At 70.0% G+C, this 55,474-nt stretch carries 53 protein-coding genes and 1 tRNA gene (1 of these 54 cut by a window edge); 19 read left to right on the top strand and 35 right to left on the bottom strand.

Translation table 11 applies throughout. The annotated features are described in order from the left end of the window. From ACWDRW_RS13315 to bldG, 3 genes are all read right to left on the bottom strand, one after another. Positions 1-434, bottom strand: the beginning of a protein-coding gene (locus tag ACWDRW_RS13315) for a sodium-translocating pyrophosphatase (protein WP_451722790.1). It extends 1,972 nt beyond the left edge of the window; the window shows 434 of its 2,406 coding nt (coding positions 1-434); it begins with the start codon at positions 432-434; its stop codon lies beyond the left edge, outside the window. A gap of 316 nt (positions 435-750) precedes the next feature. Beyond that, a complete protein-coding gene (locus ACWDRW_RS13310; RefSeq protein ID WP_451722788.1) occupies positions 751-1,188 on the bottom strand; it encodes an ATP-binding protein in 438 nt (145 codons plus the stop codon). 156 nt (positions 1,189-1,344) lie between these two features. Further along, complete coding sequence (gene bldG / locus ACWDRW_RS13305; protein ID WP_003975386.1) at positions 1,345-1,686, bottom strand: anti-sigma factor antagonist BldG; 342 nt, start codon at positions 1,684-1,686, stop codon at positions 1,345-1,347. Between the two features lie 82 nt (positions 1,687-1,768). Here bldG and ACWDRW_RS13300 point away from each other — a divergent pair, with 82 nt between their 5' ends. Continuing rightward, the gene (locus ACWDRW_RS13300; protein ID WP_451722787.1) at positions 1,769-4,285 is read left to right on the top strand and encodes a DEAD/DEAH box helicase; all 2,517 of its coding nucleotides are present in this window, start codon (positions 1,769-1,771) and stop codon (positions 4,283-4,285) included. A gap of 51 nt (positions 4,286-4,336) precedes the next feature. Here the strand turns inward: ACWDRW_RS13300 and ACWDRW_RS13295 are convergent, their stop codons facing one another. The 7 genes from ACWDRW_RS13295 to ssd all read right to left on the bottom strand — a co-directional run bounded on the left by ACWDRW_RS13295 (position 4,337) and on the right by ssd (position 9,608). Continuing rightward, on the bottom strand, positions 4,337-4,738 hold the full coding sequence (locus tag ACWDRW_RS13295; RefSeq protein ID WP_451722785.1) for an Rv3654c family TadE-like protein: 402 nt from the start codon (positions 4,736-4,738) through the stop codon (positions 4,337-4,339). Next, on the bottom strand, positions 4,735-5,190 hold the full coding sequence (locus ACWDRW_RS13290; RefSeq protein WP_451722783.1) for a TadE family type IV pilus minor pilin: 456 nt from the start codon (positions 5,188-5,190) through the stop codon (positions 4,735-4,737). The genes ACWDRW_RS13295 and ACWDRW_RS13290 overlap by 4 nt, the downstream gene beginning before the upstream one ends. Then, positions 5,177-5,389 carry a DUF4244 domain-containing protein gene (locus ACWDRW_RS13285; RefSeq protein WP_451722782.1) on the bottom strand — a complete coding sequence of 71 codons (213 nt, stop codon included), beginning with the start codon at positions 5,387-5,389 and terminating at the stop codon, positions 5,177-5,179. The genes ACWDRW_RS13290 and ACWDRW_RS13285 overlap by 14 nt, the downstream gene beginning before the upstream one ends. A 119-nt stretch (positions 5,390-5,508) precedes the next feature. Continuing rightward, positions 5,509-6,294 carry a type II secretion system F family protein gene (locus tag ACWDRW_RS13280; protein ID WP_451722781.1) on the bottom strand — a complete coding sequence of 262 codons (786 nt, stop codon included), beginning with the start codon at positions 6,292-6,294 and terminating at the stop codon, positions 5,509-5,511. A gap of 116 nt (positions 6,295-6,410) precedes the next feature. Beyond that, a complete protein-coding gene (locus ACWDRW_RS13275) occupies positions 6,411-7,286 on the bottom strand; it encodes a type II secretion system F family protein (protein WP_451722780.1) in 876 nt (291 codons plus the stop codon). Further along, entirely contained in the window at positions 7,279-8,508 is a 1,230-nt protein-coding gene (locus ACWDRW_RS13270; protein WP_451722779.1) for a TadA family conjugal transfer-associated ATPase, read from the bottom strand. Before ACWDRW_RS13270 ends, ACWDRW_RS13275 begins: the two co-directional genes overlap by 8 nt. Continuing rightward, a complete protein-coding gene (ssd, locus tag ACWDRW_RS13265; protein WP_451722776.1) occupies positions 8,505-9,608 on the bottom strand; it encodes a septum site-determining protein Ssd in 1,104 nt (367 codons plus the stop codon). Before ssd ends, ACWDRW_RS13270 begins: the two co-directional genes overlap by 4 nt. 602 nt (positions 9,609-10,210) lie before the next feature. Between ssd and ACWDRW_RS13260 the strand changes: the two genes are divergently transcribed. Next, positions 10,211-11,044 (top strand): HAD family hydrolase, encoded by an 834-nt coding sequence (locus ACWDRW_RS13260; protein WP_451722775.1) that lies wholly within the window; start codon positions 10,211-10,213, stop codon positions 11,042-11,044. 369 nt (positions 11,045-11,413) lie between these two features. Here ACWDRW_RS13260 and ACWDRW_RS13255 read toward each other — a convergent pair whose 3' ends face one another. Next, positions 11,414-12,238, bottom strand: a complete 825-nt coding sequence (locus ACWDRW_RS13255) for an oxidoreductase (RefSeq protein WP_451722774.1) — start codon at positions 12,236-12,238, stop codon at positions 11,414-11,416. A 100-nt stretch (positions 12,239-12,338) separates the two neighbouring features. Here ACWDRW_RS13255 and ACWDRW_RS13250 point away from each other — a divergent pair, with 100 nt between their 5' ends. Continuing rightward, positions 12,339-13,319: an ATP-binding protein gene (locus tag ACWDRW_RS13250; protein WP_451722772.1), complete on the top strand. Its 981-nt coding sequence runs from the start codon at positions 12,339-12,341 to the stop codon at positions 13,317-13,319. 7 nt (positions 13,320-13,326) lie between these two features. Here the strand turns inward: ACWDRW_RS13250 and ACWDRW_RS13245 are convergent, their stop codons facing one another. Next, positions 13,327-14,601, bottom strand: coding sequence for a hypothetical protein (locus tag ACWDRW_RS13245; RefSeq protein ID WP_451722770.1), 1,275 nt, complete (start codon positions 14,599-14,601; stop codon positions 13,327-13,329). Positions 14,602-14,937: 336 nt separating this feature from the next. Between ACWDRW_RS13245 and ACWDRW_RS13240 the strand changes: the two genes are divergently transcribed. From ACWDRW_RS13240 to ACWDRW_RS13215, 6 genes are all read left to right on the top strand, one after another. Continuing rightward, positions 14,938-17,358 carry a bifunctional SulP family inorganic anion transporter/carbonic anhydrase gene (locus ACWDRW_RS13240; RefSeq protein ID WP_451722768.1) on the top strand — a complete coding sequence of 807 codons (2,421 nt, stop codon included), beginning with the start codon at positions 14,938-14,940 and terminating at the stop codon, positions 17,356-17,358. 212 nt (positions 17,359-17,570) lie between these two features. Beyond that, positions 17,571-19,526: an acetate--CoA ligase gene (gene acs, locus ACWDRW_RS13235; RefSeq protein WP_451722767.1), complete on the top strand. Its 1,956-nt coding sequence runs from the start codon at positions 17,571-17,573 to the stop codon at positions 19,524-19,526. Between the two features lie 183 nt (positions 19,527-19,709). Next, positions 19,710-21,140 (top strand): Na+/H+ antiporter NhaA, encoded by a 1,431-nt coding sequence (gene nhaA / locus ACWDRW_RS13230; protein WP_451722765.1) that lies wholly within the window; start codon positions 19,710-19,712, stop codon positions 21,138-21,140. Between the two features lie 59 nt (positions 21,141-21,199). After that, a complete protein-coding gene (locus ACWDRW_RS13225; protein ID WP_451722763.1) occupies positions 21,200-21,691 on the top strand; it encodes a phage holin family protein in 492 nt (163 codons plus the stop codon). Then, positions 21,688-22,629, top strand: coding sequence for an alpha/beta fold hydrolase (locus tag ACWDRW_RS13220; protein WP_451722761.1), 942 nt, complete (start codon positions 21,688-21,690; stop codon positions 22,627-22,629). Before ACWDRW_RS13225 ends, ACWDRW_RS13220 begins: the two co-directional genes overlap by 4 nt. 127 nt (positions 22,630-22,756) lie before the next feature. After that, complete coding sequence (locus tag ACWDRW_RS13215; protein WP_451722759.1) at positions 22,757-22,939, top strand: hypothetical protein; 183 nt, start codon at positions 22,757-22,759, stop codon at positions 22,937-22,939. Positions 22,940-22,957: 18 nt separating this feature from the next. On the opposite strand, the gene ACWDRW_RS13210 is transcribed toward ACWDRW_RS13215, so the two are convergent. From ACWDRW_RS13210 to nth, 3 genes are all read right to left on the bottom strand, one after another. Then, positions 22,958-24,157, bottom strand: coding sequence for a MarP family serine protease (locus ACWDRW_RS13210; RefSeq protein ID WP_451722758.1), 1,200 nt, complete (start codon positions 24,155-24,157; stop codon positions 22,958-22,960). Between the two features lie 63 nt (positions 24,158-24,220). Continuing rightward, a complete protein-coding gene (locus ACWDRW_RS13205) occupies positions 24,221-24,916 on the bottom strand; it encodes an NUDIX hydrolase (protein ID WP_451722756.1) in 696 nt (231 codons plus the stop codon). Positions 24,917-25,373: 457 nt separating this feature from the next. Then, on the bottom strand, positions 25,374-26,285 hold the full coding sequence (nth, locus tag ACWDRW_RS13200) for an endonuclease III (RefSeq protein ID WP_451722754.1): 912 nt from the start codon (positions 26,283-26,285) through the stop codon (positions 25,374-25,376). Between the two features lie 253 nt (positions 26,286-26,538). Between nth and ACWDRW_RS13195 the strand changes: the two genes are divergently transcribed. Further along, positions 26,539-27,213 (top strand): Crp/Fnr family transcriptional regulator, encoded by a 675-nt coding sequence (locus ACWDRW_RS13195; RefSeq protein WP_015658871.1) that lies wholly within the window; start codon positions 26,539-26,541, stop codon positions 27,211-27,213. Between the two features lie 180 nt (positions 27,214-27,393). Beyond that, positions 27,394-28,227: a nucleotidyltransferase domain-containing protein gene (locus tag ACWDRW_RS13190; RefSeq protein ID WP_451722752.1), complete on the top strand. Its 834-nt coding sequence runs from the start codon at positions 27,394-27,396 to the stop codon at positions 28,225-28,227. Positions 28,228-28,260: 33 nt separating this feature from the next. Here ACWDRW_RS13190 and ACWDRW_RS13185 read toward each other — a convergent pair whose 3' ends face one another. The 4 genes from ACWDRW_RS13185 to ACWDRW_RS13170 all read right to left on the bottom strand — a co-directional run bounded on the left by ACWDRW_RS13185 (position 28,261) and on the right by ACWDRW_RS13170 (position 30,943). Continuing rightward, positions 28,261-29,091, bottom strand: coding sequence for an MBL fold metallo-hydrolase (locus ACWDRW_RS13185; RefSeq protein WP_451722750.1), 831 nt, complete (start codon positions 29,089-29,091; stop codon positions 28,261-28,263). Then, positions 29,088-29,966 (bottom strand): NUDIX hydrolase, encoded by an 879-nt coding sequence (locus tag ACWDRW_RS13180; RefSeq protein WP_451722748.1) that lies wholly within the window; start codon positions 29,964-29,966, stop codon positions 29,088-29,090. The genes ACWDRW_RS13185 and ACWDRW_RS13180 overlap by 4 nt, the downstream gene beginning before the upstream one ends. Before the next feature lie 342 nt (positions 29,967-30,308). Further along, positions 30,309-30,776, bottom strand: a complete 468-nt coding sequence (locus ACWDRW_RS13175) for a RidA family protein (protein WP_451722746.1) — start codon at positions 30,774-30,776, stop codon at positions 30,309-30,311. After that, complete coding sequence (locus ACWDRW_RS13170) at positions 30,773-30,943, bottom strand: DUF4177 domain-containing protein (protein WP_451722745.1); 171 nt, start codon at positions 30,941-30,943, stop codon at positions 30,773-30,775. The genes ACWDRW_RS13175 and ACWDRW_RS13170 overlap by 4 nt, the downstream gene beginning before the upstream one ends. A gap of 95 nt (positions 30,944-31,038) precedes the next feature. Here ACWDRW_RS13170 and ACWDRW_RS13165 point away from each other — a divergent pair, with 95 nt between their 5' ends. Continuing rightward, positions 31,039-32,016: an ArsA family ATPase gene (locus tag ACWDRW_RS13165; RefSeq protein WP_451722743.1), complete on the top strand. Its 978-nt coding sequence runs from the start codon at positions 31,039-31,041 to the stop codon at positions 32,014-32,016. Then, positions 32,013-33,377, top strand: a complete 1,365-nt coding sequence (locus tag ACWDRW_RS13160; protein WP_451722741.1) for an ArsA family ATPase — start codon at positions 32,013-32,015, stop codon at positions 33,375-33,377. Before ACWDRW_RS13165 ends, ACWDRW_RS13160 begins: the two co-directional genes overlap by 4 nt. A 63-nt stretch (positions 33,378-33,440) precedes the next feature. On the opposite strand, the gene wblA is transcribed toward ACWDRW_RS13160, so the two are convergent. Further along, positions 33,441-33,779, bottom strand: a complete 339-nt coding sequence (gene wblA / locus ACWDRW_RS13155; RefSeq protein WP_067033339.1) for a transcriptional regulator WblA — start codon at positions 33,777-33,779, stop codon at positions 33,441-33,443. Between the two features lie 407 nt (positions 33,780-34,186). Here wblA and ACWDRW_RS13150 point away from each other — a divergent pair, with 407 nt between their 5' ends. Then, positions 34,187-36,505 carry a transglycosylase domain-containing protein gene (locus ACWDRW_RS13150; RefSeq protein WP_451722739.1) on the top strand — a complete coding sequence of 773 codons (2,319 nt, stop codon included), beginning with the start codon at positions 34,187-34,189 and terminating at the stop codon, positions 36,503-36,505. Positions 36,506-36,661: 156 nt separating this feature from the next. On the opposite strand, the gene ACWDRW_RS13145 is transcribed toward ACWDRW_RS13150, so the two are convergent. Next, on the bottom strand, positions 36,662-37,126 hold the full coding sequence (locus ACWDRW_RS13145; protein ID WP_451722738.1) for a GatB/YqeY domain-containing protein: 465 nt from the start codon (positions 37,124-37,126) through the stop codon (positions 36,662-36,664). A gap of 131 nt (positions 37,127-37,257) precedes the next feature. On the opposite strand from ACWDRW_RS13145, the gene ACWDRW_RS13140 reads away from it, so the two are divergent. The 3 genes from ACWDRW_RS13140 to ACWDRW_RS13130 all read left to right on the top strand — a co-directional run bounded on the left by ACWDRW_RS13140 (position 37,258) and on the right by ACWDRW_RS13130 (position 39,296). After that, complete coding sequence (locus ACWDRW_RS13140; RefSeq protein WP_451722736.1) at positions 37,258-38,184, top strand: metallophosphoesterase; 927 nt, start codon at positions 37,258-37,260, stop codon at positions 38,182-38,184. Between the two features lie 207 nt (positions 38,185-38,391). Continuing rightward, positions 38,392-39,189, top strand: a complete 798-nt coding sequence (locus tag ACWDRW_RS13135; protein WP_451722735.1) for a Pr6Pr family membrane protein — start codon at positions 38,392-38,394, stop codon at positions 39,187-39,189. Between the two features lie 33 nt (positions 39,190-39,222). Further along, positions 39,223-39,296 (top strand) — tRNA-Pro (locus ACWDRW_RS13130). A 286-nt stretch (positions 39,297-39,582) separates the two neighbouring features. Here the strand turns inward: ACWDRW_RS13130 and ACWDRW_RS13125 are convergent. The 12 genes from ACWDRW_RS13125 to ACWDRW_RS13070 form a co-directional block, all read right to left on the bottom strand. Then, positions 39,583-39,978 (bottom strand): type II toxin-antitoxin system HicB family antitoxin, encoded by a 396-nt coding sequence (locus tag ACWDRW_RS13125; protein WP_451722733.1) that lies wholly within the window; start codon positions 39,976-39,978, stop codon positions 39,583-39,585. 378 nt (positions 39,979-40,356) lie between these two features. Continuing rightward, the gene (locus ACWDRW_RS13120; RefSeq protein WP_451722731.1) at positions 40,357-41,886 is read right to left on the bottom strand and encodes a LacI family DNA-binding transcriptional regulator; all 1,530 of its coding nucleotides are present in this window, start codon (positions 41,884-41,886) and stop codon (positions 40,357-40,359) included. 585 nt (positions 41,887-42,471) lie between these two features. Continuing rightward, the gene (locus ACWDRW_RS13115) at positions 42,472-43,638 is read right to left on the bottom strand and encodes a DUF3631 domain-containing protein (RefSeq protein ID WP_451722729.1); all 1,167 of its coding nucleotides are present in this window, start codon (positions 43,636-43,638) and stop codon (positions 42,472-42,474) included. Positions 43,639-43,987: 349 nt separating this feature from the next. Further along, positions 43,988-44,878, bottom strand: coding sequence for a bifunctional DNA primase/polymerase (locus ACWDRW_RS13110; RefSeq protein ID WP_451722727.1), 891 nt, complete (start codon positions 44,876-44,878; stop codon positions 43,988-43,990). A 160-nt stretch (positions 44,879-45,038) separates the two neighbouring features. Continuing rightward, complete coding sequence (locus ACWDRW_RS13105) at positions 45,039-45,500, bottom strand: hypothetical protein (protein ID WP_451722724.1); 462 nt, start codon at positions 45,498-45,500, stop codon at positions 45,039-45,041. 12 nt (positions 45,501-45,512) lie between these two features. Then, positions 45,513-45,707: a hypothetical protein gene (locus ACWDRW_RS13100; RefSeq protein ID WP_037717778.1), complete on the bottom strand. Its 195-nt coding sequence runs from the start codon at positions 45,705-45,707 to the stop codon at positions 45,513-45,515. A gap of 14 nt (positions 45,708-45,721) precedes the next feature. Then, positions 45,722-45,979, bottom strand: coding sequence for a hypothetical protein (locus ACWDRW_RS13095; RefSeq protein WP_451722722.1), 258 nt, complete (start codon positions 45,977-45,979; stop codon positions 45,722-45,724). A gap of 141 nt (positions 45,980-46,120) precedes the next feature. Continuing rightward, entirely contained in the window at positions 46,121-48,358 is a 2,238-nt protein-coding gene (locus tag ACWDRW_RS13090) for a cell division protein FtsK (RefSeq protein ID WP_451722720.1), read from the bottom strand. A 92-nt stretch (positions 48,359-48,450) separates the two neighbouring features. Beyond that, complete coding sequence (locus ACWDRW_RS13085; protein ID WP_451722718.1) at positions 48,451-49,275, bottom strand: phosphoadenosine phosphosulfate reductase; 825 nt, start codon at positions 49,273-49,275, stop codon at positions 48,451-48,453. After that, positions 49,272-50,273 (bottom strand): DUF2637 domain-containing protein, encoded by a 1,002-nt coding sequence (locus ACWDRW_RS13080; RefSeq protein WP_451722717.1) that lies wholly within the window; start codon positions 50,271-50,273, stop codon positions 49,272-49,274. Before ACWDRW_RS13080 ends, ACWDRW_RS13085 begins: the two co-directional genes overlap by 4 nt. After that, the gene (locus tag ACWDRW_RS13075; protein WP_451722715.1) at positions 50,270-50,869 is read right to left on the bottom strand and encodes a hypothetical protein; all 600 of its coding nucleotides are present in this window, start codon (positions 50,867-50,869) and stop codon (positions 50,270-50,272) included. The genes ACWDRW_RS13080 and ACWDRW_RS13075 overlap by 4 nt, the downstream gene beginning before the upstream one ends. Continuing rightward, positions 50,866-51,153 (bottom strand): hypothetical protein, encoded by a 288-nt coding sequence (locus tag ACWDRW_RS13070; RefSeq protein ID WP_390111141.1) that lies wholly within the window; start codon positions 51,151-51,153, stop codon positions 50,866-50,868. Before ACWDRW_RS13070 ends, ACWDRW_RS13075 begins: the two co-directional genes overlap by 4 nt. Before the next feature lie 470 nt (positions 51,154-51,623). Between ACWDRW_RS13070 and ACWDRW_RS13065 the strand changes: the two genes are divergently transcribed. Then, a complete protein-coding gene (locus ACWDRW_RS13065) occupies positions 51,624-52,004 on the top strand; it encodes a GntR family transcriptional regulator (RefSeq protein WP_451722713.1) in 381 nt (126 codons plus the stop codon). Positions 52,005-52,162: 158 nt separating this feature from the next. Continuing rightward, entirely contained in the window at positions 52,163-53,359 is a 1,197-nt protein-coding gene (locus ACWDRW_RS13060; protein WP_451722712.1) for an XRE family transcriptional regulator, read from the top strand. 93 nt (positions 53,360-53,452) lie between these two features. On the opposite strand, the gene ACWDRW_RS13055 is transcribed toward ACWDRW_RS13060, so the two are convergent. Both ACWDRW_RS13055 and ACWDRW_RS13050 read right to left on the bottom strand, forming a co-directional pair. Beyond that, entirely contained in the window at positions 53,453-54,019 is a 567-nt protein-coding gene (locus ACWDRW_RS13055) for a hypothetical protein (RefSeq protein WP_451722711.1), read from the bottom strand. A 17-nt stretch (positions 54,020-54,036) separates the two neighbouring features. Beyond that, a complete protein-coding gene (locus tag ACWDRW_RS13050; RefSeq protein WP_451722709.1) occupies positions 54,037-55,056 on the bottom strand; it encodes a hypothetical protein in 1,020 nt (339 codons plus the stop codon). Between the last annotated feature and the right edge of the window lie 418 nt (positions 55,057-55,474).

The following is a 55,474-nucleotide window of genomic DNA, read 5'->3' as shown; positions in this document are numbered from 1 at the left end:
GGGGTCGCTTCCCTGGCCGCGGCGGCTACGCGCACATTGCTGCGTACGGCGAGCCACATGCCGATATACCCGGTGGCCGCCGAGAACGCGGCGCCGATCAAGAAGAACACCGATCGGCCGGCGCGCTGATTCCAGTCGTCCGCGGGCAGCAGCATGAGCAGGAAGAACACGATCACGGCGAATACGCCGAGCGTGCGAAGCTGCCGGGCCAGATAGGCGTTGGCACCTTCCTGGACCGCCGCCGCGATCTTCTTCATGCTGTCGGTGCCCTCGCCCGCCGCGAGCACCTGGCGCACCAGGACCCCGGCGACCACCAGCGCCGCCAGGGCGACGACGCCGATGACGATCACCAGGGCACGGTTGCCGTCCGTCAGGACTGCGGCTGCGAAGGTTGTGGGGTGATCCAACTGATGAGGGGTAGAAAGCCCCGCCATTCGTCCTCCTTGACGCTTGGGCTGAGCTCAAGATGTGGACGGATTGTAGGTACCGGAACCTGATCAAAACAGTGCGCGGTAAACGGAATTGGTCTTCGCCTGCTCTTCAGCAAATGATCGCCCACCACCCACGGAACCCGAAAGTGGTAATGCCTCAAAGCCATTGACGGCCTGATTGACCCAGGCGAGAACTTGATCGAATTATCGGGCTATTGATCGTGAAGGAATTCACGAATTACGCCGATGGAGTGCCCGAACATGCCGAAGGGCCCCACCTCGGTAGGGCCCTTCGGGTGATCTCGCTGCTGAGCCGCGCTCAGGGAAGCTCGGCGACGGCAGGGGTCGTGGGCCAGGTCATACGGATAAGGCCGCCGTGTTCACCAGCGCTGACCTCGACATCGTCGACCAGACCGCTGATGACCGCGAGGCCCATCTCGTCCTCTTCGGCCTCCACGTCGGCGTCCCCGCCCGCGGCGCCCGGCGCCCGGTCACCCGGGACGGAGCGCGGCGCCTCGTCGCCGACCTCGATGGAGAACTGCTTCTCCTCCTCGATCAGTACGACCTTCACCGGCGCCGTGACCCCGCCGAGCTGATGCAGTCCGACGGCACGGGAGCAGGCCTCCCCGACGGCGAGACGCACCTCGTCCAGGACGGCCTCGTCCACTCCGGCCCTGCGTGCCACCGCTGCCGCGACCAGACGTGCGGTCCTGACATGCTCGGGCAGCGCGCTGAAGCGGAGTTCAACGGTGGCCATGCATCCCCCTCGCAACTACGGGCGTGCCGTCCGGAGGGCCGGGCTGCCGAAAGCCCGGTCCCCCTTCTTGAACTTCTTCCGTCCCGGGCGCGCCATGGGGCATACCCGGGTCCGGTGACCAGTCGGTGACCGCTTTTGTCGGTCGGTGACCGCTGATCAGTCGGTGGCCGCCACCGCTTCCTCGACCGAGGTGTGGATCGGGAACACCTTGGTGAGGCCGGTGATGCGGAAGATCTTGAGAATGCGCTCCTGGTTGCAGACCAGGCGCAGCGAGCCCTCATGGGCACGCACCCGCTTCAGGCCGCCGACCAGTACGCCGAGCCCGGTGGAGTCGAGGAAGTCCACGCCCTCCATGTCGACGACGAGGTGGAAACTCCCGTCGTTCACCAGCTCGACCAGCTGCTCGCGCAGCTTGGGCGCGGTATATACGTCGATTTCGCCACCGACCTCGACGACCGTACGATCGCCGACGGTACGGGTCGACAGGGACAGGTCCACGGATCCTCCAGCACCTTGCTATCGAGCGGTCGTCCCTCGGGACACCTCGGCTTGAAGCCCCCAGGACGGTTCGCCAGCCGCGATGGCATTCAATCACTTACCGGCAGGCGTGCACGACGCCTTGGTCCCATTGTCCGTCAAGCCAGTGACACACTCGGTGCCGATGGCCAAGAATCACCGATCCGATCGAACCCCGACGGACCCCGGGTCCCGGGTGGACCCGGGCACGGTCCTGGGCCGGCTGGCCTCGGGGCCGAGCCGGGCTTCGCGCATCACTCATACGGAGCATGTGCCCCCGCGAGCGGGTCGGCATGCCGTCTGGCCTGACCGGATCCGTTCGGAGGTTCTCGCCGCCGTCCAGGCCGCCGGGGTCGAGCACCCCTGGGCCCATCAGGCACGCGCCGCCGAGCACGCCCTGGACGGCGATTCGGTGGTCGTCGCGACGGGCACCGCCTCCGGCAAGTCGCTGGCCTATCTGGTGCCGGTGCTCTCCGCCCTCCTGGAAGGCTCGGAGGCCCCGAACGGCCGCGGCGCCACCGCGCTCTACCTCGCGCCCACGAAGGCCCTCGCCGCGGACCAGTGCCGATCGGTGAAGGAACTTTCACAACCACTGGGCCATTCCGTCCGGTCGGCGGTGTACGACGGTGACACTCCGTTCGAGGAACGCGAGTGGATCCGCCAGTACGCCAACTACGTCCTCACCAACCCGGACATGCTCCACCGCGGCGTCCTGCCCTCCCACGCCCGCTGGTCCTCCTTCCTGAAGGCGCTGAAGTACGTCGTCATCGACGAGTGCCACACCTACCGCGGGGTCTTCGGCTCGCACGTCGCCCAGGTACTGCGCCGGCTGCGCCGCCTGTGTGCCCGCTACGGCGCGTCGCCCGTCTTCCTGCTGGCCTCCGCGACCGCCGCGGAGCCCTCGGTGGCCGCCCGGCGCCTCACCGGCCTGCCGGTCGTGGAGGTGGCCGACGACGCCTCCCCCCGCGGGGAACTGGTGTTCGCCCTCTGGGAGCCGCCGCTCACCGAGATGCAGGGCGAGAAGGGCGCCCCGGTCCGTCGCACCGCCACCGCCGAGACGGCGGATCTGCTGACGGACCTGGCGGTGCAGGGCGTGCGCTCGGTCGCCTTCGTCCGCTCCCGGCGCGGCGCCGAGCTGATCTCGGTGATCGCCCAGGAGCGCCTGGCCGAGGTCGACCGCTCCCTGGCCCGCCGGGTGGCGGCCTACCGCGGCGGCTACCTCCCCGAGGAGCGGCGCGCCCTGGAGCAGGCCCTGCACTCGGGCGAGCTGCTGGGCCTCGCCGCCACGACCGCCCTGGAACTCGGCATCGACGTCTCCGGCCTGGACGCGGTGCTGATCGCCGGTTATCCGGGCACGCGGGCGTCCCTGTGGCAGCAGGCGGGCCGGGCCGGCCGCTCCGGACAGGGCGCGCTGGCGGTCCTCGTCGCCCGGGACGACCCGCTGGACACCTTCCTCGTCCACCACCCCGAGGCCCTCTTCGACCAGCCCGTGGAATCCACGGTCCTGGACCCCGACAACCCCTATGTCCTCGCCCCGCACCTGTGCGCGGCCGCGGAGGAGCTGCCGCTGGTCGAGGAGGACCTGACGCTCTTCGGCCCCGCCTGCGCGGAACTGCTCCCGCAGCTGGAGGCCGCGAAGCTGCTCCGCCGCCGGACCAGGGCCTGGCACTGGACCCGCCGGGAACGGGCCGCCGACCTCACCGACATCCGCGGCGGGGGCGGACGCCCGGTCCAGGTCGTCGAGTCCGGCACGGGCCGGCTCCTCGGCACGGTCGACGCGGGCGCGGCGCACACGACGGTGCACGAGGGCGCGGTCCATCTGCACCAGGGCCGCACGTACCTGGTCCGCTCGCTGGACCTGGAGGACTCGGTGGCCCTGGTCGAGCAGGCCGCGCCGTCGTACTCGACGGTGGCCCGGGACACCACCTCCATCTCCGTCCTGGAGACGGACACAGAGATCCCGTGGGGCGACGGCCGCCTCTGCTACGGCTCCGTCGAGGTCACCAACCAGGTGGTCTCCTTCCTCCGCCGCCGAGTGATCACCGGCGAAGTACTGGGCGAGACGAAACTCGACCTCCCTCCTCGTACGCTGCGCACCCGCGCGGTGTGGTGGACGGTCACCGAGGACCAGCTCGACGCGGCCCGGATCTCCCCGGAGATCCTCGGCGGCGCCCTGCACGCCGCCGAGCACGCGTCCATCGGCCTGCTGCCGCTGTTCGCGACCTGCGACCGCTGGGACATCGGCGGCGTCTCGATCCCCCTCCACCCCGACACCCTGCTCCCAACGGTCTTCGTCTACGACGGCCACCCCGGCGGCGCGGGCTTCGCGGAGCGCGCCTTCCACACCGCCCGCGCCTGGCTCACGGCCACCCGCGAGGCCATCGCCTCCTGCGAGTGCGACGCCGGCTGCCCGTCCTGCATCCAGTCCCCCAAGTGCGGCAACGGCAACGACCCCCTCCACAAGAGGGGCGCGGTACGACTGCTCACGGAGCTGTTGCGGGGGGCGCCGGACAAGCCCGAAGCGGAGGGGGCGGGGGCGGACGGGACGCATGACAGCCGAGGCGGGGCTCAGGGGGTCTGATCAGGGGGCGCCGAAGGCGGGGGCTCGGGAGGCCTGATCAGCGACGTCTGGTCAGGGAGCAGGGGCGAGCACGGGAGGCCTGATCAGCGAAGTCTGGTCAGGGAGCGGTGGTGGGCCCGGGGGCCCCGCCCGTGCCCTGACCTCCGCCGCGAACGGGCCGCCGCCCGCCGCCGCGGTCACGTCCGAGACGTCGCCCACGAGCGCGCACCTGACCAGCCGGGTGCCCTGCGCGCGGGCCACCTGGTCCGCCCGGGCGCAGGCCGCCGCGGCCCCCTCCGCCCAGTGGTCGGCCGCCGCCAGCGCCGCGAGGTCGGCGCCGCCCGCCGCGCGGTGCCGGGTGACGACGGCCTGCCCCAGGGCGAGCACGACCCCGAACACCACGCAGAGGACGGCCACGACGGCGACGGTCCACACCGTGGCGGAGCCCTGGTCGCCCGAACGGCGGGAGTTCATCGGCTCACCCCTCGCGTGTCCGAGGGCGCCGGTGGGACCTGCCCAGGAGCCGCCCCGGCCGCGTCCCGCACCCCCGTCACCCCTTCCGCCACGGCCTCTTCCGCCGCCGCCACTGCCTCTTCCCGTACCTCGAAGGGCAGTCCCCGCAGCGCCGGCGGCTTGGCTACGACGATCACCCGGACACGGTCGCCGGTCCGGCTGACGGTGACCTCGGCGCCCGACGGGGCGGCTTCCTTGGTCACCGCCACCACCGCGTCGGCCGCGTCCTGGCGAGCCGCCGCGCGGGCACCCGTACGAGCCGCGTCCACGCACTGGATCTGGGCGGCGATGACCAGCAGCCCCCACACCAGCGCCATCGCGAACATGACCAGCACGGGCAGCACCACCGCGGACTCCGCCGTCACGAACCCCCGGTCGGCCGCGCTCTCTCCCCGCCTCCTACATCCGCGCATCGAGCGCCTTCTTCACGATCGCCTGCAGTTCCGCGCTGACCTGCCCGCTGGTCACCACCTTGTAGAGGACCACGGCGAACGCCACCGCCGCGATGATTCCCATCGCGTACTCCGAGGTGACCATCCCCGAGTCCCGCCGCGCGCCGAACGCCCGCACACGTGCCCGTACTGCTCGCATCGCCTGTACTGCCTTGTTCATGTGAACCCCCGTGGGAATCAGTCCTGTTGCCTACGAATGCCGCGTGCCGAACGAATGCCGTCGCCCCGTCTGTGCCGTCGCCTCCTCAGCGCCGACAGCCGCTCCAAACCGTTCTCTCGTCATCCACCACCCCCTCCCAGCACCCCGTCCGCCAGCCCGATCACCACCGGCAGAACACCCACCGCGATGAAGGCGGGCAGGAAGCACAGCCCCACCGGCGCGGAGACCATGACCGCCGCCCGCCGCGCCCGGGCCGTAGCGCTGCGCGCCCAGGTCGCGCGGGCGTCCGCCGCCAGCCGTGCGGCCGGTCCGGCCGCCGGAAGCCCAGAAACATCGGCACGCTCCAGCAGCCGCGCCAGATCACCGGCCCCGGGGAGTGCCGCCAACTTCCGCCAGGCCTCGCCCGGTTCGCCGCCCAGCCGCACCTCCGCCGCACCTCGCGCCAGCGCCTCCCCCACCGGACCGCCCAGCGCCTCGCCCACGGCCTGCGCCGCGATCACCGGTCCGGCGCCGGCGGCGACACAGGCCGCCAACAGATCGGCGGCGAGGGGAAGTTGCCGGGCCGTCTCGGCGGCGTCGTGCTCGTCGTCCACGGAGGCCGCGCGCCGCCCGCCCCACCGGTCCACGGCGACCGCGCCGACCAGTCCCACCCCGACCCCCGCGACACCTCCCACCAACACCCACCCGGCGCACCCCACGGCCACGGCGGGAACCCACCGCCGCACCAGGCCCCGTACGTCGAACCTCGGCGCGACCGGAACCACCGCCCCAGCCGTCACGAGCCCGACCAACCGCCGCCGAACCCTTCGCTCACGCCGCACGGCGCTCACCCACCGCACCAGCCACACCAGGCCCAGCGCCATCCCCACAACAACCCCCAGCCTGTGGACAACTTCCGCACTCACAGCCCCTCCTCACCGGACCTCCGACGTACAACCCATCGCCTCCGCGAACCCCGTCGCCTCCTCGAACCCCAGCCGCCCTCTCACACCCCCTTGGCCCTCCAACCCCCGCCCGCCTCTCACACCCCCTCCGCCCCCCGGACAATCCGCAGCGCCCACCAAACCCCCACCCCTTCCAGGACCCCACCGGCGAACAGGCACCCCAGCCCCGCCCCGGTGTGCAGCAGCACCCGCAGCGGATCGGCGCCCATGACCGCGCCCAGGAGCAGCCCCAGGACGGGCAAACCGGCGAGCATCAGTGCGGTGGACCGGGCGCCCGCCAACTGCGCTCGCAGGTCCGCACGTTGGTCCCGCTCGGCCCGTAGCGCCGCTTCGAGCCGGTCGAGTCCGGCCGCGAGGCCCGCGCCCTGATCCACGGCCACCCGCCAGCACGCGGCGAGTCCGCGCAGCCCCTCGGCACCCGGCTGCCGTGCCGCCGCGGCCAGGGCGCCCGGTACCTCCCCTCCGAACCGCGCGGCCGCCAGTACCGCCGTCTGGGCGTCACCCAGCCCGCCGGAGTCCCGCGCCGCACGCAGCAGCGCCTCGCCCGGCTGCCGTCCCGCGCGCACCTCCCCGGCGAGCGCCGCGCAGAGCGCGATCACCGCGTCGCCGCGCCGTTCCCGTGCCCGCCGCCCCTGGCCGGCCACCCGCACCCGCCGCAGCAACGGCACCCCGGCCGCCCCGGCGATCAGCGGCAGCACCGACGCCCCGAGCACCGCGAGCCCGAGCCCGACGACCACCGCCCACCACTCGGCCCGCAACCGCCTCCGGATCCGCCGCAGTTCCTCGACCGCCAACCGCCGGGCGGGCGGCGCGGCACCCAGCGCTCCGCCTCCGGCCATCAGCAACCGAGCCCGCCGCGCCCCGGTGTCCCGCCCGCTCAGCAGCCACAGAGCAGCACCCGCCACGACCACGGCCGCGCCTGTCGAAGGGCCGCCCATCGCCGTCTCACCCATCACGCTCCCCGCTCCCCAGATCGAAGCCCCCGTCCCGGAGCAGCCCCCGCAACCGGCCCCACCCCCGCTCCGCCATGAACGCCCCCGCCCGCCACCGCAGGGCCGGCACCGTCCGCACCAGCCCGGAGGTGTCCCGCTCCAGTACCTGCACCTCGGCGATCCGGCGTCGCCCGTCGCGCCCCCGTACGAGATGCAGGACCACCGACAGCGCGGCCGCCAACTGGCTGTGCAGCGCGGCCCGGTCGAGCCCGGCCGCCGTGCCGAGTGCCTCGAGCCGGGCCGGCACATCGGCCGCCGCGTTGGCGTGCAAAGTGCCGCAGCCGCCCTCGTGGCCCGTGTTCAGCGCGGCCAGCAGATGGACCACCTCCGGCCCGCGCACCTCCCCCACGACCAGCCGGTCCGGCCGCATCCGCAGTGCCTGGCGGACCAGGTCCTGGAGCGTGACGAGCCCCGCGCCCTCCTGATTGGCGGGTCTGCTCTCCAGCCGTACGACGTGCGGGTGGTCGGGCCGCAGCTCCGCGGAGTCCTCGGCGAGCACGATCCGTTCGCCCGGCCCGACGAGGCCGAGCAGCGCGCTCAGCAGCGTGGTCTTGCCGCTCCCGGTGCCGCCGCTGATGAGGAAGGACAGCCGTGCCTCCATCAGCGCCCGCAGCACCCGGTCCCCGCCCGGCGGCACCGTGCCCGCGGCCATCAGCTCGTCGAGCGTGAAGGCGCGCGGCCGTACGACCCGAAGGGACAGGCAGGCGCAGCCGACGGCCACCGGGGGCAGCACGGCGTGCAGCCGGGTCCCGTCGGGCAGCCGGGCGTCGGCCCAGGGCCGCGCGTCGTCCAGGCGGCGTCCGGCCACGGCGGCCAGGCGCTGCGCGAGGCGCCGTACGGCGGCCGCGTCGGGGAAGCGCACCCCGGTCAGTTCGAGGCCGCCGCCGCGGTCCACCCAGACCCGGTCCGGGGCGGACACGAGTACATCGGTCACCGAGGGATCGGCGAGCAGCGGTTCGAGTGGTCCGCTGCCGACCAGCTCGGACCGCAACTGCTCGGCGGCGCCCAGAACTTCGGCGTCCCCCAGCACCCGCCCTTGCTCGCGCAGCGCCTGTGCCACGCGCGCGGGCGTCGGCTCGGCCCCGCTCTCCGCCAGCCTGCGCCGCACTCCGTCGAGCAGCGCCGGCGTCAGATCGGCCCCGCCCGAGGCGGGTGGCGCCTCACGTCCCGGGAACACGGTCATGCCGGCCCCGCCTCCACCAGTGCCCGCTCCCAGAACTCCCGGCAGAAGCGCGCCAGTGGGCCCCGGCCCGCCGCGGCGGGTGGCGTCCTGCTCTCGTGCGCGCGGCGCAGGCCGGCCTCGACCGGCACCTCTCCGGCCAACGGGAGCCCGAGGAGACGGGCCACCTCGCGGTCGTCGAGGCCGGGGGCGTACGGTCCGCGCACCGCCACCCGCAGATCCCCGAGCACCATGCCGACCGCGGAGGCCACCCGCCCGGCCGCCGCCACGGCGCGCAGTTCGCCGGGGACGACGAGGAGGCCGAGGTCGAGCTGGGCGAGCGCCTCGGCGACGCCGTCGTCGATCCGGCGCGGCAGGTCGACCACGACGGTGCCGCCCCGGCGCCGGGCGGCGGCCAGCACCGCCCGTACGGCCTGCGGCGGGACGGCGACACAGTCCCCGCGGTCCCAGCTGAGCACCCGCAGCGAGTGCAGCTCGGGCAGCGACTCCTCCAGGGCGCCGCCGCCGACCCGCCCGCGCGAGGCGGCGAAAGCCGGCCAGCGCAGTCCTTCAGCCGTCTCGCCGCCGAGGAGTACGTCGAGCCCGCCGCCCAGAGGATCGGCGTCCACGAGCAGGGTGCGCAGCCCCTCCCGCGCGGAGGTGACGGCGAGGGCGCACGCGAGCGTGGACGCCCCCGCGCCGCCCCGCCCGCCGATGACGCCGACGGTGAGCGCGGGCCTGCCCACGCCCTCGGCGACGTCGGCGATCCGGTCGACCAGCCACTGCTCCCCGTCGGGAAGCATCAGGACATGGTCGGCGCCGATCTCGACGGCCCGCCGCCAGACCCCGGAGTCGTCCTGGTCCCGGCCGACCAGCACCACCCCGCGTCTGCGGGCGGCTCCGCGCACCCGGCGTGCGGCGTCGTCGCCGACCAGGACGAGCGGCGCGGCCTCCCAGTTTCCGTGCGGTTCCGGGACGCCGTGATGAACCTCGGGCGTGGCGCCCGCCGCCGCGCACAGGCGCAGCAGGTCGTCCAGCAGATCGGCGTCCTCGGTGACGATCAGTGGTGCCCCCGGCCGACCGGAGGCGGCGGGCGGTGGTTCCTTTGTGACGGCTGCGGCCACTTCTCTCCCCCTTCGCTGCTTCTTCCGCGCGGCCCCTGCGGCCCCGCGATTCCCGAACGTGTGAAGAACCGGCAACCGGTCTCCATATGAGCGGCCGATACGAACCGGCCAAAACACGCCCGACTAACCGCAACCGGCCATGAAGTCGGCTCGGTGGGGCGCGTTGGAATCACGGTGCAGCGATGCCGGAAATCGTGTGGATCTTGGTCGATAACTGTGGACAACTCAGTGGTTGTGAATATCGCTGTCACCCATACCGGTGACCTCAGTACGGGGTGCGCACGGGGTTCGCACCGGCCCCGGGTGGACTTCCACAGAGCAGCGCAGCGACTACGCAGAGTGACGAATCCTGGGCATGACTAAAGGGCGGCCGCAGCCGCCTCGGATCGGCCCTGCGGCCGCGTAAGGGAGAGAAAACCCGTCCGGACATGCGACGACCCCCGCCGGGGGGGAGAGCGGGGGTCGTCCCCACGGCCGACTCGGGGGGGGAGGAGTCGGGCCGGGTTAGCACGGTCGCGAACGATCCGTGACTTCCATGGTGTACCCGAGAGCCCTCTCAGGCAAACCCACGCGCCCCACCTTACGCCGAATGGGCTGCGCCTATGCTCGGGGTCGTGGAAAACCACTCCTTGCCCCGCACAGCGGCCTTCTTTGATCTGGACAAGACGGTCATTGCGAAGTCGAGCACGCTCACGTTCAGCAAGTCCTTCTACCAAGGCGGACTGATCAACCGCAGGGCCGCCTTGCGGACCGCCTACGCTCAGTTCGTCTTCCGGGTGGGCGGTATGGACCATGACCAGATGGAGCGCACCCGCGAGTACCTCTCCGCGCTCGTCCGCGGCTGGAACGTCCAGCAGGTCAAGGAGATCGTCGCCGAGACCCTGCACGACCTGATCGACCCGATCATCTACGACGAGGCCGCCTCCCTCATCGAGGAGCACCACACGGCAGGACGCGACGTCGTGATCGTGTCCACCTCGGGCGCCGAGGTGGTCGAGCCGATCGGCGAACTGCTCGGCGCCGACCGCGTGGTGGCCACCCGCATGGTCGTGGGGGACGACGGCTGCTTCACCGGCGAGGTGGAGTACTACGCGTACGGCCCGACGAAGGCGGAAGCCATCAGGGAGCTGGCCGAGTCCGAGGGGTACGACCTCTCCCGGTGCTACGCCTACAGCGACTCGGCGACCGACCTGCCCATGCTCCAGTCCGTCGGTCATCCGCATGCCGTGAACCCGGACCGGGCGCTGCGCCGAGAGGCACTCTTGCGCGGGTGGCCGATTCTCGACTTCCACCGCCCGGTACGGCTCAAGCAGCGGCTGCCCGCGCTCTCCGTCCCGGCCCGTCCGGCGCTCGTCGCGGCCGCCGCCATAGGTGCCGCGGCGGCCACCGCCGGGCTCGTCTGGTACGCCAGCAGGCGCCGCACGGCGCTGGCCTGACCTGCGCCGACGCCGGACCGTGGAGCGATCCGACCGGCCGGTGCCCGTTTGACTCAGGTTTGGGCCCAAAAGTAAAGAACAGCGGCCAGGACTTCCGCTTGCTCCGGAGTCGGAGTAGAAAGGAGTCAACGGCCCGCGAGACCAAGGACATCCGAGAGGATCACCTTAAAAACGCAATTGGCCCCACGGACCGAGCATGAACACCGGGCACCCACGCGACGTCGACCCGTCGATTACGGGCCAGCCGCACCAGGTGACGGGCAAAGTCCCCGGCCTGATGGGCAATATATCGAGGACGCTTGGTAACCCGGTGAACATGCCAGCGGCGGTACGAATCCTCGTACCGCCGCAACCCTTTGTCAGGGGCTTTTACGCGGCTCCGCGCTGCAGCGCCTCGCACACCGCCGTCGACTCGCGCGCGCCCAGCTCGACCGCCTTGCCGCAGTGGGCGATCCAGGCGGCCATGCCCTCGGGAGTGCCGGAGACGTAGCCTTCGAGCGCCGCGAGATAGGCGGCGCGGCCGAGTTCGGCGTGGCCGACCTCCGAGGGGCAGACGGACTTCGGGTCGAGTCCGCTGCCCACCAGCACGATCCGCTCGGCAGCCCGAGCGACGAGGCCGTTGTGCGAGGTGAAGGGGCGCAGCGCCAGCAGCTCACCGTGCACGACGGCGGCGGTCACCAGCGCCGGGGCCGAGCCGCCCGCGATGATCAGCTCGGACAGGCCGTCCAGCCGGCCGTGGACCTCCGCGGCGCTCGGCGGCGGCAGTTCCACGAGGGGCTCGTCGACCGGCTCGCCCGCCTGACGCGGACGCCCGACCTCCGGGCCGTTGGTCGCCGCCGCCACCAGGTGCAGCCGGGCCAGCACCCGCAGCGGCGACTGGCGCCAGATGGACAGCAGTTGGCCCGCCTCGGCGGTCAGCCGCAGGGCGGCGCCCATGACGCGCGCCTCGTCGTCACCGCTGAAGTCGGTGCGGCGGCGCACCTCCTCCAGGGCCCAGTCGGCACCGGAGAGCGCCGCCGAACCCCGGGCGCCGCGCAGCGCCGCCTCGGAGGTGATCTCGTTGCTGCGCCGCCGCATGATCCGGTGTCCGTAGACCCGGTCCACGGCCTTGCGCACGGACTCCACGGAGTCGGCCACACCGGGCAGCGCACCCAGGGCGGCGAGCGGATCGGCGGTCGCGCCTGTCGTACTCATGAGTACGACATTACGCATCCGGCGGCCGGCCCCCACGATCGAGTGGCGTTCTTCACGCAAATCCATCCCGCGCCGCCGACTCGCCACTACCTTACTGAACATGAAAATTGCTTTCGTCGGGAAGGGTGGCAGCGGCAAGACGACCCTGTCCTCCCTGTTCATCCGGCATCTCGCGGCGGCCGGGGCGCCGGTGGTCGCGATCGACGCCGACATCAACCAGCACCTGGGTGCCGCGCTGGGCCTGGACGACGCCGAGGCGGCCGCGCTGCCCGCGATGGGCGACCGGCTCCGGCTGATCAAGGACTATCTGCGCGGCTCGAACCCGCGCATCGCGTCCACCGAGACCATGATCAAGACGACCCCGCCCGGCGAGGGCTCACGGCTGCTGCGGGTGTGCGAGCCCAATCCGGTCTACGACGCCTGCGCGCGGCCGGTGGAACTCGACGGCGGCGCCGTCCGTTTGATGGTCACCGGCCCCTTCACCGACGCCGACCTGGGGGTCGCCTGCTACCACTCCAAGACGGGGGCGGTGGAGCTGTGCCTGAACCACCTGGTGGACGGGCCGGGCGAGTACGTCGTGGTGGACATGACCGCCGGCTCCGACTCCTTCGCCTCCGGCATGTTCACCCGCTTCGACATCACGTTCCTCGTCGCCGAGCCGACCCGGAAGGGGGTCTCCGTCTATCGCCAGTACAAGGAGTACGCCCGTGACTTCGGCGTCGAACTGAAGGTCGTCGGCAACAAGGTGCACGGTCAGGAGGACCTCGACTTCCTGCGCGCGGAAGTGGGGGACGACCTGCTCGTCACGGTGGGGTACTCGGCCTGGGTGCGTTCCATGGAGAAGGGCCGACCGCCCCGGTTCGAGCTCCTGGAGGACGTCAACCGCCGCGCCCTGCACCGGCTGCGGGAGGCGGCGGACGCGACGTACGAGGGGCGTGACTGGGAGCGCTACACGCGCCAGATGGTGCACTTCCACCTGAAGAACGCCCAGTCGTGGGGGAACGAGCGGACGGGGGCCGACCTGGCCGCGCAGGTCGACCCCTCCTTCGTACTCGGCGAGAGCGTCGCCGCTCCCGCCTGAGCCGGAGCTACTGCCGGGCCGCCGGCGCCCCGGGCACGCCCTTGGGGGCCGGGGCCGGGCGGTCCGAGAGGAAGGACTCCCAGCCCTGCCTCGGGGCCTCGCCGACCGTCAGGGTGGTGAGCTTGGCCAGCACGTCGGGGTCCTGGGCGTCCAGCCAGTCGGCGAGCTGACGGAAGGAGACGCAGCGCACCTCGGGCTTGGTGCACACGCCCTCGATGACCTCCTCGACGGCGCGCATGTAGGTGCCGCCGTTCCAGGACTCGAAGTGGTTGCCGATGATCAGGGGGGCGCGGTTGCCGTCGTAGGCGCGCTGGAAGCCCTGGAGGAGGCCGTCGCGCATCTGGTTGCCCCAGAACTCGTACTTGTCGGGGTCACCCTGGCTGGTGGTGCCGGACTGGTTGACCATGAAGTTGTAGTCCATGGTCAGCTGCTCGAAAGTGCGCCCGGGGAACGGCACGAGCTGCATCGACAGGTCCCACAGGCCGTCCTTCTTCTTCGGCCAGACCTGGTTGTTGACCCCGCTGGTGTCGTAGCGGAATCCCAGCTCGCGGGCGGCCTGCATGAAGTTCTTCTGGCCCTCGAGGCAGGGCGTGCGGGCGCCGATGAGCTCCTTGTCGTAGTCGAAGGGCAGCGGCGAGGAGTTCCTCATCCCGGTGTTGGTCTTCCAGGACTTCACGAACTGCTTCGCCTGGGCGATCTCGTCCTTCCACTCCTCGACGGACCACTCGCCGACACCGCCGCCCTTGCCGCAGAAGTGGCCGTTGAAGTGGGTGCCGATCTCGTTGCCCTCCAGCCACGCGCCGCGCAGCTGCTCCACGGTGTCGGCGATGCCCTGCTCGTCGTTGAAGCCGATGTCGGAGCGGCCGGGCGAGTGCTGCGGCGGCCGGTACAGGTCGCGCTTGTGCTCGGGCAGCATGTACACGCCGCTCAGGAAGTACGTCATGGTCGCGTTGTTGTCCTTGGCGACCTTGCGGAAGTGGGAGAACAGCCGCTGGCCGTCCTCGCCCGCGCCATCCCAGGAGAACACCACGAACTGCGGCGGCTTCTGACCGGGCTTCAGCCGTTCGGGCCTGGGCAGGTGCGGCTGGGCGCCGGTGTAGGCGGTCGAGCCGTCGCCGATCAGCCGGACCACGCTCTTGGGCGGGCCCTGGGCCGGCTTCTCCTTCTGCGGGCCGGGGGCCGCGGCCCGGGAGGCGTCGCTGCCGATCGAGCAGCCGGCGAGTGATGCGGCACAGACCGCGGCGACCACGGCGCCCGCGGCGATCCTCTGGGTGGCGGCCATGTTCCGCCCACCTACTTCCTTCTCTCAGGCCAACGCGGATAGGGCGTTTTCCGCCGATATGCCGGAAAGCGCCGACAGCGCCGCCAAAGTCGCACGAGGCCGAGAAGGAATTAGTACGACAAGCCGACCAAAAGGCCACTTCACCCGTCTGGGTGAGCTATTCGCCCATTTGCCCGGAAAGTCTATGCGCTTCCTTTACTCTGCATTACGATCCGTTTACTGAGCGTTGAAACATCCCGCCGCTGCACGCCGTGACCCACGGCCGCGACCCGCCCCCGCATCCCACGGGGGACCACCACATCCGCGACCGCGCTGCCCCGGAGGAGACGGGAAACCATGTCAGCCTGCGTCCCCACACGTACCACCGACCCCACTCGGACCGAGCGCGACCACGAGCCGCACAGTCCGCCGCCCCACCGTCCCCGCCGGTTCCGGATCGCCGGCGCCGATGTCTCCGCGTCGATCGCCGTCTTCCTGATCGCCCTGCCGCTCTCCCTCGGCATCGCCCTCGCCACCGGCGCGCCCCTCCAGGCCGGGCTTGTGGCCGCCGCCGTGGGCGGGCTCGTGGTCGGCCGGCTCGGCGGCTCCGCGCTCCAGGTCAGCGGCCCCGCCGCCGGTCTCACGGTGGTCACCGCCGACCTCATCCAGCGCTACGGCTGGCGCACGACCTGCGCCATCACCGTCCTCGCCGGGCTCGCCCAACTGGGCCTGGGCTGCCTGCGCGTGGCGCGCACCGCGCTCGCCGTCAGCCCCGCCATCGTGCACGGCATGCTCGCGGGCATCGGCGTCACCATCGCCGTCGCTCAGCTGCACATCGTCCTCGGCGGCACTCCCCAGAGCTCCGTCCCCGACAACCTGCTCGCTCTGCCCGCCCAATTGGCCGACCTGCATCCGGCCGCCGTGTCGGTGAGCGCCCTCACCCTCGCGCTGCTGCTGCTCTGGCCGCGCCTGCCCGGCCGGGCCGGACGGCTGCTGCGGAAGGTCCCGGCCGCCCTCGTCGCCGTCGCCGGCGCGACGGCGACCGCCTCACTCGCCGGACTGCGGCTGCCCAAGGTCGACCTGCCGTCCTGGAGCAGCCACGCCCTGGCCGGACTCCCCGAGGGCCCGGTGCTCGGACTCGTGGCCGCCGTGCTGACCACCACCCTGGTGTGCAGTGTGCAGTCCCTGCTCGGGGCGGTCGCCACCGACAAGATGGTCGCCGCCCGTCCCGGACTTCCCGTCCGTGTCGGCCGGTCCGACCTCGACCGCGAACTGCTCGGACAGGGCGCCGCCAACATCGTCTCCGGTGGCCTCGGCGGACTGCCCGTGGCGGGGGTCGCGGTGAGAAGTACGGCGAATGTGCACGCCGGTGCCGTGAGCCGGAACTCCACGATGCTGCACGGCGCTCTCGTAGTAGTCGCCACGCTGCTGATGGTCCCGCTCCTGGAGCTCATCCCGCTCGCCTCGCTCGCCGCCCTGGTGATGGCCGTCGGCATCCAGATGGTGTCCCTGCACCACATCCGCACGGTGACCCGTCACCGGGAAGTGCTGGTCTACGCCGTCACCACCGCCGGCGTGGTCTTCTTCGGCGTCCTGGAGGGCGTGACGCTGGGGATCGCCGTGGCCGTCGCCGTCTCCCTGCACCGCCTCGCCCGCACCCGTATCACCCATGAGGAGAAGGAAGGAGTCCATCACGTACACGTCCGTGGCCAGTTGACCTTCCTCGCCGTGCCGCGGCTCAGCCGAGCCCTGCACCTCGTGCCCCAAGGGGCCGGTGCCGTGGTGGAGTTGGACGGGTCCTTCATGGATCACGCGGCGTACGAGACACTCCAGGACTGGCAGAACTCGCACACCGCGCAGGGCGGTTCCGTCGAGATCACGGGCCGCCGTGCGGGCCTGCGGATCGCCGAGCCCGGCGTTCCCACCACCTCGCACACCGAGGCGGGCGCCGCCGACCTGGCCGCCTCCACCGGTTGCCGGTGCCGTCCCTGGACGCCCTGGCGCAACCACCAGTGCGAGCGCCCGGACCCGGCACCGTCGCCCGGCGCGCGCCCGGACGCGCCCGGCGGGGACGTCGAGGCGGACGCGCCCGGACCCGGCCAGGGGCCGAGCGGGCATGAACTGGCGCGTGGCATCAGCGCGTTCCAGCGCCACACCGCTCCCCTGGTGCGCGGTGAGCTGGCCCGGCTGGCGCGCGAGGGGCAGCGGCCCTCCCAGCTGTTCCTCACCTGCGCCGACTCACGCCTGGTCACCTCGATGATCACCTCCAGTGGTCCGGGAGATCTGTTCGTGGTGCGCAATGTGGGCAACCTGGTGCCGCTTCCGGGCGAGGAGAGCGGGGACGACTCGGTGGCGGCCGCGATCGAGTACGCGGTGGACGTGCTGAAGGTGCGCTCCATCACGGTGTGCGGGCACTCCGGGTGCGGGGCGATGCAGGCACTGCTGAACTCCGAGCCGGGCGGTGCACGGACCCCTCTCAAGCGGTGGCTGCGGCACGGGCTGCCGAGTCTGGAGCGCATGGCCGAGGAAGGGCGCCCGGGGGCCCGGCTGGCGGGGCGGGCGCCGGCCGACGCGGTCGAGCAGCTGTGCCTGACCAATGTGGTGCAGCAGTTGGAGCATCTGCGAGCCCATGAGTCGGTGTCCCAGGCGCTGCGGGACGGGGTACTGGAGCTGCACGGAATGTACTTCCACGTGGGTGAGGCACAGGCGTATCTGCTCGCCGGGTCGGACGAGGACCAGGTGTTCGATCACGTGCGGGCGGCCGACCTGTCCGCCTGAGCGGCGGGGGCGGGTTGTGAAAGGCGTTACAGCGACTGAACTCCGCCAGGTCAGCGTCCGTGGGTACGGATGACACCGACTGCCGGACCACGGCCGTGGACAGGGCCGCGCACAGGTCTAAACCAATTTCCCGTCGGCCCTTGTCACCGGGCCCCCGGGTCTGATGAGCTGTGGCCTGGGACACAACGGACACCCTGGGAAAGGGAGATGTCGTGAGCAACGAAAGCCTGGCCAACCTCTTGAAGGAGGAGCGACGCTTCGCGCCGCCCGCTGACCTGGCCGAGCACGCCAACGTCACCGCGGAGGCGTACGAGCGGGCCAAGGCTGACAGGCTCGGCTTCTGGGCCGAGCAGGCCCGTCGGCTGACCTGGGCCAAGGAGCCGACGGAGACGCTGGACTGGTCGAACCCGCCGTTCGCGAAGTGGTTCAAGGACGGCGAGCTCAACGTCGCGTACAACTGCGTGGACCGGCATGTCGAGGCCGGGCTCGGGGACCGGGTCGCCATCCACTTCGAGGGGGAGCCCGGCGACAGTCGCGCGATCACCTACGCCCAGCTCAAGGACGAGGTCTCCAAGGCCGCGAACGCCCTGCTGGAGCTCGGTGTGCGACAGGGTGACCGGGTCGCCGTCTACATGCCGATGATCCCCGAGACGGCGGTCGCCATGCTCGCGTGCGCCCGGATCGGCGCCGCCCACTCGGTCGTCTTCGGCGGCTTCTCCGCCGACGCGCTCGCGACCCGTATCCAGGACGCCGACGCCCGTGTCGTCATCACCTCCGACGGCGGCTACCGGCGCGGCAAGCCCTCGGCGCTGAAGCCGGCCGTCGACGAGGCCGTCTCCAAGGCCGGCAACGTCGAGCACGTCCTCGTGGTCCGGCGCACCGGCCAGGAGGTCGCCTGGGACGACAGCCGGGACGTGTGGTGGCACGAGGTCGTGGAGCGGCAGTCCGCCGAGCACGCGCCGGAGGCGTTCAACGCCGAGCAGCCGCTGTTCATCCTCTACACCTCGGGCACCACGGGGAAGCCGAAGGGCATCCTGCACACCTCCGGCGGCTACCTCACCCAGGCGTCGTACACCCACCACGCCGTCTTCGACCTCAAGCCCGAGACCGACGTCTACTGGTGCACCGCCGACGTCGGCTGGGTCACCGGGCACTCGTACATCGTGTACGGGCCGCTGGCCAACGGCGCCACCCAGGTGATGTACGAGGGCACCCCCGACACCCCCCACCAGGGCCGGTTCTGGGAGATCGTGCAGAAGTACGGGGTGACGATCCTGTACACGGCGCCCACCGCCATCCGTACGTTCATGAAGTGGGGCGACGACATCCCCGCGAAGTTCGACCTGAGCAGCCTGCGGGTGCTCGGGTCGGTCGGTGAGCCGATCAACCCCGAGGCGTGGATCTGGTACCGCAAGCACATCGGCGGCGACCGCACCCCGATCGTGGACACCTGGTGGCAGACCGAGACCGGCGCGATGATGATCTCGCCGCTGCCCGGCGTCACCGCCACCAAGCCCGGCTCGGCGCAGACCCCGCTGCCGGGCATCTCCGCGACCGTCGTCGACGACGAGGCGAACGAGGTCCCCGACGGCGGCGGTGGCTACCTGGTGCTGACCGAGCCGTGGCCGTCGATGCTGCGCACCATCTGGGGCGACGACCAGCGGTTCCTCGACACCTACTGGTCGCGGTTCGAGGGCAAGTACTTCGCCGGTGACGGCGCGAAGAAGGACGACGACGGCGACATCTGGCTGCTCGGCCGCGTCGACGACGTCATGCTCGTCTCCGGGCACAACATCTCCACCACCGAGGTCGAGTCCGCCCTGGTCTCCCACCCCTCGGTCGCCGAGGCGGCCGTGGTCGGCGCCGCGGACGAGACGACCGGCCAGGCCATAGTCGCCTTCGTGATCCTCAGGGGTACGGCGGCGGAGACCGACGGCCTGGTGGCCGAGCTGCGCGACCACGTGGGCGCCACCCTCGGCCCGATCGCCAAGCCCAAGCGCATCCTGCCGGTGGCGGAGCTGCCCAAGACCCGCTCCGGCAAGATCATGCGCCGACTGCTGCGGGACATCGCGGAGAACCGCGAGCTCGGTGACGTCACCACCCTGACCGACAGCAGCGTCATGCAGCTCATCCAGGCCAAGCTGCCGGCGGCACCGAGCGAGGACTGACAGCCGTCACCGCGGAAACGCCCGGCACGACGCGTGCCGGGCGTTTTCCCGTGCCCGGGGCGGGATCCCGCATGTGCGCCACCGCCGTACGTTAGGTAGGCTAAGCAAAAAGTAAGTCCCCAAAAGGTGCGCCGGGAAGTCTGGTCGGCAAGTGTTTGTGCTGCCCCACCACCGGAGGTCCCCGTGCCCGCGCCCAGCACCCCCCGCAAGGTCCTAGACCGGCTCACCCTGTCGGAACGGACCTTCGTCGCGGACGCGCTGCGCACCGAGACCGTCGGTGGTGTGCTGCTGCTCATCGCCGCCGTCGCCGCACTGGTCTGGGCGAACGTTCCCGGGCTGAGCGACAGCTACCAGAGCGTCAGCCACTACCACCTCGGCCCCGAGGCACTGGGCCTGGATCTGTCGGTCGCGCACTGGGCCGCCGACGGACTGCTCGCGATCTTCTTCTTCGTCGCCGGCATCGAGCTCAAGCGCGAGCTGGTCGCCGGTGATCTGCGGGACCCCAAGGCCGCCGTCCTGCCGGTGGTGGCCGCGCTGTGCGGGATGGCCGTACCGGCGCTCGTCTACGTGCTCACCAACCTCAGCGGCGGCGGCTCCATGGACGGCTGGGCCGTGCCCACGGCCACCGACATCGCCTTCGCGCTCGCCGTGCTCGCCGTCATCGGCACCTCCCTGCCGAGCGCCCTGCGCGCCTTCCTGCTCACCCTGGCGGTCGTCGACGACCTCTTCGCCATCCTGATCATCGCGGTCTTCTTCACCGAGAAGCTGAACTTCGCCGCGCTCGGCGGCGCCCTGCTCGGCCTCGCCGTCTTCTGGCTGCTGCTCCGCAAGGGCGTACGGGGCTGGTACGTGTACGTTCCGCTGGCGCTCGTGATCTGGGCGCTCATGTACAACAGCGGCGTCCACGCCACCATCGCCGGTGTCGCCATGGGCCTGATGCTGCGCTGCACCCCGCGCGAGGGCGAGGAGCACTCCCCCGGCGAGCACATCGAGCACCTGGTCCGGCCGCTCTCGGCAGGGCTCGCGGTACCGCTGTTCGCGCTGTTCAGCGCAGGTGTCACCCTCTCCGGCGGGGCGCTCGGCGATGTGTTCAGGCAGCCGGAGACCCTGGGTGTCGTCCTCGGGCTGGTGGTCGGCAAGGCGGTGGGCATCTTCGGCGGCACCTGGCTGACGGCGCGGTTCACCAAGGCCTCCCTCAGCGACGATCTGGCCTGGGCCGATGTGTTCGCGGTGGCGACGCTGGCCGGGATCGGCTTCACCGTCTCGCTGCTCATCGGCGAGCTCGCCTTCGAGGGCGAGACGGCGATGACGGACGAGGTCAAGGCCGCCGTACTGATGGGCTCCCTCATCGCGGCGACGCTGGCGTCGGTGCTGCTGAAGATCAGGAACGCCCGATACCGCCGGATGGTGGAGGCGGAGGAGCGGGACGAGGACATGTCCGGCATCCCGGACGTCTACGAGCAGGACGACCCGGAGTACCACCTGCGGATGGCCGCCATCCACGACCGCAAGGCCGCCGAGCACCGCCGGCTCGCCGAACTGAAGGCCGCCGAGCGAGAGCGGCTTGCCGAAGTGACGGGTGGGGCAGGCGAGGACAACGACCGTCGGGCATGATCTGACGGGACGGTACAAAAGACGAGTCTCACCCACATGGTCAGAAGAGGGAGAACGCGATGAGCGCACCCGACGGCAGCCCGGTCGGCGCCGAACGCAGCATCGGCCAGCTGTTCGCCTCGGCGACGACCGAGATGTCGGCGCTGGTGCACGACGAGATCGCGCTGGCCAAGGCCCAGCTGAAGCAGGACGTCAAGCGCGGCGCCACCAGTGGCGGCGCGTTCATGGTGGCGGGCGGGGTGCTGGTGTTCTCCCTGCCGATGCTCAACTTCGCGCTGGCGTACGGCATTCGGACCTGGAGCGACTGGAATCTCGCGATCTGTTTCCTGCTGTCGTTCGCGGCGAACGTGCTCGTCGCCGTCGTGCTCGCCCTCATCGGCGTGGTCTTCGCGAAGAAGGCCAAGAAGAGCCAGGGCCCGCAGAAGGTGGCCGCGTCGATGAAGGAGAGCGCGGGAGTCCTGCAGAAGGCCAAGCCGCATCCGCGCCCGGTGCCGGCCCTGGAGGACCGGTCGCCCGCGGCCATCGAGGCTGTGGCACGCTCGACGTCATGACGGACCCGGCCCTCACCCCTACGGCGCAACCCGCCTCGGTCGTACGACTCGACGGTCCCTGGACCCATCGGGACGTGGCCGCCAACGGCGCGCGCTTCCACATCGCCGAGATGGGTGACGGGCCGCTGGTCCTGCTCCTGCACGGCTTCCCGCAGTTCTGGTGGACCTGGCGGCACCAGCTGCCGGCCCTGGCCGACGCCGGGTTCCGGGCCGTCGCCATGGACCTGCGGGGCGTCGGCGGCAGCGACCGCACCCCACGCGGTTACGACCCGGCCAACCTGGCGCTCGACATCACCGGGGTGATCCGCTCCCTCGGCGAGCCGGACGCCGCCCTCGTCGGGCACGACCTGGGCGGCTATCTGGCGTGGACGGCGGCCGTGATGCGCCCGAAGCTCGTACGGCGGCTCGCTGTCGCGTCCATGCCCCATCCGCGGCGCTGGCGCTCGGCGATGCTCTCGGACGTCAAGCAGACCGCCGCCGGCTCCTACATCTGGGGATTCCAGCGCCCCTGGATCCCCGAGCGCCAGCTCACCGCCGAGGACGGGGCGCTGGTCGGCCGGCTGGTCCGGGACTGGTCGGGCCCACGGCTGCCGGAGGACGACGCGGTGGACACGTACCGCCGCGCGATGTGCATCCCCTCCACCGCGCACTGCTCGATCGAGCCGTACCGCTGGATGGTCCGCTCGCTGGCCCGCCCCGACGGCATCCAGTTCAACCGCCGGATGAAGCGGCCCGTCCGGGTGCCGACCCTGCATCTGCACGGCTCGCTCGACCCCGTGATGCGCACCCGCAGCGCGGCCGGCTCCGGCGAGTACGTCGAAGCCCCCTACCGCTGGCGCCTGTTCGACGGACTCGGCCACTTCCCCCACGAAGAGGATCCGGTCGCGTTCTCGGCCGAACTGGTCAATTGGCTGAAGGATCCCGAACCCGATCGGTGACCGTTCCGACGCGCCCGGTATGCGGATCTGAACATCAGTACTACGAACAGCCAATTGCCCGGCGCATAGGCCAATTGGGGGCCCTGGGGGCGGTTATCGACCTTGGGGCGGGGGCACACGTCGGGGTATGGGCTGGACGCACGACTACAGTGACGCAGCACGCAACCGACGCTCGGGCAACGCCCTGAGCCCCCACCAGGGAGGCGCCGCTCCGCAGATGGCGGGCACCGACCTCCGGGTGGGCATTCCGCGCATCCTGCGCCGCCGGGCCCGCTGGGTCTCGGTACGCCTGCGCCACCCCCGCGGCTGACCCCGCCGGGCCCCAGGGCTACAGCGCGCAGCTGTCGCTGTCCACCTGCTGGTTCGCGGTACGTCCGGCGGCGATGTCCTCCTGGATCTCGTCCGCGGTGAGCGCGTAGCCGGTGTCGGCGTCGTCGAGGGACTTCGCGAAGACCACGCCGTACACCTTGCCCTCGGGCGTGAGCAGCGGGCCGCCGGAGTTGCCCTGGCGGACGGTCGCGTACAGCGAGTACACGTCGCGGTGCACGGTGCCTCGGTGGTAGATGTCCGGGCCGTTGGCCGGGATGCGGCCGCGGACGCGGGCGGCGCGGACGTCGTAGGCGCCGTTCTCCGGGAAGCCGGCGATGATCGCGTCGTCGCCGCTGCGGGCGTCGTCGGTGGTGAACTCCAGCGCGGGCGCGTCGAGATCCGGTACGTCGAGCACGGCGATGTCGCGCTTCCAGTCGTAGAGCACGACCTGCGCGTCGTACTTGCGGCCCTCTCCGCCTATCTGGACGGTGGGTTCGTCGACGCCGCCCACCACATGGGCGTTGGTCATCACCCGGCGGTCGGCGAAGACGAAGCCGGTGCCCTCCAGGACCTTGCCGCAACTGTCCGCCGTGCCCACGACCTTGACGATGGATCGCTTCGCGCGCGTGGCCACGGCACTGTTGGCGAGCGCCGGGTCGGGCGGCTTTACGTCGGTGATGGGCTCGTTGGAGAACGGGCTGAAGACCTGCGGGAAGCCGTTCTGCGCGAGGACCGAGGAGAAGTCCGCGAACCATGTGTCGGCCTGCGCGGGCAGCGCCCGGGACACTCCGAGCAGCACCTTGGAGTTGCGGACCTCCTTGCCGAGCGTCGGCAGGGTGGTGCCGGCCAGCGCCGAGCCGATCAGCCAGGCGACCAGGAGCATCGCGACGACGTTGACCAGGGCGCCGCCGGTGGCGTCCAGGGCGCGGGCCGGGGACCAGGTGATGTAGCGGCGCAGCTTGTTGCCGAGGTGGGTGGTCAGGGCCTGGCCGACGGAGGCGCAGACGATGACCACGACCACGGCGACGACCGCGGCCGTCGTGCTCACCTCGGAGTTGTCCGTCAGGGCGTCCCAGATCACGGGGAGCAGGTAGACGGCGACGAGGCCGCCCCCGAGGAAGCCGATCACCGACAGGATGCCGACGACGAAGCCCTGCCGGTAGCCGACGATGGCGAACCACACCGCCGCGACCAGCAGCAGGATGTCCAGCACGTTCACCGCTTCAAGCCTCGCCTCGTCACTTACCGGCCCCCCGGATTACAGAACACGGCGCCCACCCTGTCATGACCGCCAGTCCAGCGGGACCTGCTTCTCCCGGTCCCAGGGCCGCTCCCAGCCCGCGAAGTGCAGCAACCGGTCGATGATCCCGGCGGTGAAGCCCCAGACGAGGGCCGATTCGACCAGGAATGCCGGACCTCGGTGGCCGCTGGGGTGAGCGGCGGTGGCGCGGTTGGCGGGGTCCGTGAGATCCGCCACGGGGACCGTGAAGACCCGGGCCGTCTCGTTCGGGTCGACGACCCCGACCGGGGTGGGCTCGCGCCACCAGCCGAGGACGGGGGTGACCACGAAGCCGCTGACCGGGATGTACAGCCGGGGCAGGACGCCGAAGAGCTGGACGCCGGCCGGATCGAGCCCGGTCTCCTCCTCGGCCTCGCGGAGAGCGGCCCGCAGCGGCCCGTCGGCCTTCGGGTCGCCGTCCTCGGGGTCGAGGGCCCCACCGGGGAAGGAGGGCTGGCCCGCGTGGGAGCGCAGGGAACTGGCCCGCTCCATCAGCAGCAGCTCGGGGCCGCGCTCGCCCTCACCGAAGAGGATCAGGACGGCGGACTGCCGGCCCGCGCCGTTCTTCGGCGGCAGGAACCGGCTCAGCTGCAGCGGCTCGACGGTCTCCACCGCCCGCACAACCGGGTCCAGCCAGTCGGGCAGCCCCTCCTTGCTCAGCGCCACCGGCCCGCCCTGTGTCTCGCTCGCGCGCGTCATCGCACCCCCCGTCGTCCTGCCCGTTCCAACGTGGGCGCGCTGCTGGAAGTGCCGCGAGATGCCGTCCGGCCGCCGCGGAGCCGTCGCGGCGACCCGTCGCCCAGTTCCCCGTGGGTGCCGCCCCATGCCCCGTGCGGGCCGCAACCTGCCCTGGGTGTGCCGCAACCTGCCGCCCGACCGCCGCGGAGCCGTCGTGGCCCGGCGGCCAGTTCCCCGGAAGTGCCGCCACATGCCCCGTGCGGGCCGCAACCTGCCGCCCCGCCGCGGCGGCGCCGTCGCGGCCCGGCGGGCAGTTCCCCACAGATGCCGCCACATGCCCCGTGCGGGCCGCAACCTGCCCTGGGTGTGCCGCAACCTGCCCTGGGGGTGCCGCAACCTGCCGCCCGACCGCCGCGGAGCCGTCGCGGCTGGTCGCGCGGTTCCCCGCGCTCCTTCGGTGCGTTGCCGTCCCGGTCGGTCATCCAGTCGCCCCCAGTGGCGGTGCCGCCCGGCCGCCCGCGTCCAGGTAGGACCGCGGGGGCTTCAGGCGCTGGCCCGGGAAGCCGCCCTTCTCGTACTTGAGCAGCTTCTTCGCCTTCTCCGGGTCCGTCTCGCCCTCGCCGTACGCGGGGCAGAGCGGGGCGATGGGGCAGGCGCCGCAGGCCGGTTTGCGGGCGTGGCAGATACGGCGGCCGTGCCAGATGACGTGGTGCGAGAGGTCCGTCCAGTCGCTCTTGGGGAAGAGCGTGCCGATCTCGGCCTCGATCTTGTCGGGGTCGGTCTGCTCGGTCCACTGCCAGCGCCGTACGAGCCGCTGGAAGTGGGTGTCCACGGTGATCCCGGGCCGTCCGAAGGCGTTGCCGAGCACCACGAAGGCGGTCTTCCGGCCGACGCCGGGCAGCTTGACCAGATCCTCGAGGCGGCCCGGCACCTCACCGCCGAACAACTCGGTCAAACCCTTGGACAGCCCTATGACCGACCTGGTCTTGGCGCGGAAGAACCCGCACGGGCGCAGGATCTCCTCCACCTCCTCCGGGTTGGCGGCGGCCAGGTCCTCGGGGGTGGGGTACTTGGCGAAGAGCGCCGGGGTCGTCTGGTTGACGCGCAGGTCGGTGGTCTGGGCGGACAGGACCGTGGCGACCAGGAGCTGGAAGGGGTTCTCGAAGTCCAGTTCCGGATGGGCGTACGGGTAGACCTCGGCGAGCTCGCGGTTGATCCGGCGGGCCCGGCGGACGAGGGCGGTGCGGGACTCGGCCTTCGAGGGCTTCACGGCGGTCTTCTTCGCAGCGACGGCCTTCTTCGCCACGGCAGCCTTCTTTGCCGCTTTTGCCGGTTTCCTTCCGCCACCGGGGTCCTGTTCGCCCACAGCGGAATCACGACGTACAACCACCCGCCCAGCCCCCTTGGCCTGTGCTCTCACCGGCGATTTGGACACCCGGCCAGCCTAAAGCCCGGCACCGACATCCGCCCCGGGCCCTGAAGATCAGCCCCCAATTGGACCCCTGCCGCTTACCCCGGGACACCTGTGCGGCATCCTTGTGACAGATCACACTGTTTGGACCGTCCGGCAAGATGGGGAACACGGTCCCCTGGTACCAAGGGGGAAGCAAGATCCCCTGAGCAGGTCGACAAGGAGAGAACTCGTGGACGACGTTCTGCGGCGCAACCCGCTCTTCGCGGCTCTCGACGACGAGCAGTCCGCGGAGCTGCGTGCCTCCATGAGTGAGGTGACCCTCGCGCGTGGGGACTCCCTCTTCCACGAGGGCGACCCCGGTGACCGGCTCTATGTCGTCACCGAGGGCAAGGTCAAGCTCCACCGCACCTCCCCCGACGGACGCGAGAACATGCTCGCCGTCGTCGGCCCCGGCGAGCTGATCGGCGAACTGTCGCTGTTCGACCCGGGCCCGCGTACGGCGACCGCCACCGCGCTGACCGAGGTCAAGCTGCTGGGCCTCGGCCACGGCGACCTCCAGCCCTGGCTGAACGCCCGCCCCGAGGTGGCCACCGCGCTGCTGCGCGCCGTCGCCCGCCGACTGCGCCGCACCAACGACGCGATGTCCGACCTGGTCTTCTCGGACGTGCCCGGCCGTGTGGCGCGCGCGCTGCTGGACCTCTCCCGCCGCTTCGGCGTGCAGTCGGAGGAGGGCATCCACGTCGTCCACGACCTCACGCAGGAAGAGCTGGCCCAGCTGGTCGGCGCGTCCCGCGAGACGGTCAACAAGGCCCTGGCCGACTTCGCCCAGCGTGGCTGGCTCCGCCTGGAGGCCCGCGCGGTGATCCTGCTGGACGTGGAACGCCTCGCGAAGCGCTCCCGCTAGCCCGCACAGCCCCTACGAAGGGTCCCGCCGCATGGCTGGGGCCCTTCGTGCGTGTTCGGGCCCGAGGTGTGGTCCGGATCGGCTCGCCACCGGCGGACCGTGCCACGTTCGGCGCAGCCGCGCCCGCGTCATCGCCGTAAATCATCTGCGTCGGGGCCGGTCCCCGGGCACAGTGAGCCCATGGCCGGTACTCGTCACAGCAGGGGACTCGACGCACAGGGGTACATCGAGCGGGAGGGATCGCTCGCGCGTGTTGCCCACGACTTCCGTCCGGTCGTCACCGCCGCGCGGGACCGGCTGCTGGACGGGTTCGGGGCGCGGCTGCACAGCGCGTACCTCTACGGCTCGATTCCGCGCGGTACCGCGCGCGTGGGGCGCAGCGATCTCGATCTGCTGGTCGTGCTGCGGGCGGAGCCGACCGACGGGGACCGGGAGGACGCCCGGGTGCTCGGTGAGGCGCTGGACAAGGAGTTCCGGCAGATCGACGGGGTCGGCACGCTGCTGCACAGCCGCGCGCAGGCGCTGAGCGAGCTGGAGCGGTACGACATGGGCTGGTTCGTGGCCTGCTGCCTCTGCACGCCTCTCCTCGGCGAGGACCTGGCCGAGCTCCTCCCGCGCTACCGCCCCGGCTCCCTGCTCGCGAGGGAGACCAACGGTGATCTCGGCCGCCTGCTGCCCCGCTGGCGCGAGCGGATCGCCGGCGCGGCCGACTCCGAGGAGGCCCGCAGGCCGCTCGTACGGTTCATGTCGCGCCACCTGGTCCGCACCGGTTTCACGCTGGTCATGCCCCGCTGGAACGGCTGGACGAGCGATCTGCACGAGATGGCGGAGGCGTTCGCGTCGTACTACCCGGAGCGCGCCGACGCGATGCGCGCCGCGGCCGTGCTCGGGTACGAGCCGAGCGGGGACGCCGCCGTCCTGCGGTCGTACGTCGACGACCTGGGCCCCTGGCTGGCCGAGGAGTACGCGCGCGTGCACGGCGTGAAGGCGCCGCGCCCCGGGGAGTCCGCCTAGACCGTGCGCTCGCCCGGTGCCCCCGGAGCGGGCCTAGATGAGGCCGTGCTCGGAGAGATAGTCCAGCTGGGCCCGCACCGACAGTTCCGCCGCCGGCCACAGGGAGCGGTCCACGTCGGCGTACACATGGGCGACGACCTGCTCCGGCGTGCCGTAGCCGTCCTCGACCGCCGTCTCGACCTGGGCGAGGCGGTGGGCGCGGTGGGCGAGGTAGAACTCGACGGCACCCTGGGCGTCGTCGAGGACCGGCCCGTGTCCCGGCAGCACGGTGTGGACACCGTCGTCGACCGTGAGGGAGCGCAGCCGCCGCAGGGAGTCGAGGTAGTCGCCGAGACGGCCGTCAGGATGGGCCACGACGGTCGTTCCGCGCCCCAGGACGGTGTCACCGGTCAGCACGGCCCGGTCGGCCGGGAGATGGAAGCACAGGGAGTCGGCGGTGTGGCCGGGCGTGGGCACGACCCGAAGCTCCAGTCCGCCCACCCGCACGACGTCTCCCGCCCCCAGCCCCTCGTCGCCGAGGCGCAGCGCGGGGTCCAGGGCGCGCACCTTGGTGCCGGTGAGCTCCGCGAAGCGGGCGGCGCCCTCGGCGTGGTCGGGGTGGCCGTGGGTCAGCAGGGTGAGGGCGACGCGCTTGCCGGCCTGCTCGGCGGTGTCGACGACGTGCCGCAGGTGGCCCTCGTCGAGCGGACCGGGGTCGACCACGACGGCGAGCGCGGAGTCGGGCTCGGACAGGATCCAGGTGTTCGTGCCGTCCAGGGTCATCGCGGAGGCGTTGGGCGCGAGGACGTTCACCGCGCGCGGGGTGGCGGGGCCCGAGAGAACCCCGCCCCGCGGCTGGCCGGGAAGAGTGCTTGCGTCCGTCATGCGGGGGCTCCACCGGTCGGTGTGGTCGGGATGTGCTTGGTGAACTCGTCGTGCCCCGGCCAGGACAGCACGATCTCGCCGCCCTCCAGTCGGGCCTCCGCCAGCACGGGCGTCATGTCCCGCGCGGGGGCGGCGGCGAGCGCCTCGGCGGCCGTGCCGTAGGGGGCGAGCTGGCGCAGGGTGGCGATGGTGGGCGGCATCATCAGCAGCTCGCCGCGGTCGTACGACCGAGCCGCCTCGTCGGGCCGGGTCCACACCGTGCGATCGGCTTCCGTGGAGGCGTTGCGCGTGCGCTGGCCCTCCGGGAGGGCGGCGACGAAGAACCAGGTGTCGTAGCGGCGGCTCTCGAACTCCGGGGTGATCCAGCGGGTCCAGGCGCCGAGCAGATCGGAGCGCAGGACGAGGCCTCGGCGGTCGAGGAACTCGGCGAAGGAGAGATCGCGGGCGACGAGGGCGGCGCGGTCCTCTTCCCAGTCGGGCCCGGTGGTGTCGCCGACGACGGAGTCGGGCGCGGGACCGGCGAGCAGGACACCGGCCTCCTCGTACGTCTCCCGCACGGCGGCGCACACGATGGCCTGCGCGCCCGCCTCGTCCACGCCGAGCCGCTCGGCCCACCACGCGCGCGTGGGGCCCGCCCAGCGGACGTGCCGCTCGTCGTCGCGGGGGTCGACCCCGCCGCCGGGGTAGGCGTAGGCCCCGCCCGCGAAGGCCATGGAGGCCCGTCTGCGCAGCATGTGAACGGCGGGCCCGCTGTCGGTGTCCCTGAGCAGCATGACCGTGGCGGCGCGCTTGGGCGTCACCGGGGTGAGGGCCCCGTCCGCGAGCGCGCGGATGCGGTCGGGCCACTCCGGGGGATACCACTGACCGTTCGCCATGTCGGGAGGCTATCTCGGGGCGCGCGGATGTTCGAGAGGTGCCTGAGGTGAGGGCGGCGGCTTGCGTGGCGCGCGCGGCGGCTCGTACGGCGTGCGCCAACGGTGCAGGCCGCGGCCCGTACAGCGCGCGCCCGCGGTGCAGGCCATGGCATGTACGGCGCGCGCCCGCAGTGCAGGCCGCGGCCGGTACGGCGCCGCCGGGGCCTCCGCGGTCGTACGACTGCCCGCGGGTGACGCGTGTCGCCGGGCGGAGCGGCAGGCGCCGCCGACGGGGAGGGGACGCGGCAGGGGTGTACGCCCGCTACGCGCACCCCCGCCCGAGCCGCACAGGCGCCGTGGGCGTCACGCGTGCGTGAGCTCCACCTGCACCTCGACCTCGACCGGCGCGTCCAGCGGGAGCACCGCGACGCCGACCGCGCTGCGCGCGTGGACGCCCTTGTCGCCGAGGACCTCGCCGAGGAGCTCGCTCGCGCCGTTCACCACGGCCGGCTGACCCGTGAAGTCCGCGGCCGACGCGACGAAGCCGACGACCTTCACCACACGCGCGATGCGGTCCAGGTCACCGGCCACGGACTTGACCGCGGCGAGGGCGTTCAGAGCACAGGTGCGCGCGAGTTCCTTCGCCTCCTCCGCCGTGACCTCCGCGCCCACCTTGCCGGTGACCGGAAGCTTGCCCTCCACCATCGGCAGCTGGCCGGAGGTGTAGACGTACACACCCGACTGCACGGCCGGCTGATAGGAGGCCAGCGGCGGCACGACCGCCGGCAGCGTCAGACCCAGCTCGGCCAACCGGGCCTCCACCACGCTCACGCCTTCTTCTCCTGCTTCGCGCGCTTCAGGTAGGCCACCAGCTGCTCGGGGTTGTTCGGCCCGGGCACGACCTGGACGAGCTCCCAGCCGTCCTCGCCCCAGGTGTCCAGAATCTGCTTCGTGGCGTGGACGAGCAGCGGCACAGTTGCGTATTCCCACTTGGTCATGTGGCCGACTTTAGCCGCTGCCGTACAGGGCCTCGCGCACACGTTGTCCACAGCCTCCGGCGTGATCCGGCGGCCGACTGGTTAGGCTCGAAGACGTGAGCAGGCTTCAGGTCGTCAGCGGCAAGGGCGGGACCGGAAAGACCACGGTCGCCGCCGCCCTCGCGCTCGCCCTCGCCACCGAGGGGAAGCGGACGCTTCTCGTCGAGGTCGAGGGCCGGCAGGGCATCGCGCAGCTCTTCGAGACGGAGGCGCTGCCCTACGAGGAGCGGAAGATCGCCGTCGCTCCGGGGGGCGGGGAGGTGTACGCCCTCGCCATCGACCCCGAACTGGCCCTTCTGGACTACCTCCAGATGTTCTACAAAATGGGCGGCGCGGGCCGGGCACTGAAGAAACTCGGCGCCATCGACTTCGCCACCACCGTCGCGCCGGGGCTCAGAGACGTCCTCCTGACCGGCAAGGCCTGCGAGGCCGTACGCCGTAAGGACAAGGGCGGACGGTTCGTGTACGACTACGTCGTCATGGACGCCCCACCCACGGGCCGCGTCACCCGCTTCCTGAACGTCAACGACGAGGTCGCGGGCCTCGCCAAGATCGGCCCGATACACAATCAGGCCCAGGCGGTGATGCGGGTGCTGAAGTCCAAGGAGACGGCCGTACACCTGGTGACGCTGCTGGAGGAGATGCCGGTCCAGGAGACCGCCGACGGCATCGCCGAACTGCGCGCGGCCCGCCTCCCCGTGGGCCGGGTCATCGTGAACATGGTGCGTCCCCAGGTGTTGGACCCGGCCGAACTGGAACTCGTACGGACCACACCGCGTACGGCCATCGCGCAGTCCCTGTCGGCGGCCGGCCTCGGCGGCGCGCGGCGCGGCGGGCACGCGGAGCGCCTCGTGGACCCGCTGCTGCAGCAGGCGGAGGAGTACGCCGAGCGCTACGAGCTGGAACACGAACAGCGGGCGGTCCTCGGCGAACTGGGTCTGCCGCTGCACGAACTGCCGCTGCTCACCGAGGGAATGGACCTGGCAGGGCTGTACGAACTGGCCACCGAGCTGCGAGAGCAGGGGATGACATGAGCCCGGAAGCCGGCGCCCAGGCAGGCACGCAGACAGGGGCCCACTCGGGCCCCCAGATCCACCACCTCTCCCCCGCCCGCAACCTGGACGTGGACCCGCTGCTCGACGACCCCAAGACCCGCATCATCGTGTGCTGCGGTTCCGGCGGCGTCGGCAAGACCACCACCGCCGCGGCCCTCGGCCTGCGCGCCGCCGAGCGGGGCCGCAAGGTCGTGGTCCTCACGATCGACCCGGCCCGCCGGCTCGCCCAGTCCATGGGCATCGACTCGCTCGACAACACCCCGCGCCGGGTGAAGGGCGTCGAGGGCGACGGCGAACTGCACGCGATGATGCTCGACATGAAGCGCACCTTCGACGAGATCGTCGAGGCGCACGCGGACCCCGAGCGGGCCGCCGCGATCCTGGGCAACCCCTTCTACCAGTCGCTCTCGGCGGGCTTCGCGGGCACGCAGGAGTACATGGCGATGGAGAAGCTCGGCCAGCTGCGGGCGAAGGAGGAGTGGGACCTGATCGTCGTCGACACCCCGCCCTCCCGCTCCGCCCTGGACTTCCTGGACGCCCCCAAGCGGCTCGGGTCCTTCCTGGACGGCAAGCTGATCCGGGTCCTCCTCGCCCCGGCCAAGGTCGGCGGCCGGGCCGGCATGAAGTTCCTGAACGTCGGCATGTCGATGATGACCGGCGCGCTCGGCAAGCTGCTGGGGGGTCAGCTGCTGAAGGACGTCCAGACGTTCGTGGCCGCGATGGACTCGATGTTCGGCGGCTTCCGTACGCGCGCGGACGCGACGTACAAGCTGCTCCAGGCGCCCGGGACGGCGTTCCTGGTGGTCGCGGCGCCGGAGCGGGACGCGCTGCGCGAGGCCGCGTACTTCGTGCAGCGGCTGGCCGCCGAGGACATGCCGCTCGCGGGTCTGGTGCTCAACCGTGTCCACGGCAGCGGCGCCGACCGGCTGTCGGCCGAGCGGGCGCTCGCCGCCGCGGAAAATCTTGAGGAGTCCCGCATTGTCGATCAGGAGGGCGGGAAAGCTGGACTTCGTAACTCTCCCGACACGTACGGCAGTTCAGAAGCTCCAGCGACCGAGGCCCCGTCCGAAGCCGCAGCGGCAGGCTCCCCCGCCACCACGGACCCGGTCCCGGCACAGCCCGACCAGCTCACCGCCGGCCTGTTGAGGCTGCACGCGGACCGTATGCAGTTGCTCTCCCGCGAGCAGCGCACGCGTGACCGCTTCACCGCACTCCACCCCGAGGTGGCGGTGGCCGAAGTGGCCGCGCTGCCCGGCGACGTACACGACCTCGCGGGGCTGCGGGACATCGGAAACCGGCTGGCGACGGGCCGACCGGAGCTGCCCAGCCCCGGGGCCTGAACCAGACCAGCGGAGCTGCCCACCCCGTGGCCTGACCCTTGACGTGAACCAACCGGAGAGCTGTCAGCTCACCGCCGCGTAGTTCTCGTACACCTCGTCATCGTCGAGGGGCAGGATGCCCGCCCCGCGCTCGTACTCCGTACGAGCCGTCTCCAGCAGCCGGCGCCACGAGGTGACGGTGGGACGCCTGCGCAGCAGTGCGCGGCGCTCCCGTTCCGTCATGCCTCCCCATACGCCGAACTCGACGCGGTTGTCGAGCGCATCGGCCAGACATTCCGTGCGTACCGGACATCCGGTGCACACCGCCTTGGCCCTGTTCTGCGCTGCTCCCTGCACGAACAGTTCATCCGGATCGGTAGTGCGGCAGGCCGCCTGCGCACTCCAGTCGGTTACCCAGCCCATACCGGCGCCGTCCTCTCCCGAATCGAGGCTCCCCCACGGCGGCAGCGGCATATTCACCGCCGCCAGTTGAGGACGTTACGGAAGGTGGGCACAGCGCAACACCCCCAGCGGGCCCAATCTTGAATGGCCCGAACGGACTATGGGTAAGCGGCAGATCACCCGGGGGAGTGAGCTGGTGACATGCGTGATCATCCCGGCAAACCGGGACAGTTCCATTGAGTCACAACGGGCGCCAAGTGACACACAAGGCGGATTCGGACACGCCCCCATCAAAAAGTTGATGGCCGACCGGAACGATTCGGGGTCGCCGGACGTATTGATACGTGGCCCTACTGCTGTGACAGTTGAGAGCAGCTTAGGCCAAGGCATATACGCGTGTCCGGCGAATGAGAACGTAGGCTGCCCTCATGCCAAAGAAGCGCTCGGGCGGTGGTCTGTCGCCAACGCAGCAGGCCGCCAAGTTCCTCGGTGTCAGTGTGCTCGCCGGAGCCGTCCTGGCGGGGATCGCCCTGCCCGCGGTCGGTGCCCTGGGGCTCGCCGCCAAGGGCTCGGTCGAGAGTTTCGACGAGCTCCCCGCGAACCTCAAGACTCCTCCGCTGAGTCAGCGCACGACGATCCTGGACTCCGAGGGCGGCACGATCGCCACGGTCTACTCACGCGACCGCACGGTGGTGGACCTCAAGGACATCTCGCCGTACATGCAGAAGGCGATCGTCGCGATCGAGGACGCCCGCTTCTACCAGCACGGCGCGGTCGACCTGAAGGGCGTCCTGCGCGCCCTCAACCGCAACGCGCAGAGCGGCGGGGTCGCCGAGGGCGCCTCCACGCTCACCCAGCAGTACGTGAAGAACGTGTTCGTCGAGGAGGCGGGCGACGACCCGACGAAGGTCGCGCAGGCCACCCAGCAGACCCTCGGCCGCAAGATCCGCGAACTGAAGTACGCGATCCAGGTCGAGGAGGAGCTCGGCAAGAAGAAGATCCTCGAGAACTACCTGAACATCACCTTCTTCGGCCAGCAGGCCTACGGCGTCGAGGCCGCCGCCCAGCGGTACTTCTCCAAGTCGGCGAAGAACCTCAAGGTGCAGGAAGCGGCCCTGCTCGCCGGCATCGTGCAGTCGCCCTCGCGCTACGACCCGGTCAACGACGAGGCCGAGGCCACCAAGCGGCGCAACACCGTGCTGCAGCGCATGGCCGAGGTCGGCGACATCTCCCAGGGCGAGGCCGACAAGGCCAAGGAGAAGCCACTGGGCCTGAAGGTCAGCAAGCCCAAGAACGGCTGCATCACCGCCGTGAAGGGCGCGGGCTTCTTCTGCGACTACGTCCGCGCGGCCTTCCTGAGCGATCCGGTCTTCGGCAAGACCAAGGAGGCCCGGGCCAAGATCTGGAACCAGGGCGGTCTGACCATCCAGACCACCCTCGACCCGCAGGCCCAGGAGTCGGTCCAGGAGTCGGTCAAGGACCACGTCTACCAGAGCGACGAGGTGGCGACCGCCGCGACCATCGTCGAGCCCGGCACCGGCAAGATCCTGGCCATGGGCCAGTCCCGCCCGTACGGCTTCGGCAAGAACGAGACCCAGATCAACCTCTCGGTCGACGCGGCCATGGGCGGCGGCGCGGGCTACCAGCCCGGTTCGACCTTCAAGCCGATCGTGGCCGCGGCGGCCCTGGAGGGCGGCATGCCCGCCAACAAGGTGTACGGCTCGCCGTACCAGATGGACTACCCGACCCCGGTCCAGGCCTGCGACGGCAAGATCTGGGACGAGAAGGGCGTCCCGCTGGAGAACGAGAACAGCTCCGAGGTCGGCCCGTACGACATGCGGGAGGCGACCGCGAAGTCGGTCAACACCTACTACGTCGAGATGATCAGCGAGATCGGCATCTGCCCGGTCACCGAGATGGCCGAGAAGATGGGCGTCGAGCGCGCGGACGGCGACAAGATGCAGCAGGCTCCCTCGATCGCCCTCGGCACCCAGGAGATGTCCCCGCTGACCATGGCGAACGGCTACGCCACCTTCGCCGCGCGCGGGATGTACTGCACGCCGATCGCCATCGAGTCGATCAGCCGGCGGGTCGGCGGCGAGACCAAGTCCCTCGAGGTCCCCAAGTCGACCTGCTCACGCGCGATGTCCGAGAAGACCGCGGACACCATCAACACCCTGCTGCGGGGCGTGGTCGAGGACGGTACGGGCCAGCAGGCGGGCCTCGGCGGCCGCCCGAGCGCCGGTAAGACCGGTACGACGGACGAGCGCTACGCCGCCTGGTTCGTGGGCTACACCCCGAACATGGCCGGCGCGGTCTGGGTCGGCGACCCGGCGCACAAGCGGAAGATGCAGAACATCACCATCGGCGGTGTCCCGCACGCCAAGGTCTTCGGTGGCCAGGTGCCCGGCCCGATCTGGCGCGACATGATGACCGGCGCCCTGGAGGGCTGGGAGGCCCCCGAGTTCAACCTGGTCGACATCCCGCGCAGCGACCGGGGCGACGACGAGGACCGCGGCGACGACGAGGACAACGACAACGGCAACGGCGACGAGAACGGCAACAACGGCAACGGCAACGGCGGTCTGATCGGCGGCCTGGTCGACGGCGGCACCGGCGTCGACGGCGCCACGACCACGGGCTCCGACGGCGGTACGACCGAACCGACGCCGTCCTTCTCGATCCCCGAGGACTTCATCCAGGGACAGACGAACAACGGGAACGGCAACGGGGGTGGCTGGGGCTGAGGCCCCGCGTACCTCGTATGACCGCGGCCGCTTTCCCCTCTTCTACGGAGGGGAAAGCGGCCGCGGTTCTGTTGGGCCGTAGGCCGGTGGTGAGCCGTAGGCCGGTGCTGAGTGGGCCGGTGCCGGCTTTGCTCAGTCGTACGGCCGGCCAGTCGGTCAGCCCGCGAGGAGCTTCTTCACGGCGGCGGCGACCCGGCCGCCCTCCGCCTGGCCCGCCACCTTCGGGTTCACGATCTTCATGACCGCGCCCATGGCCCGCGGGCCCTGGGCGCCACCCGCCTTCGCCTCCTCGACGGCCTGGGCGACGATCCGCTCCAGCTCCTCGTCGTCGAGCTGCTTGGGCAGGTACGCGGCGAGCACCTCGCCCTCCGCCTTCTCCCGCTCGGCGGACTCGGGACGACCACCCTGCGCGAAGGCGTCGGCGGCCTCGCGCCGCTTCTTCGCCTCGCGGGTGATCACCTTCTGCACCTCGTCGTCGGAGAGCTCGCGCTTCTCCTTGCCCGCGACCTCCTCCTTGGTGATCGCGGCGAGCGTCAGCCGGAGCGTCGAGGAGCGGAGCTCGTCGCGCTCCTTGATCGCGGCGTTGAGGTCATCCTGCAGCTTCGACTTGAGCGTGGTCATGGGGACGATTGTCGCAGGTGCGGGTGAGCGGACGCCTGTTGATTTCCCGCGCGAGCGCTTGAGGGCCGCCGAGCACGGGAGTTGAGGACGGCCGGGCACGGAAGTCGGGGGCGGTCTGACACGATGGAGGTATGCGCGCGCGATACGGAGTACCTCTGGGAATCGCGGCGGCTGGTGCCGCCGGACTGCTCTACTCGGCGGGTTTCGAGGCCCGCTCCTTCCGTCTGCGACGGGTGACGGTCCCCGTCCTGCCCGCGGGGATGGGCCCCCTGCGTGTGCTCCAGGTCTCCGACATCCACATGGTCGGCGGACAGCGCAAGAAGCAGCGCTGGCTGCGCTCGCTGGCGGGCCTGCGCCCCGACTTCGTGATCAACACGGGCGACAACCTCTCGGACACCGAGGGCGTGCCCGAGGTGCTGGACGCGCTGGGCCCGCTGATGGAGTTCCCTGGCGCGTACGTCTTCGGCTCGAACGACTACTACGGCCCGAAGCTCCGCAACCCGGCGCGCTATCTGCCCGAGAAGGCGCAGGGGCGGCACGGCCTGAACGGCAACCCGCCGGCGGTGGGCGCGATCCACAACCCGTGGGAGGAGCTGCGGGACGGCTTCGACGCCGCGGGCTGGGTGAACCTGACCAACACGCGGGGGATCCTGAAGGTCGACGGGGTGTCGGTGGAGCTGACCGGCCTGGACGACCCGCACATCAAGCGGGACCGGTACGCCGAGGTCGCGGGCGGTCCCTCCGATACGGCGGACTTCTCGATGGGCGTGGTGCACGCGCCGTATCTCCGCGTACTGGACTCCTTCACGGCGGACGGCTACCCCCTGGTACTGGCCGGCCACACGCACGGCGGTCAGCTGTGCGTCCCCTTCTACGGGGCCCTGGTCACCAACTGTGACCTGGACACGGAACGGGTGAAGGGCCTGTCGAGGCACACGGCGGAGGGTCGCACGTCCTTCTTGCACGTCTCGGCGGGCTGCGGCACGAACCGCTACACCCCGTTCCGCTTCGCGTGCCCACCGGAGGCGACGCTGCTGACGCTGACGGAGAAGGTCTGACGGAGAAGGTCTGACGGAGCGGGTCCGAGGGCGGCGGGTAGCCAGCCGGGGGCAGCCGAGGGCGGCGGCTGCGGCGTACAGGTCGGCCGGAGGCGAACAGGGCTAGCCGTAGTCGGCGGCGAATGGGGCCGACCGGCGGCGGCTGGGGGTAACCCGCACGGACCGCCCGCATAGCCCCTTTTGTCCCCTCTGCTTAGCGTGAGGGACATGACCGCCCCCATACCCAGGGACATCCCGGACCTGCCCGCCGTGCCGGGCATCCCGGGGCTGTTGCCCTCCCCCGTTCCCGCCACCGCGGTGGTGGACCCCGTGCGCCGCCGGCTGGCCGCCGCCTTCCGCCTGCTGACCGCCTTGGTGGCGGCGGGGGCGGTGACGATCGACCTTGTCCTCGGCAGCCCACTGCGGGTCCTGAGCTACTTCACGATCCAGAGCAACATCCTGCTTGCGCTGGTCATGGTGTTCGCGGCACGCCGGGCGTGGGCGGCCCGCAAGCCGCTGCCGTCGGCGATCACGGGCGCGACCCTGCTCTACGTCGCGGTCACGGGCCTGGTGTACCACGTACTCCTGGCGAACGCGTCGAGCCCGTTCTCGATGACGGGGGAGACGGCGCCGCCGACGGGCTGGCACGCGGTCACGAACGTCGTCCTGCACACGATCACCCCGATCGCGGCGGCCCTGGACTGGCTCCTGCTGACTGCGCCGGGCGCCCTGCACCTGCGCCAGGCGACAGCGTGGATGCTGTACCCCCTGACCTACCTGGCGTTCTCCCTCTCAAGGGGCGAGCTCCTGGCGGAGGGCACGCCGGCCCGGTACCTGTACCCCTTCCTGGACGTGGACCAGCACGGCTACAAGGGCGCCCTCGGCAACGCCCTCCTCCTCGGTCTGGCCATCTACGCCCTGGCGGTCCTCCTGGTCGCCCTGGACCACGCCCGCCCGAACCCCGTCCGCCACCGCGCCCACCACCGCGCCAAAACCGGATTTCGTCTCCAGCCACCGGTGGGCTAAAGTAAACGACGTCACCGCGACGAGCGGCGACATCGGGGTGTAGCGCAGCTTGGCAGCGCGCTTCGTTCGGGACGAAGAGGTCGTGGGTTCAAATCCCGCCACCCCGACAGTGAAGTACCAGGTCAGGGGCCTGATCCGCTTAGCGGGTCGGGCCCCTGAGTGGTTTCTAGGGGCTCCTGGGAGAAATCGGGGAGAAGATCTTGGGAATCACCCCTCATGAGCCCCTAGAGACGAACGTGCGAAGGAGCCTGAAAGGCAGTCATACCCTGGCCCACCGCACTGGCCGCCAGACCGGAGGCTGACCCGAGACGGACCGTACCTTCAGTGCAAAGCAGCGCCCCTGCCAGCTGGCAAGCTGGCAGGGGCGCTGCCCACCTGAGGCGCCGAGAAGAATCAACTCTTCTGCGGAGCCAGTTTGGCGATGTACTGATGTGAGACACCGAGCATCGAGCCCGCATCCCGGACCGTGGCCTTCCCGGTCAGGGTTCGCGCCGCAGCTGCTAGGGCCTCAGCAGCGGCCTTGCTAGCCAGTTCGGCTTCCTCCCTCGCCTTCTCTGCCGTGACGATCGCATCGGCCATTTCAGGATCGGCCGGCCGCATCACTACGTCGAAGGACTCTTCGGGAACCTCCAGCAGCAAGGCCACCACATCAGCAGCCATCTTCCTTGCTTCACTCCAGGTACGTCCCTGGGTAACTCCGACAAGCCCGTCCGGCAAGTCGTCGATCTTGACTACCCAGTGCGCCCCGTCGCGGGTTGCAACTGCATGGTAGGTAGCGGTGTCCGTCATCTCTCCTTTCTCCTTCCCGATTCCTTTTTCCTTGTCTGTGCGCCCCGCCGAAGTCGTGGGAACCTGATCGGAGGGGGCCGACCTACACTCGGCCCCCCAGTCGATCACGCTCCTTCCGCCGCCTTGATCAGAGTCGTAGCGGTTCCCTCGGCGATCTCTCGATGTCGCGGGACAGGAAGCGAGACACCCCGGAGGGCGTAGATCTCATGCCTTGCTCCCTGCCTTACAAATTCGAGATCCGCGTCCTTGCTTGCGGCGATACGCCGAAGCTGCTGCAACAACGCGTTTTTACGCACCCGGCTTGTCTATCATAGGCGACACGCACTGTCTAATCCATGCGACAGAGTCTGTCTACTCCAGGCGTCACGCCGGGGGGCCTTACTTCTCCGGAACGATGTGCCTACTCTTGCGGTGCTGCTTCAGGAGGTCGTCGAGCACAGCAACCGGTGAACTAGGGCTCATACCGAGCCGGGCGTCCAGGGACGCCGACCACTCGGCGGTGAGATTCACCAACAGCTCCTCACGCATCTCCCGGGTGATGTGCGAGTAGCGCGCCTGTACCGAGCCGTCGATGTGTCCCATGCGCTCATCCATCAGCTTCGGCGGGGTGCGGAACCCTTCCATGCGCGTCTTGTGCGTGTGGCGTAGCCCGTGGGGTGTGAGCCCCTTCGCGATCGGCACCCAACAACTGTCCGCCCGAGCCTGCGCACCTCTCCCCCGCGCTGGGACGCCAGGCCAAGGGTCGGCGAGCACAGGCACCGGTCGCGCTTCCTGTGGCGCCTTCTTCGGATACCAACCCGAGACGGCCGGAGTGAAGAGCCAGGTAGCGAATCCGTTCCGGCGCCAGTGCTCAGCCTGCTCAATGGCTCCCCCGCCGCGAGTGAAGCCGAGCGCGTCGATAGCTTCCCGCACACGGGTCCTGGTGGCTTCGGCTACGACGTCCGGTCGGTTGAGGACGTTGGACACGGTGCCTGTCGATACGCCGGCACGTCTCGCTACGTCCACCACCTTTGCGCCGGTCTCCCCCGTTCGGGAGACACCCTGTCCACGGAACATGTAGGTGTTGCCATGGCAAGAACAGGGCTTCGGTTGGGTACGGGCAATGTGGCCTGTCCAGAGCCGAGTTAGCCACGTCGGAGCGTCGATGGTGCGGTAGCTGTCGTCTTTGGGTGGGCAGCGCTCGAACTCTCCCGAGTCGAGTTCGTAGAGCTGCCACTCCACACGGAGAGCAGCGCGACGGATGAACTGGGTCTCCAAGCCGACGATTTCGCCCCATCGCATCCCTGTGTAGCCCTTGGTCACCACAGCAACGAATTCGTCGTCTCGCCCTGACAGCAGGGCAGCGCGCTCAGCACTCAGGAGAATGCCGAGCGGACTCGTGACGACCTTCTCCGGCCCGCGGTCACGCGAACGCCCCGCGCGCTTCCCTCTGCCTCGCCGCTTCGTCGCAGGATTCGCAGTGATGAGTTCGTCCTGTACCGCGTCTTCGAGGACCAGGTGAAGGGTGCCGCGCCACGTCTTAACGCTCGATACGGCATAGAGCGCCTTCTCCTTCTTCTCCCATGCGTCGACGTCCGTGCGTTGGATCGAAGCAAGCGAGCGGTCTTCGAACTCGGGAAGTAGGTGTTCCTCCAGGTGGCGACGGTAGTTCTGCATGGTTGAAGCAGCGAGATCCTGAGCGGCATACCACCGTGAGGCGTACTCACCGAAGGTGATCTGTCCCGCGGCCGGGTCCTTCCAGGCGCCCGCGCGCACCTTCGCCTCTTCAGCGTCGGCCGCCTGCTTGGCTTCGCGTTTCGTTCGGAAGCGGATGGTGTTTCCCTGGTCGTCGGCGACCGTGCCGTACTTGCCCGGTGCGATTTTGTAGCGGCCACGCCAGTACGTGCCGCGGTCTTCTACGAACCCCATTCGTCCTCTCATCACCAGCAATGGGCGGGAGCCTTGACTCGGCTCCCGCCCATTGAGGTCTTTCGTTCTTCGTCAGACAGCGTTCCGAGCGCGCCGGGGGCGTCGTGCTTGAAGCGGCACGGTGGGCACGTCGAAGGGGACGAACGTGCGTCGGCGAGTCGAAGTAGCGCTGATCTGAGGTGTATTCACCGGGTCGGGTCGTTCTTCGAGGATGTGGAAGATCTCCTCCACGTGGTTTCGGGTGAAGCGGTAGCCGCTGCCGCTCCTGAGGAACGGGATACGGCGTCTCCGTGCCTGCTCCTTCACCCACCACTCGGAGCAATCGAGCGCCTCGGCAACTTGCGCAGCGGAGTAGGACTTGGGGAGGTCGGGGTTCTTCTCACCCGAGTGCATTGGCTCCTCTTCCTCTCAAGTCCGCTACCGCCGCTACCTCCGCTACCTCCCAGGTCAGGGGCATGATCCAGGTAGCGGCAGGGGGTAGCGGTAGCGGATGGAGCCGCTACCGGCCCCGCGTTTGTGGCCGCGGGACCGGTAGCGGGAAGGGCGACGCGGTAGCGGATGCGGAGTGCCGATCCGCTACCGGCTTTAGGGCTCTGACCTGCTCGGTAGCGGCGGTAGCGGAAGTAGCGCACTTTCCGCGGGGGGTGGGCAGTACCGCTGCCACGCGTCGTGAAGGTCCGTCGCGTAGTACCCCTTCATGACGCTCCCGCCTGCCTTGATGTTGCGGGCCGCGATGGGGGTGTTGTCCGCGGTCATGTACTCCCGCAGCATCCTCGACAGCCCGCGGGCATCGAGCGGCTTGCCACTCATGTCCGCCCAGGGCGCCTCTTCGAGGCTGTGCAGCCTGTCGAGGATGGCGACGGTGGGCAGGCGGTCGATGCCGTTGAACACGTAGTCGCGCAGGTCGGTCAACAGCCGGATGCCGATGCTGCCCTTGTCGCTGGTCTTGGCTGCGTTGACCAGTTCGATGCAGGCGGCGCGGGCCCGCTCCGGCCATGTGCCGCCCGCCGCGTCCGCAATGGCGAGCAGGGGCTCCCACACGTCCGCGGGCCGGTCGCTGACACCTTCCGGCAGGGCCGGGAACACTCCGTCGACCAGGTGGCGGACGGACTGTGCCCATGCGGCAAGCCGGTCGCGCAGCGCGTGCCCTTCCTTCTCGTGAATGCGCTGACGGAACGGCTCGACGCGCTCGTTGGGAGCACGGCGACGCATGCGGACGATGACCGAGCGAGTCAGGATCGTGTCGGGCAGTGAGCCGAGCCCGGCGACCGCAACTCCGCAGAATGAGGGGAACTCCTGTACTTGCTGGTTGGCTCCGTCACCGACGCAGCGCCACATGACGCCGGAGCGGCGGTGGCCCGCATTGAGGAACCCGCGGAGTTGCTCGTTCTCTCCGGCCTTGGGCCCGAATACGGTGTCGATCTCGTCGAAGAGAATCGTCGGCCGTCCCTCCATCCCGGACACCGCGCGGAAGAGGGCGGAAGCCGAAGCGTTGACCGCGACCATCGGCTGCGGCACGAGGGTTTCCACGATCTCCAGCGCGCGGGACTTACCCGAGCCCGGCTCCGGCGAGAGGAACGCGAGCCGCGGTGTGGAGTCGAAGCAGTCGAGCAGATGGGCGTGCGCGTCCCACAGCGTCACGGCGACGTACGCGGCTTCGAGGGGGAAGATGTTGAAGCGGCGGTGGAACGCTTCGACTTCATCGAGCAGTGCGGAGCCGTCCATGGCGGGTGCCGGCGGGTTGGTGCTCATGCCGCCTGCCTCCCTTCCTGATTGGTGCGGAGCGGGCATGCGTCACGGTGGGCAGCGTGGTCGTCGACCAGGGCGAGCACCTTCGGGCGTCCGACGGCGCTTCGGTCCCTGCCGCACAGGCACTTCGAGGTAGCGGTGGGCACGGCGCCGGGCGGCGCAGCGATGCACAGCCACGCGACCGGATACCGGCCGTCGCCCGGGTGCGGGCCGGGACGAAGAGCAGAAGGGACGCCCTTGCGGGCGGCGCCTTTCGGCTCGCCCACGGCCGAACCAGGCCCGGCTTCAACGGCGACGCACGGACCGGTGGGAGTAGTGGAATGGCTCTTCAGGGAGGGGCGGAGAGGGGTGCTCATGCCGCCCTCCGCTGACTGTTGCGAGGGATGGACCACTCCAGACCGCTGCGAATGGTCGCCTCACACGACCGCGGCGACAGACCGGCCTGCTCCCCCGCCCACTGAAGAGCCTCCTCAACCTGCTCCCTGGGAAGGTCGCCCCACGCGACGAACCGCCCCAAGGCTCGCGCCGCTCGGAGCAACGTGGCGTTGCGCTCACCCTCCGGAGCCTGCCGTACGGCCGCGGTTTCCGCGTTCAAGCCCGATGCCGCGTAGCTGGAGGCTCGAACGGCTGACGGTGCAGCCGTCAATGCCCGCGAAGCCTGACGAACCGTCAGGCGAGCGCACAGCCATTCCGGCAGAGGCGCGGGCGGTACGTCGTTGACGATCGCGTATGCGCCCGTGGGGGTGAGGCTGCCAGGGGCGACGACATAGCCGCCCCACGCGCGGGTGTCGATGCGCTTGCCGAGCCGTCCGGCAGTGTTGCCGAGCCGGACCCCGGGCGGGGCGGCGAAGTACAGATGCACCCCGCCGCCCGCGGTCCGCACCGTACGTGTGGTGGGCACGGCCTGTCCGGCGCGCTCGCAGAGCGCCCTGAAGGTCATCACGCCGTTAGGCGTGTCCGCACTGCTCCTCCGCTTGGGCATGTCGAGGTCGACGACGACCAGCCCGGACGGGCCGGTCGCGATACCGACGTTGCACGCCAGATCGCCCCACGCGCGGCGGATGCGGTCCGGGTCGATGGTGGCGCGCTCTTCCCACTTGCGGTGACCACCCGCGCAGTCCCCGATGCCGGGGCAGACGTCTTCACCGTGCAGAGCCGGACGCTTGTCGCCGGGGCGGAGGGGGAGGACGGCCCATCCCTGCTCAGCAGCGGCAAGCGCGGCGTACAGGAGGTGACGGTTCATGCCGTCACCTCCGCCGCGCTCGAAGGGGTGGCATGGGCCGGACGGCCCTCGCCGAATCGCGCTCGTTGGGTCATGCTGGAGATCTCCTGCTCTCTTGGAGGGACTGGAGAACCGGGGCGGGCGCAGGCTTGTGGTGAGACGGCGCCCGCCTCGGGCGTAGCTAGCTGTGGAAGTGGTTGCGCTTGAAGATGGCCTTGCGGATGTGGACTGTGGTCCCGCCGCGGTGGTCGCTCGCGCTGAAGACCTGCACAGCGACCCAGCCACCGAAGATGACGGCGGCGAGGGTGATGAGCTGAGTGATCAGTGCGGTCAGCGCGGTGATGAACGCGGTCAGCAGGAACAGCCCGCCGCAGACCGCACCGAATCCGATGCCCGCGAGCGCGATGTTCACGGCCGCGCGGGAGACGGGCGGCTTGGCCACGGTGGCTTCGGGCTTGGCGGGTTCGACGGCGTAGCCGGTGACGACACGGCCGTCCGGCAGAACGATGCTCGTCACCGCCGAGATCGTGCCCGGCTGCGCCGGTACGAATGGCCCGGACGGCATCGGGGCAAGGAGGGTAGGCCGGTGGACTTCTACGGGCGCCTCACGGCGGCCGGATACGGGGTTGGCGTGCTCGTACACAGCGAGCCTCCTTCAGTTGCCGAGGGCGGACAGGGCGTCGGCGGACGCCTGCACGAGGTTGTGGATGGGCTCGTAGGCTCCGGTCCCGGCGGCGAAGAACCCGAAGAGGAACAGCACGATGGCCGAACCGCCCCCCGCAGACTTGGTCTTGACGGCGAGGGCGGACGCGGCGCCGAACAGCAGGACGGCGGAGATGCTGAGGATCATCGGAAGCCTTCCGGTCAGGGGGTGTTGGTGCCGGAGCGGTAGATGCGGGCCCAGCGGTTGTAGAGCCAGCGGCCGACGCGGATGCGCTTGCCGGTGGCGTTGCAGCGGCGGCAGTCCTTGCCGCGCTTCTGGCGGCCCTTGCGGTCGGTCTTCATCTGGAAGCCCCAGCCGTTGCACTTGCGGCAGTTGCCGAACGGCGAGGCAGCGCACACAGCGACGTAACAGAACGTGACGCCGAGAATGAGGGTGATAGCGATCAGGGCAGGGGTCATGACGGGCCCTCTCAGGCGGGTTTCAAGGGTTTCCGCAGGTGGGCCGCTATCCGCTAGCAGCCTGATCAGAGCGGGTTTTAGGCGCTAGCGGGGCCGCTAACGTTAGCGGGGTGTGCCGCTATCGCTAGCGGCCCCGGAGCGTCAGCCCGCGTCCTGGTTTCCGTCACGCTCCGCAATCACAGTGGTGATGTGGGAGCGGTCGATGCCGCGCCGGTTGACGACCTTGCCGTTGACCCGGCGACCCACCTGGATCGTGGCGATGCCGTGCGGCTTCAGCGCGGCGGCGAGCCCTTCGGGGTCCCAGCCGTCATAGACCTCAGACCGGAGTTCGGCGAGGCGGGAGACGACCGTCTCGGACCACACCTTGGGTTCGTCGGCCGGGACCACGGCGAGGATGTCGCGCAGCAGGTCATACGCGCTCATCTCGTCGACCTCGGGCTCTTCCCCGAGCGCGTAGCCGGACAGCGTGCCGGCGAGTTCGCGAGCCTTGCGGGCGCGGGCGCCGATGGCTTCGGCGGCCGGGGCGTCCACGTAAACCGAGCCGACGATCCGGGCGTCCGAGCCTTCACCCACGAAGTAGTGAATGCCCTTGTCAGCCCAAGAGAACATGGTGGCGCGGACGCCCCGCTTGTAGGCGGATGTGCCCAGCACCATGTCGTTCTCCAGCTGGCCCATGACCTTCAGGCAGAACCGGGCCGACGCATTTGCGGAGATGCCCGTGGGCAGCGCCTTCGCGTCCGGGCGCTGGGTGGCGAGCAGCAGCACGATCCCGGTGGCCGGGCCGCGCTTGACCAGGTCGGTGCAGATCTCTTCGAGTTCCTTGCCGTACTTCTCGTGCTCGAACCAGACCTGGCACTCGTCCACCCCGACCACGATCGGGTGCAGTCCCAGCGACGCCTTGTTCGCCAGTTCCGACGTCACCTTGGACTCGGGGCAGATGTCTCGGGGCAGGGAGCGGATCATCTTGGCGCGGCGGCGGAGTTCCTCGCGCAGTGCGCGCAGGTCGCGGACCGCGTACTCGATGTCCTCCTCTTCGTCTCCGGCCCGGTGCCGGTGGCTCACGGCGTTGCCGACCGGGTCAAGGTCGCCAGTGCCCTTGAGGTCGTAGGTGTGCAGCTCAGCGCGCGGGTCCAGGGCCGCGATGAGCAGGAGGAGGCGGAGCAGGAAGGTTTTGCCCATGCGGGGAATCGCGCCGATGACGGCCGCGATGTACATGAGCGTGATCTCGACCCAGCGTCCGCGCTGGTCGGTGCCGAACGCGACCGGCTTGAACAAGTCCACCGAGCCAGACTTGAGCAGCGGCCACACAGGCTTCTTGGCCTTGGACATGTCCTGGTCGCCGACCCACAGCACGAGGTGACCGGTGTGCTCGCTCGGGACCGCCTCCGGCCACACGCAGCCGAGCGGACGGCGCAGACCCGAGGCGAGCCGCTCACGCCGTTCGATGATGTCGGTAACCGTGACACCGAAGGGAAGGTTGCCCTCCGCACGCCAGCCGGGCCCGTCGCGGGTGATCGGGGCGGTGAACTCGAACCCGTCCCGGCCCTTGCCCTGCGCCTGATTGATGGCGGGGATGCCGAGCGAGCCGAGCGCCCGCAGCACAATGTCCGACGTGAGCTTGACCGAGGTTGGCAGTTCCACCGCGCGGTGGATGACCGGGGCATCCGCCTTACGCCCGGCCGCCCCGAGCGCCATCACAACCGCGCCAACCGACAGAGCCTGAAGCCAGTCGGGGGCGAGGACGTAGATGGCCAGCGCAGAGCCGAGCCCGATGAACATGGCGAGTACGGCAACCAGGGTGCGCAGTCGGACCCGGCCGTCACGCTGCCTTGAAAGCTTCAGGTACTCGGCTGCGTCCTCGCGGCGGACAGCAGCGAGTCGGACCGGCTCGCCCTCGCGGTCGGCAACCCACCGCATCGCGCCGCCCACGAACTTCGCGGCCCCGGAAGGAGCTTGGAGGGTGAGGCGGGCGGCGTAGACCGGGGAGCGCAGGGCGTGATAGCCGAGCGAGTGGGCGTAGTGGCGGGCCACCCACGCCGCAGCCGTCTTCAGTTCCGCGGTGGAGCGCAGCCACTCGGGAACGACCGCACGGCGCTTGGCGGCGAGCAGCCGACCGAGGTAGCCCGGACCGACCGCGGTCGTCGGCTGGTCGACCATCACGCGGGCGGTCGGGTCGTCCGACTCGGCATCCGACCGACCCGGGTTGGAGTCGGCCGACCGGTCGGAGTCGGGTCGGGTGGTCGGGTCGGCCGACTCGGTACGGGCCGACCGTGCCTTATCGAGGTCGACTACCTCGCCCCCGGAGTCGGGGCGGGAGTCGGCGGTCATCTCGGCTTCGAGTCGGTCGAAGAGTTCGTTGTCGTCGTCGGGGTGCTTCACTGAGAGTCCTTCCACTTTCGGGTGTGAGGGGGAGGCGGGGCCGGTCCGTCGCTGTAGGAGGTGAGCGGGCGACACCCGCCGGATGAGTGCTGTCAGGTCATGCACCAGCCGGAGTCACAGCCGGTGTCTTCGTCATCGAACGGCAGGGTGTCCACCCCGTCCGGGATGGCCTTGCGCAGAGGCCGGTTGAACCGGGTCAGCCACACGTGGTCCTTGCTGAGTTCGTCGCGGCGGCGGTTGAGCAGCTCTTCGAGCTGGCACGCCTTCTCGAACAGCTCCGGCTCGTTGCGGCGCATGTCGTGCCAGGTCTCCGGCCGGTGGAACGGGCAGAACCAGCACGACGACTTCGGCGGCACTGGCAGCCCCGCGCGGCGGATGATCCGCATGCAGTCGATGCGCCGGATGCCCCGTTCCAACAGCGGGTATTCGATCAGCTCGTGCGGCTCGCAGCGCCGTTTGTTGGCCCGGGCGATCTCATCCAGACTGATGCCGATCCCGACCGTGGCCGGATGGTCCGCGGTGGCGCCCCGGCGTTTGAGTTCGTCGCCGATGACCGCGATTTTGAAGCTGGCGGTGCACGAGCGCGTGCCCGGGGCCCCGTTGGACATCCGCACCGGGATCTTCAGAGAGCGCGATCCCTCACGGGTCAGGTCCTGATACAGCGTGCGGACTGTGCGGGTGCGCTTCATGATCCGGTCCAGCACGACCAGCTCAATCCCGTGCGCCTCGGCATACGGGATGGCGTACTGGTGCAGGTAGCGCAACGTCCCGGGGTGCTCGGAGTCGTCGCCGACGTTGGCCATCAGGAACGTGCGGTAGTCGAGATCCCCGGACGCTGCCATGACCAGAGCAGTCATGGACTGCACGCCACCACCGAAGCTGAACGCCTTCAGCGGCTCGGTCTTGGTGGCCGTCATGCCGCCACCGCCGTTCCGTCAGCCTGCCCCGAATCGGTAACGACGCCGTCGACCGCGTGCAGCTGGCCGCCCTCGGCCCGCTCGGCCTTCAACTGCTCCCGGAGCTTGCGGGCGTTAGCCTGCGAGACGTGCAGCGTGGTGCGGATGCGGTCGGCGGTCAGTGCCGCCTCGGTCCACTCCGCGGTGGCCGTGCGTGCATCGGTCAGCAGGTCCTCGAAGGTGCGCTGCGTCTTGGGCTTGCCCTTGTCGGAAGTCCGGCGGGGCGGGCGCGGCTTGGGCTTGGCCGGGAGTGCCGGCGGGGTGTCCACCGGGGGCGGTGCGGGCGTCTCCTGCTCGGAGGCGGGCGCGAGTTCACCCATGCGCAGCATCACGCGCTCGCGCTCGGGGGTCTTCGAGCGCCACTTGCGGCCGTACTGCTCACGCAGATCCGCACGGGCCAACTGCCGTTTTTTCTCCAGCTTCAGCGCCTCGGAGTACGAGGTGACCTCCCACAGCGTCATGCGGCGCCACAGCGCGAAGGTGGAAGGGAAGGCGAGCAGCCAGCGGGAGAACCGGATCTTCTCCATACGGCGGCCGGTCGCGGCGCCGATCCGGACGGCGTAGATGTGCGCGCCGATCTCGGAGAACACCACCCACAGCAGCGGCATGGTGCCGTGCGCGACCTTCGCAGACAGGGAGTGTCCGGCCGCGATGTTCAGCCCGCACGTGATCAGGGTGAGTGCCCAGGGCACGAACCGCACCCACGCGAGCGCCATGTCCATCCGAGTCAGCAGCAGGTTGGCGACGGTAAACACGGGGATGGCCACGTCGATACCGACCGGCAGCATCCACGGCTCACCGAAGCCCCACCGCAGCGCGGCGGCGGAGACAGCGTCGAAGGAGGAGATCAGGCCGAGCGCGCCGACCCCGGCCGCGGCGAGGGCGCCGAGTCCGGCGAGCCCCATCTCCGGGCGGGTCAGCGGCGGCACGACCGCACGCTCGATGGTGGGCGTCGTCATGCCGCACCCCCGATCAGCGGCGGGTTGACCAGGCCGGTCAGGGCGGCGATTTCGTCGCCGGTCAGAACCGTGCGCTCGGTCATGGCGTGCGCGACGGTCCGGATCTCCTGCCACAGATGGCCGACCTTGCGGCGGGCCATGCCGCGCACCATCCCCCAGGACTTGCCGCCCTCCGGCGCGCGGTCGCGACCGAGGTGGAAGCCGAACTCCGCGAGCACGTCGATGGCCAGCTCACGGTCATGGTCGGCGGCGCACGCGGCGGCGCGCTCCGGCGTCCACAGCCCGTACGCCATGAGGTAGTTGACGTGCGCGATCTCTCCGGCAGCGCACTGGGCGGCGTAGTGCCACGGCGGGGTGTTCTGCGCCTGGTGCTTGGTGTTGCCAGTGACGGCCCACATGCCGGGTTCCGGCTCGAACGCGATGACCTCGGAGGTGATGATGTGCATGCCGTAGGCCATGGACAGGACGGCGTGAGCGGCCTCGTGAAAGGCCGTACCCAGCCGGGCCTGCTCGTAGGTGAGCGGCATGTCGACGAACGGGCGTGGCTTGCCGGTGTGGTCGGCAAGCATCTCGGGAGCGGGGATCGCAGTCCTCATGCCGCCACCGCCTTGCGGGCAGCACGGCGCCGGGCGGGGCGCGGCAGCGGCACCGCGTCGAACAGCTCGGGGTGCATGTCGATGACCTCGGCAGCGATGCGGGCCACGTCGTCGGCAAGGCTCGGATTGTCGGCGAGGATGTCGCGGGCCGCGTCCAGCCGGGCCGCGCGCTCGTCCTCGGTCTCGCCCTCGACTCCGAGCCACAGCTCAACCGGGGTGCCAAGCGCGAGTTCCACGAACTCATCGGTGGTGACGGCCTGCTGTTGGCCGATGAAGGTACGCATGTCGGAGCTCCTGGTTGGAGGGACAGGGAGTCGGAGAGCCGCAGGCGTGTTGGTGAGACGGCGGCTACTCCGGGCCCCGGCCGCGAACGCGGCAGGGGTGAGCGCCCCGACCGGGAGTCGAACCCGGCCTACGACCATCGGGGCGGAACGAAGAAACGTGCGCGGCGAGAGCCGCGCGACCGTCTTTTCAACTCGGGGAGACGGGGCCCACGTATTCAGTTCTCAAGGGACGATCAGCGCGGGGCCCGCGGCGTGCGACCGAAGCCGCCTTCCGACCGCCGCTAGCGGCAGTCATACGGGCAATCCCGAGCCAGTTCATGCAGGTCAAGCACTTGCGAGGCACAGCCGGTGAGCCCTTCCGGGCTCCCCGTGCTGATACGTGACAGCATGTACTAGCACGCATCACGCCGCAAGAGGGTCGCCGAGATTCGTGCTAGGTCGTACTAGTGGTGGGTACGCTCGATGCCGTGATGAGCGCTGAAATCTCGAAAGACGACCCCAGACCGGAGTCCGAGCAGGCTGCCGACATCCTGCGGAAAGAGATCCTCCGTGGCGACATCAAGCCCGGGGCCCATGTGGGCTCCGTGCGAGACTTGGCCACACGGTTCAAGATCTCGGGAATGACAGTTCAGCGAGCCCTTGCGATCCTGCGTGAGGATGGGCTCATCCTGACCACGTCGCGCGGCAGCTACGCCCGCGATCCGCAGCAAGCCACCGAATCCAGCGAAGCCGACGCGGGCGTCGACCTTCCCGAAATCCTGCGCCAGCTCGAACATCTCACCTCCGAAGTCTCGGACCTTCGCAGCAGGCTCGAAGCGCTCGAAGGTCGCTCCGTGCCGGGTGGTGCTTGATCTGCAACCAGCATGCGTGGAACGGGAGTTGAGAGGTAAGTGACAGCCAGGGGACGGAAGATCGGAGGAGGGGACATGTCAGGTGACACCCGCCTGTCACCTTCCCTGTCCCCCCGCCTCACGCGCGAGACTCGGAGCAGGCACTCGGAGGAGGGCGCATGAACGACGACAGGCCGGCATGGGCGCGGCGCATCGCTGCGGAACGAGCGGCCCGTGATTGGTCGCAGCGTGACGCCGTGAGGGCACTGCGGGGGCACGCTCCGACAGAGTTGCCCGCGGAAGACAGCATGATTCGCCAGTGGAAGCGCTGGGAGTCAGGCCAGATGCCGAACGACTTCTACCAACCGATCATCGCGGCCGTCTTCGGCACGGTGACGCACGCGCTCTTCCCTGCGCCTTCCCGGCGAGACGGGGACACCGAGATTCTGGCAGCGTCCGGCATGGAGACGCTGGAGATCGTAAGCCGCCTCAACCGGTCGGACGTCGACAACGCCACGCTCGACGCTCTGCGGATCACGGCTGACCGGCTCTCGTCGGAGTACCCGTTCATGCCGAGCGAACAGCTCCTCGTCGAGGGGCGCCAGTGGCTTCGCCGCGTCGTCGACCTGCATAAGAAGAGCCTCACGCTCGCCCAGCACCGCGAAGTTCTCGCACTGTCCGGGTGGCTCGCGCTCCTGGTCGGCTGCGTCGAGTACGACACGGGCGACCGTCACGCGGCCGAGTCGACGCGACAGGCCGCGCTCTCGCTCGCGACCGAGGCCGACCATGCGGAGGTCGCCGGGTGGGCACACGAAATGCGGGCCTGGTTCGCCCTCACGACCGGCGACTACCGCGGCGTCATCGCAGCGGCGCGGGCCGGGGCGGAAGTGGCGCCGCATCACGGCGTAGCTGTGCAACTCGCAGGCCAGGAAGCCAAGGCGTGGGCGCGGCTCGGGGACCGCCGGCAAGTTGAGGTTGCCCTGGACAAGGGGCGGCGGCTACTCGAAGCGATGCCGTACCCGGAGAACCTGGACAACCACTTCGTGGTGGACCCCGCCAAGTTCGACTTCTACGCGATGGACTGCTACCGCCTGGTCGGCGAGGACAGGCTCGCGCGCACGCTCGCAGAAGAGGTCCTGCGGGCGGGAACAGACTTCGACGGCACCGAGCGCTCGCCGATGCGCAACTCTGAAGCCCGCGTCACGCTGGGCGTCACAGCGGCCCGCGAGGGCGACTTGGAGCAGGCCCTCATCATGACCAGTCGAGAACTCGCTGCCGAAATGAGGCGCCGGTACAGCTCCGAACCGGGGGCACAGGACTACCTCGCACGGCTTCACTCACTCGCCGAGCAGAAGCCCGGGTTTATGCCTCGATAAGCGGTCTACCTCCACGTGGAGGACGGAACCGCGCAGAAAAGGCGGGTGCCGAGCACGCTCTGCGCGGCACCCGCCTTTTCCATCCAGGCGTCTTTATCTCCTGCCTTTTCCTCGCGTGAATCCACTCATACGACCTGTAACGCTGTTGATCTCAACATAGGCCGAGTAGAGTCGCGGAAGAATCACCACGAAGATCAGCAGGACGTACAGGCTGATCCCCGCCGAGAGGGCCGCCCAGAATCCTGTTAGGTGCCCCTCCTTGTCAAGGCTCACATTCATTCCGATGACGAGCGAAGCCGCGTCGAGAACACAGGCGAGTGAGCCAGTCAGAAGGTGAGCAGCGGTTTCGTCAAGCATGTCTTTCTCTACGCTGAAACGGCTTACGCCATCATCACCGTCCCACTCCGTTATCTTGAGGCGAAGCGTAGAGAGGTGTGTGAATGCACTGAGCATTCCACCCGCTAACAGTGCAGCACCTGTCAAAAGTGCGGCAGGGGACGCCAGACTCGCCCCACGCCAGAACAGGTATCCGAACAGCAGGAGCGGAAGCAGCAAAATAGCCCTGGCTGCCAAGTCCGGCCTGTGTACGAGGTACTGGCCATTGGTCAATCCCTTCCAATGGCCGCGCAGGATGGGAGCGACATTGAATCGATCAAGCACGCTTACCCCCTCGTTTGCTACAGCTGGGGCCACTCGATGGCCAGCTTCGCCGCTGGCTGTAGCCCCTTCGCAGTCTCTCGTACCTCAGCATAGAACTTGGGTGTGACAACGGGCTCGTCCTCGGACAGCTTGTATGTGAACACGTCCGTGAACGTCGTTGGGTTGATGCGCCTGACCTGGTCGTCTGGATCGGCAAGAACTACCCAACCGTCATCGAGGTCAAGATCCTTAATCTCGGGGCTCACAATCGCAGCCAATTGACGAGCAGCCTGCGCGTTAGTCGTCACAGGCGTCCCATCACCCTCTTTTGCCTGTGAAGCCCAACCCCTTACAAGGCTCGCTACCTGCTTCACCTTCCCATTATTTACCAACGGGGCCCGGATTTCAAACTCTTTTTCCGCCCGCGTACGTCCGGGGGTCACAGACTTCTTCACCAGAACCAGGCCTTGAGCGAGCCCCGCCTCGATCATTTCTGCCAGCCTCGCTTCATCCGCGAGACCCTCTATCTTTGGGCGCCACCACAACACCGCAGCGTCGGAATCCTTGGCCTTATTGAAGCTCTCTTCATGCGATTTATAGCGCAACCACTTAATCAAAGGAGCCACAGGGCAAGTCCTGCTGATCGACTCAACGGCCAATATCCCGTGGGTCCCATCCTCAGGAAACGCGAATATGACACGGAATCCGTTGATGGCAGCCTTGTCAGATATGTCAAAGTCCAAGGAGCCGTCATGACTCATAGCCTTTTCATGGCTACCGATACGTCCAACCCAGATCTTGGCTCGTATCGTGTTGTCCACGACCTCTACGCCCTCTACGCGAAGAGCAGGCTTGCCGCGAACGTCGCCGGTTTCGCTCGCCAGAGGCTCATCAGGGGAGGTAGGTGGGTCGCCGATCACAGGGTCAGAAAGAGCCTTAAGCAACCGGGCCGCGATGTCCCTGTAGGGCTCGCCCCCACACTCCTTCAGGTTCACAGGGCTACGCTTCGTCCCGCGATACACCGAGACCGTAAAGAGCCGATACCCGAAGCTCGTCATGTCCGCCCCCCAGCGACGTTGATCCTGTACGCAGGGTAGCCGCAAGCCGCCGGGACGTTGAACCCTCTGTAGAGGGACACAAGTGTTGAGCCATCAATGAGTCCTGAAATAATCGAACAGTCTTTTCCCTCCCTCCTCTGGGCTCGATGAGAGGAAGGGTCGGACGGCGCATGGCCACGGCATGCAGCCAGGACGGTCACCCGCTCTCCGGCGTCAGCTTTCCCTCCAAGGCACGATCTTGAGTCAGGCATTCGGGGGGCCAAATCGAGAGCCAAACGATGCAGCCGCGCTAGGTCGTGTCTTCAATTGATCTTGCTTAGTGGATCATGGTCGGGTGATTCGTCGCCATGAACTGTCTGATGCAGAGTGGGAGTTCGTCCGGCCGCTGCTGCCCGCGTCCCTGCGGGGCCGGAAGCGG

The organism is Streptomyces sp. NPDC003635 (genome assembly GCF_053587635.1).
This window is presented reverse-complemented; position numbering and strand designations above follow the sequence as displayed.

Excerpts from the sequence above, each read along its gene's own strand:
- ACWDRW_RS13310 (WP_451722788.1), bottom strand. The coding sequence starts at position 1,188 with ATGGCCACCGTTGAACTCCGCTTCAGCGCGCTGCCCGAGCATGTCAGG.
- ACWDRW_RS13300 (WP_451722787.1), top strand. The coding sequence starts at position 1,769 with ATGGCATTCAATCACTTACCGGCAGGCGTGCACGACGCCTTGGTCCCA.
- ACWDRW_RS13295 (WP_451722785.1), bottom strand. The coding sequence starts at position 4,738 with ATGAACTCCCGCCGTTCGGGCGACCAGGGCTCCGCCACGGTGTGGACC.
- ACWDRW_RS13290 (WP_451722783.1), bottom strand. The coding sequence starts at position 5,190 with ATGCGCGGATGTAGGAGGCGGGGAGAGAGCGCGGCCGACCGGGGGTTC.
- ACWDRW_RS13285 (WP_451722782.1), bottom strand. The coding sequence starts at position 5,389 with ATGAACAAGGCAGTACAGGCGATGCGAGCAGTACGGGCACGTGTGCGG.
- ACWDRW_RS13275 (WP_451722780.1), bottom strand. The coding sequence starts at position 7,286 with ATGGGTGAGACGGCGATGGGCGGCCCTTCGACAGGCGCGGCCGTGGTC.
- ACWDRW_RS13270 (WP_451722779.1), bottom strand. The coding sequence starts at position 8,508 with ATGACCGTGTTCCCGGGACGTGAGGCGCCACCCGCCTCGGGCGGGGCC.
- ACWDRW_RS13260 (WP_451722775.1), top strand. The coding sequence starts at position 10,211 with ATGCTCGGGGTCGTGGAAAACCACTCCTTGCCCCGCACAGCGGCCTTC.
- ACWDRW_RS13255 (WP_451722774.1), bottom strand. The coding sequence starts at position 12,238 with ATGAGTACGACAGGCGCGACCGCCGATCCGCTCGCCGCCCTGGGTGCG.
- ACWDRW_RS13250 (WP_451722772.1), top strand. The coding sequence starts at position 12,339 with ATGAAAATTGCTTTCGTCGGGAAGGGTGGCAGCGGCAAGACGACCCTG.
- ACWDRW_RS13245 (WP_451722770.1), bottom strand. The coding sequence starts at position 14,601 with ATGGCCGCCACCCAGAGGATCGCCGCGGGCGCCGTGGTCGCCGCGGTC.
- ACWDRW_RS13240 (WP_451722768.1), top strand. The coding sequence starts at position 14,938 with ATGTCAGCCTGCGTCCCCACACGTACCACCGACCCCACTCGGACCGAG.
- ACWDRW_RS13225 (WP_451722763.1), top strand. The coding sequence starts at position 21,200 with ATGAGCGCACCCGACGGCAGCCCGGTCGGCGCCGAACGCAGCATCGGC.
- ACWDRW_RS13220 (WP_451722761.1), top strand. The coding sequence starts at position 21,688 with ATGACGGACCCGGCCCTCACCCCTACGGCGCAACCCGCCTCGGTCGTA.
- ACWDRW_RS13215 (WP_451722759.1), top strand. The coding sequence starts at position 22,757 with ATGGGCTGGACGCACGACTACAGTGACGCAGCACGCAACCGACGCTCG.
- ACWDRW_RS13205 (WP_451722756.1), bottom strand. The coding sequence starts at position 24,916 with ATGACGCGCGCGAGCGAGACACAGGGCGGGCCGGTGGCGCTGAGCAAG.
- ACWDRW_RS13190 (WP_451722752.1), top strand. The coding sequence starts at position 27,394 with ATGGCCGGTACTCGTCACAGCAGGGGACTCGACGCACAGGGGTACATC.
- ACWDRW_RS13185 (WP_451722750.1), bottom strand. The coding sequence starts at position 29,091 with ATGACGGACGCAAGCACTCTTCCCGGCCAGCCGCGGGGCGGGGTTCTC.
- ACWDRW_RS13180 (WP_451722748.1), bottom strand. The coding sequence starts at position 29,966 with ATGGCGAACGGTCAGTGGTATCCCCCGGAGTGGCCCGACCGCATCCGC.
- ACWDRW_RS13170 (WP_451722745.1), bottom strand. The coding sequence starts at position 30,943 with ATGACCAAGTGGGAATACGCAACTGTGCCGCTGCTCGTCCACGCCACG.
- ACWDRW_RS13160 (WP_451722741.1), top strand. The coding sequence starts at position 32,013 with ATGAGCCCGGAAGCCGGCGCCCAGGCAGGCACGCAGACAGGGGCCCAC.
- wblA (WP_067033339.1), bottom strand. The coding sequence starts at position 33,779 with ATGGGCTGGGTAACCGACTGGAGTGCGCAGGCGGCCTGCCGCACTACC.
- ACWDRW_RS13150 (WP_451722739.1), top strand. The coding sequence starts at position 34,187 with ATGCCAAAGAAGCGCTCGGGCGGTGGTCTGTCGCCAACGCAGCAGGCC.
- ACWDRW_RS13145 (WP_451722738.1), bottom strand. The coding sequence starts at position 37,126 with ATGACCACGCTCAAGTCGAAGCTGCAGGATGACCTCAACGCCGCGATC.
- ACWDRW_RS13140 (WP_451722736.1), top strand. The coding sequence starts at position 37,258 with ATGCGCGCGCGATACGGAGTACCTCTGGGAATCGCGGCGGCTGGTGCC.
- ACWDRW_RS13135 (WP_451722735.1), top strand. The coding sequence starts at position 38,392 with ATGACCGCCCCCATACCCAGGGACATCCCGGACCTGCCCGCCGTGCCG.
- ACWDRW_RS13125 (WP_451722733.1), bottom strand. The coding sequence starts at position 39,978 with ATGACGGACACCGCTACCTACCATGCAGTTGCAACCCGCGACGGGGCG.
- ACWDRW_RS13120 (WP_451722731.1), bottom strand. The coding sequence starts at position 41,886 with ATGGGGTTCGTAGAAGACCGCGGCACGTACTGGCGTGGCCGCTACAAA.
- ACWDRW_RS13115 (WP_451722729.1), bottom strand. The coding sequence starts at position 43,638 with ATGAGCACCAACCCGCCGGCACCCGCCATGGACGGCTCCGCACTGCTC.
- ACWDRW_RS13110 (WP_451722727.1), bottom strand. The coding sequence starts at position 44,878 with ATGAACCGTCACCTCCTGTACGCCGCGCTTGCCGCTGCTGAGCAGGGA.
- ACWDRW_RS13100 (WP_037717778.1), bottom strand. The coding sequence starts at position 45,707 with ATGATCCTCAGCATCTCCGCCGTCCTGCTGTTCGGCGCCGCGTCCGCC.
- ACWDRW_RS13095 (WP_451722722.1), bottom strand. The coding sequence starts at position 45,979 with ATGACCCCTGCCCTGATCGCTATCACCCTCATTCTCGGCGTCACGTTC.
- ACWDRW_RS13085 (WP_451722718.1), bottom strand. The coding sequence starts at position 49,275 with ATGACGGCCACCAAGACCGAGCCGCTGAAGGCGTTCAGCTTCGGTGGT.
- ACWDRW_RS13080 (WP_451722717.1), bottom strand. The coding sequence starts at position 50,273 with ATGACGACGCCCACCATCGAGCGTGCGGTCGTGCCGCCGCTGACCCGC.
- ACWDRW_RS13075 (WP_451722715.1), bottom strand. The coding sequence starts at position 50,869 with ATGAGGACTGCGATCCCCGCTCCCGAGATGCTTGCCGACCACACCGGC.
- ACWDRW_RS13070 (WP_390111141.1), bottom strand. The coding sequence starts at position 51,153 with ATGCGTACCTTCATCGGCCAACAGCAGGCCGTCACCACCGATGAGTTC.
- ACWDRW_RS13065 (WP_451722713.1), top strand. The coding sequence starts at position 51,624 with ATGAGCGCTGAAATCTCGAAAGACGACCCCAGACCGGAGTCCGAGCAG.
- ACWDRW_RS13060 (WP_451722712.1), top strand. The coding sequence starts at position 52,163 with ATGAACGACGACAGGCCGGCATGGGCGCGGCGCATCGCTGCGGAACGA.
- ACWDRW_RS13050 (WP_451722709.1), bottom strand. The coding sequence starts at position 55,056 with ATGACGAGCTTCGGGTATCGGCTCTTTACGGTCTCGGTGTATCGCGGG.